The sequence below is a fragment of the Pseudoxanthomonas sp. J31 genome (assembly GCF_000510725.1).
GTDB lineage: Bacteria > Pseudomonadota > Gammaproteobacteria > Xanthomonadales > Xanthomonadaceae > Pseudoxanthomonas.
In genome coordinates this window covers 183,589-238,960 of the sequence record NZ_KI783312.1, presented here as the reverse complement: position 1 = coordinate 238,960, position 55,372 = coordinate 183,589, and the positions used below count along the sequence as shown (strand labels likewise).

General features: G+C 70.6%; 49 protein-coding genes, 1 tRNA gene, 1 other RNA gene and 1 pseudogene (2 of these 52 running past the window's edge). 38 read left to right on the top strand and 14 right to left on the bottom strand.

Annotation, left to right across the window (positions count from 1 at the left end; genetic code table 11):
* The 3 genes in view from PSEJ31_RS0115240 to PSEJ31_RS0115230 are tightly spaced (at most 30 nt apart) and all read right to left on the bottom strand, a layout consistent with a single transcriptional unit that may run on beyond the window.
* Positions 1-309, bottom strand: partial view of an FAD-linked oxidase C-terminal domain-containing protein gene (locus PSEJ31_RS0115240; protein WP_028915950.1) — the beginning only. It extends 1,083 nt beyond the left edge of the window; 309 of the gene's 1,392 nt are visible here — the first part of the coding sequence; it begins with the start codon at positions 307-309; the stop codon falls past the left edge of the window.
* 30 nt (positions 310-339) lie between these two features.
* Positions 340-738, bottom strand: a complete 399-nt coding sequence (locus PSEJ31_RS0115235) for a YraN family protein (RefSeq protein WP_019397180.1) — start codon at positions 736-738, stop codon at positions 340-342.
* A 10-nt stretch (positions 739-748) separates the two neighbouring features.
* On the bottom strand, positions 749-2,491 hold the full coding sequence (locus PSEJ31_RS0115230) for a penicillin-binding protein activator (RefSeq protein WP_084220894.1): 1,743 nt from the start codon (positions 2,489-2,491) through the stop codon (positions 749-751).
* A gap of 73 nt (positions 2,492-2,564) precedes the next feature.
* On the opposite strand from PSEJ31_RS0115230, the gene rsmI reads away from it, so the two are divergent.
* The 17 genes from rsmI (at position 2,565) to lpxC (ending at position 21,618) form a co-directional block, all read left to right on the top strand.
* Complete coding sequence (rsmI, locus tag PSEJ31_RS0115225; protein WP_028915948.1) at positions 2,565-3,395, top strand: 16S rRNA (cytidine(1402)-2'-O)-methyltransferase; 831 nt, start codon at positions 2,565-2,567, stop codon at positions 3,393-3,395.
* 282 nt (positions 3,396-3,677) lie between these two features.
* An RNA gene (gene rnpB / locus PSEJ31_RS16390) (RNase P RNA component class A) lies at positions 3,678-4,041 on the top strand.
* Between the two features lie 406 nt (positions 4,042-4,447).
* On the top strand, positions 4,448-4,894 hold the full coding sequence (gene mraZ / locus PSEJ31_RS0115220) for a division/cell wall cluster transcriptional repressor MraZ (RefSeq protein WP_019398571.1): 447 nt from the start codon (positions 4,448-4,450) through the stop codon (positions 4,892-4,894).
* Positions 4,895-4,908: 14 nt separating this feature from the next.
* Positions 4,909-5,883, top strand: a complete 975-nt coding sequence (gene rsmH, locus PSEJ31_RS16235) for a 16S rRNA (cytosine(1402)-N(4))-methyltransferase RsmH (RefSeq protein ID WP_019398570.1) — start codon at positions 4,909-4,911, stop codon at positions 5,881-5,883.
* A complete protein-coding gene (gene ftsL, locus PSEJ31_RS0115210; protein ID WP_019398569.1) occupies positions 5,880-6,143 on the top strand; it encodes a cell division protein FtsL in 264 nt (87 codons plus the stop codon). Before rsmH ends, ftsL begins: the two co-directional genes overlap by 4 nt.
* Positions 6,140-7,960 carry a penicillin-binding protein 2 gene (locus PSEJ31_RS0115205; protein ID WP_019398568.1) on the top strand — a complete coding sequence of 607 codons (1,821 nt, stop codon included), beginning with the start codon at positions 6,140-6,142 and terminating at the stop codon, positions 7,958-7,960. Before ftsL ends, PSEJ31_RS0115205 begins: the two co-directional genes overlap by 4 nt.
* Positions 7,957-9,444 (top strand): UDP-N-acetylmuramoyl-L-alanyl-D-glutamate--2,6-diaminopimelate ligase, encoded by a 1,488-nt coding sequence (locus PSEJ31_RS0115200; RefSeq protein WP_026010510.1) that lies wholly within the window; start codon positions 7,957-7,959, stop codon positions 9,442-9,444. Before PSEJ31_RS0115205 ends, PSEJ31_RS0115200 begins: the two co-directional genes overlap by 4 nt.
* Positions 9,441-10,856: a UDP-N-acetylmuramoyl-tripeptide--D-alanyl-D-alanine ligase gene (gene murF / locus PSEJ31_RS0115195; RefSeq protein WP_028915947.1), complete on the top strand. Its 1,416-nt coding sequence runs from the start codon at positions 9,441-9,443 to the stop codon at positions 10,854-10,856. The genes PSEJ31_RS0115200 and murF overlap by 4 nt, the downstream gene beginning before the upstream one ends.
* On the top strand, positions 10,846-11,931 hold the full coding sequence (mraY, locus tag PSEJ31_RS0115190; protein ID WP_028915946.1) for a phospho-N-acetylmuramoyl-pentapeptide-transferase: 1,086 nt from the start codon (positions 10,846-10,848) through the stop codon (positions 11,929-11,931). The genes murF and mraY overlap by 11 nt, the downstream gene beginning before the upstream one ends.
* Positions 11,931-13,253 (top strand): putative lipid II flippase FtsW, encoded by a 1,323-nt coding sequence (ftsW, locus tag PSEJ31_RS0115185; protein WP_028915945.1) that lies wholly within the window; start codon positions 11,931-11,933, stop codon positions 13,251-13,253. Before mraY ends, ftsW begins: the two co-directional genes overlap by 1 nt.
* Positions 13,250-14,371, top strand: a complete 1,122-nt coding sequence (gene murG / locus PSEJ31_RS0115180; protein WP_028915944.1) for an undecaprenyldiphospho-muramoylpentapeptide beta-N-acetylglucosaminyltransferase — start codon at positions 13,250-13,252, stop codon at positions 14,369-14,371. Before ftsW ends, murG begins: the two co-directional genes overlap by 4 nt.
* Complete coding sequence (gene murC, locus PSEJ31_RS0115175) at positions 14,368-15,807, top strand: UDP-N-acetylmuramate--L-alanine ligase (RefSeq protein ID WP_028915943.1); 1,440 nt, start codon at positions 14,368-14,370, stop codon at positions 15,805-15,807. Before murG ends, murC begins: the two co-directional genes overlap by 4 nt.
* Complete coding sequence (locus tag PSEJ31_RS0115170) at positions 15,804-16,745, top strand: D-alanine--D-alanine ligase (RefSeq protein WP_019398561.1); 942 nt, start codon at positions 15,804-15,806, stop codon at positions 16,743-16,745. Before murC ends, PSEJ31_RS0115170 begins: the two co-directional genes overlap by 4 nt.
* 151 nt (positions 16,746-16,896) lie before the next feature.
* Positions 16,897-17,673 (top strand): cell division protein FtsQ/DivIB, encoded by a 777-nt coding sequence (locus PSEJ31_RS0115165; RefSeq protein WP_019398560.1) that lies wholly within the window; start codon positions 16,897-16,899, stop codon positions 17,671-17,673.
* Entirely contained in the window at positions 17,670-18,905 is a 1,236-nt protein-coding gene (gene ftsA / locus PSEJ31_RS0115160; RefSeq protein ID WP_019398559.1) for a cell division protein FtsA, read from the top strand. Before PSEJ31_RS0115165 ends, ftsA begins: the two co-directional genes overlap by 4 nt.
* Positions 18,906-19,189: 284 nt before the next feature.
* A complete protein-coding gene (ftsZ, locus tag PSEJ31_RS0115155; RefSeq protein ID WP_019398558.1) occupies positions 19,190-20,434 on the top strand; it encodes a cell division protein FtsZ in 1,245 nt (414 codons plus the stop codon).
* A 272-nt stretch (positions 20,435-20,706) separates the two neighbouring features.
* Positions 20,707-21,618: a UDP-3-O-acyl-N-acetylglucosamine deacetylase gene (lpxC, locus tag PSEJ31_RS0115150; protein ID WP_019398557.1), complete on the top strand. Its 912-nt coding sequence runs from the start codon at positions 20,707-20,709 to the stop codon at positions 21,616-21,618.
* A gap of 309 nt (positions 21,619-21,927) precedes the next feature.
* Here lpxC and PSEJ31_RS16795 read toward each other — a convergent pair whose 3' ends face one another.
* Complete coding sequence (locus tag PSEJ31_RS16795; RefSeq protein WP_084220892.1) at positions 21,928-22,374, bottom strand: DUF721 domain-containing protein; 447 nt, start codon at positions 22,372-22,374, stop codon at positions 21,928-21,930.
* Between the two features lie 9 nt (positions 22,375-22,383).
* On the opposite strand from PSEJ31_RS16795, the gene PSEJ31_RS0115145 reads away from it, so the two are divergent.
* The 3 genes from PSEJ31_RS0115145 (at position 22,384) to PSEJ31_RS0115135 (ending at position 27,417) form a co-directional block, all read left to right on the top strand.
* Positions 22,384-23,328, top strand: a complete 945-nt coding sequence (locus tag PSEJ31_RS0115145; protein WP_028915942.1) for a M23 family metallopeptidase — start codon at positions 22,384-22,386, stop codon at positions 23,326-23,328.
* 202 nt (positions 23,329-23,530) lie between these two features.
* Entirely contained in the window at positions 23,531-26,257 is a 2,727-nt protein-coding gene (gene secA, locus PSEJ31_RS0115140) for a preprotein translocase subunit SecA (protein ID WP_028915941.1), read from the top strand.
* Between the two features lie 200 nt (positions 26,258-26,457).
* Positions 26,458-27,417: a Nudix family hydrolase gene (locus tag PSEJ31_RS0115135; RefSeq protein WP_028915940.1), complete on the top strand. Its 960-nt coding sequence runs from the start codon at positions 26,458-26,460 to the stop codon at positions 27,415-27,417.
* Here PSEJ31_RS0115135 and coaE read toward each other — a convergent pair.
* From coaE to PSEJ31_RS0115120, 3 genes are read right to left on the bottom strand one after another with little or no spacing between them, the layout of a single operon-like run.
* Positions 27,407-28,054: a dephospho-CoA kinase gene (gene coaE, locus PSEJ31_RS0115130; RefSeq protein WP_028915939.1), complete on the bottom strand. Its 648-nt coding sequence runs from the start codon at positions 28,052-28,054 to the stop codon at positions 27,407-27,409. The genes PSEJ31_RS0115135 and coaE overlap by 11 nt on opposite strands.
* 58 nt (positions 28,055-28,112) lie before the next feature.
* The gene (locus PSEJ31_RS0115125) at positions 28,113-28,976 is read right to left on the bottom strand and encodes an A24 family peptidase (RefSeq protein WP_028915938.1); all 864 of its coding nucleotides are present in this window, start codon (positions 28,974-28,976) and stop codon (positions 28,113-28,115) included.
* Between the two features lie 12 nt (positions 28,977-28,988).
* On the bottom strand, positions 28,989-30,245 hold the full coding sequence (locus tag PSEJ31_RS0115120) for a type II secretion system F family protein (protein WP_028915937.1): 1,257 nt from the start codon (positions 30,243-30,245) through the stop codon (positions 28,989-28,991).
* 436 nt (positions 30,246-30,681) lie between these two features.
* On the opposite strand from PSEJ31_RS0115120, the gene PSEJ31_RS0115115 reads away from it, so the two are divergent.
* The 4 genes from PSEJ31_RS0115115 (at position 30,682) to PSEJ31_RS0115100 (ending at position 33,872) form a co-directional block, all read left to right on the top strand.
* On the top strand, positions 30,682-31,122 hold the full coding sequence (locus PSEJ31_RS0115115) for a pilin (RefSeq protein WP_028915936.1): 441 nt from the start codon (positions 30,682-30,684) through the stop codon (positions 31,120-31,122).
* 86 nt (positions 31,123-31,208) lie between these two features.
* Complete coding sequence (locus PSEJ31_RS0115110) at positions 31,209-31,619, top strand: pilin (RefSeq protein WP_037035357.1); 411 nt, start codon at positions 31,209-31,211, stop codon at positions 31,617-31,619.
* Positions 31,620-31,644: 25 nt separating this feature from the next.
* Entirely contained in the window at positions 31,645-33,540 is a 1,896-nt protein-coding gene (locus PSEJ31_RS16230; protein WP_232211039.1) for a hypothetical protein, read from the top strand.
* Between the two features lie 53 nt (positions 33,541-33,593).
* The gene (locus PSEJ31_RS0115100) at positions 33,594-33,872 is read left to right on the top strand and encodes a DegT/DnrJ/EryC1/StrS family aminotransferase (RefSeq protein ID WP_028915934.1); all 279 of its coding nucleotides are present in this window, start codon (positions 33,594-33,596) and stop codon (positions 33,870-33,872) included.
* On the opposite strand, the gene PSEJ31_RS16790 is transcribed toward PSEJ31_RS0115100, so the two are convergent.
* From PSEJ31_RS16790 to PSEJ31_RS0115085, 4 genes are read right to left on the bottom strand one after another with little or no spacing between them, the layout of a single operon-like run.
* Positions 33,770-34,945, bottom strand: coding sequence for a glycosyltransferase (locus tag PSEJ31_RS16790; protein ID WP_084220891.1), 1,176 nt, complete (start codon positions 34,943-34,945; stop codon positions 33,770-33,772). The two genes, PSEJ31_RS0115100 and PSEJ31_RS16790, sit on opposite strands and share 103 nt — an antisense overlap.
* Positions 34,942-35,754 (bottom strand): hypothetical protein, encoded by an 813-nt coding sequence (locus PSEJ31_RS0115095; RefSeq protein ID WP_028915933.1) that lies wholly within the window; start codon positions 35,752-35,754, stop codon positions 34,942-34,944. Before PSEJ31_RS0115095 ends, PSEJ31_RS16790 begins: the two co-directional genes overlap by 4 nt.
* 31 nt (positions 35,755-35,785) lie before the next feature.
* On the bottom strand, positions 35,786-36,469 hold the full coding sequence (locus PSEJ31_RS0115090) for a methyltransferase domain-containing protein (RefSeq protein WP_028915932.1): 684 nt from the start codon (positions 36,467-36,469) through the stop codon (positions 35,786-35,788).
* 1 nt (position 36,470) lies between these two features.
* Positions 36,471-37,328: a glycosyltransferase family 2 protein gene (locus tag PSEJ31_RS0115085; RefSeq protein WP_028915931.1), complete on the bottom strand. Its 858-nt coding sequence runs from the start codon at positions 37,326-37,328 to the stop codon at positions 36,471-36,473.
* Between the two features lie 150 nt (positions 37,329-37,478).
* Between PSEJ31_RS0115085 and pilB the strand changes: the two genes are divergently transcribed.
* From pilB to PSEJ31_RS0115020, 13 genes and pseudogenes are all read left to right on the top strand, one after another.
* Positions 37,479-39,206 (top strand): type IV-A pilus assembly ATPase PilB, encoded by a 1,728-nt coding sequence (pilB, locus tag PSEJ31_RS0115080; protein ID WP_028915930.1) that lies wholly within the window; start codon positions 37,479-37,481, stop codon positions 39,204-39,206.
* A gap of 341 nt (positions 39,207-39,547) precedes the next feature.
* Complete coding sequence (locus tag PSEJ31_RS0115075) at positions 39,548-40,024, top strand: transposase (protein ID WP_028915929.1); 477 nt, start codon at positions 39,548-39,550, stop codon at positions 40,022-40,024.
* Positions 40,025-40,338: 314 nt separating this feature from the next.
* Positions 40,339-40,749 carry a tol-pal system-associated acyl-CoA thioesterase gene (gene ybgC / locus PSEJ31_RS0115070; protein WP_019399257.1) on the top strand — a complete coding sequence of 137 codons (411 nt, stop codon included), beginning with the start codon at positions 40,339-40,341 and terminating at the stop codon, positions 40,747-40,749.
* 70 nt (positions 40,750-40,819) lie between these two features.
* A complete protein-coding gene (gene tolQ, locus PSEJ31_RS0115065; RefSeq protein ID WP_028915928.1) occupies positions 40,820-41,596 on the top strand; it encodes a protein TolQ in 777 nt (258 codons plus the stop codon).
* Positions 41,597-41,621: 25 nt separating this feature from the next.
* Positions 41,622-42,050 (top strand): protein TolR, encoded by a 429-nt coding sequence (gene tolR / locus PSEJ31_RS0115060; protein ID WP_019399255.1) that lies wholly within the window; start codon positions 41,622-41,624, stop codon positions 42,048-42,050.
* An 18-nt stretch (positions 42,051-42,068) separates the two neighbouring features.
* Positions 42,069-43,055 (top strand): cell envelope integrity protein TolA, encoded by a 987-nt coding sequence (gene tolA / locus PSEJ31_RS0115055; protein ID WP_019399254.1) that lies wholly within the window; start codon positions 42,069-42,071, stop codon positions 43,053-43,055.
* 219 nt (positions 43,056-43,274) lie between these two features.
* Entirely contained in the window at positions 43,275-44,594 is a 1,320-nt protein-coding gene (gene tolB / locus PSEJ31_RS0115050) for a Tol-Pal system beta propeller repeat protein TolB (RefSeq protein ID WP_019399253.1), read from the top strand.
* A 73-nt stretch (positions 44,595-44,667) separates the two neighbouring features.
* Positions 44,668-45,180 carry a peptidoglycan-associated lipoprotein Pal gene (pal, locus tag PSEJ31_RS0115045; RefSeq protein ID WP_026010651.1) on the top strand — a complete coding sequence of 171 codons (513 nt, stop codon included), beginning with the start codon at positions 44,668-44,670 and terminating at the stop codon, positions 45,178-45,180.
* Between the two features lie 3 nt (positions 45,181-45,183).
* Positions 45,184-45,999, top strand: coding sequence for a tol-pal system protein YbgF (gene ybgF / locus PSEJ31_RS0115040; RefSeq protein WP_198015084.1), 816 nt, complete (start codon positions 45,184-45,186; stop codon positions 45,997-45,999).
* A gap of 139 nt (positions 46,000-46,138) precedes the next feature.
* On the top strand, positions 46,139-46,798 hold the full coding sequence (gene queE / locus PSEJ31_RS0115035) for a 7-carboxy-7-deazaguanine synthase QueE (protein WP_028915926.1): 660 nt from the start codon (positions 46,139-46,141) through the stop codon (positions 46,796-46,798).
* A gap of 25 nt (positions 46,799-46,823) precedes the next feature.
* Positions 46,824-47,522: pseudogene (gene queC, locus PSEJ31_RS0115030) on the top strand (7-cyano-7-deazaguanine synthase QueC); the annotation flags it as partial.
* 96 nt (positions 47,523-47,618) lie between these two features.
* A tRNA-Lys gene (locus PSEJ31_RS0115025) sits at positions 47,619-47,694 on the top strand.
* 91 nt (positions 47,695-47,785) lie between these two features.
* Positions 47,786-48,292 (top strand): hypothetical protein, encoded by a 507-nt coding sequence (locus tag PSEJ31_RS0115020; protein ID WP_019399248.1) that lies wholly within the window; start codon positions 47,786-47,788, stop codon positions 48,290-48,292.
* Between the two features lie 144 nt (positions 48,293-48,436).
* Here PSEJ31_RS0115020 and PSEJ31_RS17065 read toward each other — a convergent pair whose 3' ends face one another.
* Positions 48,437-48,655, bottom strand: a complete 219-nt coding sequence (locus PSEJ31_RS17065) for a hypothetical protein (protein ID WP_125076004.1) — start codon at positions 48,653-48,655, stop codon at positions 48,437-48,439.
* Positions 48,656-48,867: 212 nt separating this feature from the next.
* On the opposite strand from PSEJ31_RS17065, the gene PSEJ31_RS0115015 reads away from it, so the two are divergent.
* Positions 48,868-53,355 (top strand): DEAD/DEAH box helicase, encoded by a 4,488-nt coding sequence (locus PSEJ31_RS0115015; protein ID WP_028915925.1) that lies wholly within the window; start codon positions 48,868-48,870, stop codon positions 53,353-53,355.
* An 18-nt stretch (positions 53,356-53,373) separates the two neighbouring features.
* Here the strand turns inward: PSEJ31_RS0115015 and recQ are convergent, their stop codons facing one another.
* Complete coding sequence (recQ, locus tag PSEJ31_RS0115010) at positions 53,374-55,242, bottom strand: DNA helicase RecQ (RefSeq protein ID WP_019399246.1); 1,869 nt, start codon at positions 55,240-55,242, stop codon at positions 53,374-53,376.
* 59 nt (positions 55,243-55,301) lie between these two features.
* Positions 55,302-55,372: the 3' end of an ATP-dependent RNA helicase HrpA gene (gene hrpA / locus PSEJ31_RS0115005; RefSeq protein ID WP_028915924.1), read on the bottom strand. Its footprint extends 4,123 nt past the window's final position; 71 of the gene's 4,194 nt are visible here — the last part of the coding sequence; the start codon falls outside the window, past its right edge; the stop codon is at positions 55,302-55,304.

Sequence of the window (55,372 nt, the reverse complement as noted above, 5' to 3'; positions counted from 1 at the left end):
GCGGATGTCGAGGATCCGGTCCATGCGCGCGAACGAGACCACCACGCCGCCGGCGAACGGCACCGCGCCGGCGGCGGTGCCGGTGCCGGCGCCGCGCGCGACCACCGGCACGCGATGTGCGCGGCAGGCGCGCACGATCGCGGCCACCTGTGCCGTGTCGGCGGGCACCGCAACCGCATCGGGCAGGGCCTGGCGCCGCGAATCATCCTCGCCGTGGGCGCGGCGCGCGGCCTCGTCGGTGCGCCAGCCCTGCGGGCCGAGCAGGGCGGAAAGTTCGGCGTCCAGCGCCGCGGGCAGGGCGGTTGTCATCCCGGGATTGTAGGCCGCAGGCATGGCGGCTCAGGCATCGTCCGCGCGGAACGCATCCTTGAGCCAGCGGATCGAGGGCGCCGCCGGATCGCCGCTGGCCTCGGCCACGTCGAAGCGGCAGGGGCAGTCCGCCAGCCGTGGATGGCCGGCCAGGTACAGCTGCGCGGCGCGGACCAGGCGCCGGCGCTTGCCGGCATCGACCGAGGCCAAGCCGCCACCGAAGGCGGAGCCGGCGCGGTAGCGCACCTCGACGAACACCACGGTGGCGCCGTCGCGCATCACCAGGTCGAGCTCGCCGCCGCGGTAGCCGACATTGCGGTCCAGCGTACGCAGGCCGGCGGCTTCCAGCCGCGTCCGCACCGCGGCCTCCACCTGGGCACCGCGGGCGCGGCGGTCGACCTGTCCGGAGCCCGTCCCTGGGCGCCGCATGGGGCCGGCCTCAGTTCCCCAGCGGGACCGGCTGGCCGCCGCTGAAGGTGGCCCAGGCCGGCTGCCGCACCACGTTGCCGAAGCCATCCAGGCGCAGGTCGCCGGTGGCGCCGCGCAGCTGGCCGTTGGTGCCGGACAGCAGGCTTTCCAGGTAGGCGCTGATGCGCCAGGCGTCGTAGCCGAAGGCGAACAGGCGCGCGGCCGGGCCGCGTGCGGTCGGCAGCATCTCCGCCGCGCGGCTGGCGCCGGGCAGGCCGGTGGTGCCGCGGGTCGCCCAGGCCTCGGTGGGATAGACGATGCCGTCGAGCACCGCGTCCTCCTCGGCGCGACCGGTGCCGGAGGCCAGCTGCGAGGTGCCGACCCGGGTGCGCGCAGCGAACCCGGCCAGCGCCAGCTGCGGCGCCAGCGCCCGCGCCTGCGGGCCGCGCACCGCCAGGAACACGCTGTCCGCGCCGGCGGCCGCGGCCTCGACCAGGGCGGCACCAAGGTCGCCCGGCTGCTCGCCCACCGACAGGGTGGCGGCGATGTGGCCGCCGCGGTCGGCCAGCCGGCTGCGGAAGGCTTCCACCGCGCGCAGCGCGTTCTCGTCGGTGCCCGCCAGCACCAGCACGTTGCGGCGCTCGCGCGCCAGCAGGTAGTCCGCGGCCGCCAGGCCATCGTCCTCCGGCGCCAGCGAGAACATCGCATGGCCCGGCGGCGGCGGCGCGTCGCCGCGGTTCAGCGCCAGGCTCGGGACTTCCAGTGCCTGCCCGCGGAACACCGCGCCGACCTCGTCGCGGCCCAGCGGCCCGACCACGAAGTCGCTGCCCTCGGCCACCGCGCGTGCATAGGCCGCCTGGGCGCCGGCGGGCGTGCCGGCGGTGTCGTAGAACACGACCTCCGGGCGCTGCCGGGTTTCGCCGTAGTAGCCGGCCAGCAGGCCATCGCGCACCGGCGCGGCGGCGGTGGCCAGCGGTCCGCTCAGCGGCAGCAGCACCGCCAGGCGGCGCGGCGGGCGGTAGCCGTCGGCGGCGGCCGGCGGGCGCGAGTCGAAATTCCAGCCCTCGCCCGGATCCAGCGGGCGCGGCAGCGGCAGGCCGCGCTGCACCATGGCCCGGGCGGCAAACTTGTACAGCGGATCGCCGGCCGGCAGCGCGGCGGCGAATGCGCCCAGGCCGGCGTCGTCCAGCGTGCCCAGCAGGCGGTCGATCTGGCGGCGGTTCTCCAGCCGCGCCTCGCCGGCCAGGCCGGCGTCGGCGCGGGCGCGCGCCGCGGCGGCGCCGCGCGCGTCGTTGCCTGCCTCCAGCGCGGCCGCGCGGGCCAGCTGCCAGCGCGGCTGCAGCGCCGCCGGCAGCGTGGCCGGATCGCCGCCGGCCAGCGCGGCGGCGGCCTCGGCCGGGCGTCCGTCCTGGATGGCCAGTTCGGCGCCAAGCAGGGCCAGGCGGCCGCGGCTGGCGCCGGCCACCCTGCGCGCGTCGACCTGGGCCAGCAGGCTGCGCGCGCGCGCCGCGTCGCCGGCCTCGTGCCAGGCGAAGGCGGCATCGGCGAGCAGGGCCTCGCGGCGGGCGCCGCTGGCGGCCTGCGCCTGCGCCTCCAGCCGGGTCGCGGCTTCGCGGGCCTGTCCCTGCTCCAGCAGGGCGAGGGCCGCGGCATGCTCCGGCGCGGAGGTGGTGGCCGGGACGCTGGCGCAACCGGCGGCCAGCAGCGCGGCCAGGCCGGTGGCGAGCAGGCGCGGGCGGAAGGACGGGGACTTCGACGTCGCGGGAATCGGCATATCCATCCGTTGGGCCGGAGGCGGTTCGGAAAGGGCTTAGGATTCTACCTTTCCCCCGCTGCCCGGACCCGTGATGCCCGCCGCCACCCTGCATGTCGTCGCCACGCCCATCGGCAACCTCGGCGATCTTTCGCCGCGGGCGCAGCAGGTGCTGCGCGAGGTGGCGGCGATCTGCGCCGAGGACACCCGCCGCAGCGGCCAGCTGCTGGCGCACTTCGGCATTTCCACGCCGCTGGTCGCGCTGCACGAGCACAACGAGCCGCAGATGGCCGAGCGCCTGGTGGCGCGGCTGCTGGCCGGCGAGTCGCTGGCCCTGGTCAGCGATGCCGGCACGCCGCTGGTCAGCGATCCGGGCTTCCGCCTGGTGCGTGCCGCGCGCGCGGCCGGGGTGAAGGTCAGCCCGGTGCCAGGGCCCTCGGCGCTGATTGCCGCGCTGAGCGTGGCCGGGCTGCCCAGCGACCGCTTCGCCTTCGAGGGCTTCCTGCCGGCCAAGGCCAGCGCCCGCCGCGAGCGCCTGGCGGCGCTGGCCGGGGAGCCGCGCACCCTGGTGTTCTACGAGTCCTCGCACCGGATCGAGGAGTCGCTGGCCGACCTGCGCCAGGCTTTCGGCGAGGAGCGTCCGGCGGTGCTGGCGCGGGAACTGACCAAGCTGTTCGAGACCGTGCTCGACGGCACCCTGGCCGAGCTGCACCGGCGGGTGCAGGACGATCCGGACCAGCGCAAGGGCGAGTTCGTGCTGGTGGTGCAGGGCGTGGGCGAGGATGCCGACGCCAGGCTGGCCGAAGGTCGCCGCGTCCACGCCATCCTGGCCAGGCAGCTGCCGCCATCGACCGCGGCCAAGCTGGCCGCGGAGATCACCGGCGCACCGCGCAAGGCGCTCTACGGCGCCGGCCCCGGGGAGTAAGCCGCGGCTGCGTGCAGGGCTGGAGGAGCGGCCGCAAGTCGCCGGCTCCGGGCGGAGCCGCGGCGCTCCGGAAACGGGTTACCCCGCTGCACGCCCCCCGGCCGGGTACACATATGCATGTACGCCCCTCCTTGCCACCGCTCCGTTCGCCCCAGGCCCCCTTGGTAAGGGGGGCCGCCGCGGCAGCGGCGGGGGATTGGAGGTGAAGATTCGCGGGGCCCGCGCTTTGCTTCAGCAAAGCGTGGGGTATTCGTACGGCGAAGCCGTAGAATACGTCCCCGCGGAGTCGGCCAGACAGTCGCGTCATGCGCAAGCATGCCGAGGAAAGTCCGGGCTCCACAGGGCACGGTGCCAGGTAACGCCTGGGCGGCGCGAGCCGACGGAAAGTGCAACAGAGAGCAGACCGCCGATGGCCCGGAGCCCGCAAGGGCGAAGGGATCAGGCAAGGGTGAAACGGTGCGGTAAGAGCGCACCGCGAGCCTGGCAACAGGCCGGCACGGCAAACCCCACCGGGAGCAAGACCAAATAGGGAGACGATGCCGTGGCCCGCGGTGTCTCCGGGTAGGTTGCTTGAGCGTCGCGGTGACGCGGCGCCTAGAGGAATGACTGTCCACGACAGAACCCGGCTTATCGGCCGGCTCCGCCCCCATCCCGCCCCGCCTCCTGTCCGGGGGCGGGGCCATGTCTGATGCCCCCTACCTTTCCGTCCCCCGGAGCAGGCATCCCATCGCCTGGGATGCCTGCCTTGCGCAATTCGCGCAAATTGCCCGGTTTCCGCACCGGGGCGTATGCCGGCCGGCCATCAGGGCTCCACGCGGCCTTAACAGGTCCCGCAAACCGCCCAATCTCAAAATTTGAGACTAAACAGCGACTTGTGGAAAACCTTTGAACTTGTCTGTGAACATCTTCGCAAGCCATTGACGCGACAGGCGATTTCGCGCTCCACAGCCTGTTGACAACCCTGTTGGCGGTGCTAAGGTGGGCGCCAGTGGGAAAACCGGGAGTTTCGTGGTTTTCCGTGGATAGCCCCAGCAGCCGATGCGGGTAGCGAAGTGTTCCAAGGCGAGACCGCCATCACAGTGGACGACAAGGGACGGGTGGCCATTCCCACGGCCTACCGTGACCTGGTCGCGCGCGAGTGCGGCAACCGCCTGGTGATCACCTACAACCCGTTCGAGGCCGGCTCGCTCTACCTGTACCCGTACAAGGAGTGGGAGCGGGTGCGCGACGAGGTCAACAAGCTGCCCAGCACCCGTGCCGCGCACCGCCAGCTGCAGCTGAAGCTGGTCGGCGCCGCCACCCCGGTGGAGCTGGACGGCAATGGCCGCATTTCCATTCCCGCCAGCCACCGCGCGGCGGTCGGCATCGAGAAGAAGGCGGTACTGCTGGGCATGGGCGACAAGTTCGAACTGTGGAGCGAGCAGGCACACCACGCCCAGATCCAGCGGACCCTGTCCGACGAGGACCTGAGCGAGCACATGCTCGACCTGAGGTTGTGATGGCGGGGGACCGGATGCGGACTGCGCAGCCCGGCCACCCTGCGGACCCGTCGGCGCCGGCGGCACATCTGCCGGTGCTGTTCGCCGAGGTACTGGAGGGCCTGCGCGTGTTGCCCGATGGCCGCTACCTGGACGGCACCTTCGGTCGCGGCGGCCATGCGCGCGGCGTGCTGGAGCGACTCGGTCCGGGAGGCCGCCTGCTGCTGATGGACAAGGATCCCGAAGCGATCGCGGTGGCCGAGGCCGGCTTCGGTGGCGATCCGCGCGTGTCGATCCGCCGCGGCAGCTTCGCCGGCATGGCGCAGTGGGACGAGGCGCGCGAGCTGGACGGCATCCTGCTGGACCTGGGCGTGTCCTCGCCGCAGCTGGACGTGGCCGAGCGCGGCTTTTCCTTCGGCAAGGACGGCCCGCTGGACATGCGCATGGACCCCGACTCGGGCGAGAGTGCTGCCGAGTGGCTGGCGCGCGCCGACGAGCGCGAGATCGCCGAGGTCCTGTGGACCTATGGCGAGGAGAAGCAGAGCCGCCGCATCGCCCGTGCGATCGTGGCCGCGCGCGCGCAGGAGCCGATCACCCGCACCGCGCAGCTGGCGAACCTGATCGCCGGCGTGGTGCCGCGCGGCAAGGACAGGAGCCACCCGGCGACCCGCAGCTTCCAGGCCATCCGCATCCACATCAACCGCGAGCTGGCCGACCTGGAGGCCGGGCTGGATGCGGCCCTGGCCGCGCTGCGCCCGGGCGGGCGGCTGGCGGTGATCAGCTTCCACTCGCTGGAAGACCGCATGGTCAAGCAGTTCATCGCCCGCCATGCCAAGGCCCCGCCGGCCAACCGCCGGCTGCCGGAGGCGCAGGCGTTCGTGCCGGCGCTGGCCGCCCTGGGCGGCGCGATCCGCGCCGGCGAGGAAGAGCTGCAGGTGAACGTGCGCGCGCGCAGCGCGGTGCTGCGCGTGGCCGAGAAGCTGGACGGGCAGGGGAGGCGCGCGGCATGACCCGCTTCCTGGTCGCCATCCTGCTGCTGGCCACGGTCGCCACCGGCATCGCCGTGGTCTACGAGCGCTACCGCCACCGCCAGCTGTTCGTCGAGCTGACCCGGCTGGAGCGGCAGCGCGACGAGCTCAACATCGAATTCGGCCGCCTGCAGCTGGAGCAGGCGACCTGGGCCCAGGCCAACCGCATCGACCAGGTCGCGCGCGAGCGCCTGGGCATGAAGTTCCCCGAGGCCGAGGACATCGTGGTGGTGCGCCCATGAGCGAGCGCCGCCCGGTCCGCAACCGCAACCGCGCCCCGTTCAACCTGCGGGGCCGGATGCTGCTGGTCGGCGTCGCCCTGGGCCTGTGCTCGGTGGCGCTGGTCGGCCGTGCGGCCTGGGTGCAGCTGGTGGACGCGGAGTTCTACCAGCGCCAGGGCGAGGCGCGCTTCGTGCGCGAGATCCCGATCCCGACCTCGCGCGGCATGATCACCGACCGCAACGGCGAGCCGCTGGCGGTGTCCACCCCGGTGGAGTCGATCTGGGCCAACCCGCAGGAGCTGCTGCGCTACCCCGAGCGCCTGCCGGAGCTGGCCAAGGCCCTGGACGTGCCGCTGGACCAGCTGACCACGCGCCTGTCGCAGCGCGCGGACAAGGAGTTCGTCTACCTCAAGCGCCGGATCAACCCGGACCAGGCCAAGGCGATCCTCGCCCACAACATCCCGGGCGTGGCCTCGCAGCGCGAGTTCCGCCGCTTCTACCCGCAGGGCGAGGCGATGGCCCACGTGCTGGGCTTCACCAACATCGACGACCGCGGCCAGGAAGGCCTGGAGCTGGCGTTCGACGAATGGCTGCGCGGCAAGCCCGGCGCCAAGCGCGTGATCCGCGACCGCCACGGCCGCATCGTCGAGAACATCGACCTGGTGCGCCCGGCCGAGCCGGGCAAGGACCTGGTGCTGAGCATCGACCGCCGCATCCAGTTCCTCGCCTACCGCGAGCTGCGCCACGCGCTGGACCAGCACAAGGCCGCCAGCGGCTCGGCGGTGGTGCTGGACGTGGCCACCGGCGAAGTGCTGGCGATGGTCAACCTGCCCAGCTACAACCCCAACGCGGTCACCGGCAACCCGGACAGCCGCCGCAACCGCGTGGTCACCGACCTGATCGAGCCGGGCTCGACCATGAAGCCGATCACCGCGGCCGCGGCGCTGGCCGCCGGCAAGGTGCATCCGGGCACCAAGTTCGACACCAGCCCCGGCTACATGGGCCTGGGCCGCTTCACCATCCGCGACCACCGCAACTACGGCGTGCTGGACGTCACCGGCATCATCACCAAGAGCTCGAACCTGGGCGCGGTGATGCTGTCGCAGCAGCTGAGCGACCAGTACTTCTACGACTTCGTGCGCGGCTTCGGCTTCGGCAGCCCGCCGCGCAGCGGCTTCCCGGGCGAGGCCGCCGGCGTGCTGCGCCCGCCGGCGCGCTGGGACGGCCTGACCAAGGCCACCATGTCCTACGGCTATGGCCTGTCGGTCACGCCGCTGCAGATTGCGCAGGCCTATGCCGCGCTGGGCAACCACGGCCGCCTGATCACCCCGACCTTCGTCAAGGGCCAGATCAACGAGCCGCGCCAGGTGGTGCCGCCGGAAATCGCCGACCAGGTCGTGCGCATGATGCAGACCGTGACCGAGCCGGGCGGCACCGCCACCCAGGCCGCGATCCTCGGCTACCACGTCGCCGGCAAGACCGGCACCGCGCGCCAGGCCGCCGCCGGCGGCTATTCGCGCCGCTACACCACCACCTTCGCCGGACTGGTTCCGGCGTCCAACCCGCGCTTCGCCACCGTGGTCGTGATCAACGACCCGCAGGCCGGCTCCTACTACGCCGGCCTGGTCTCCGGCCCCGTGTTCCGCGCGGTGATGGAAGACGCGCTGCGGGTGATGGACGTGCCGCCGGACGACATCGAGACCTGGCTGGCGGCGCAGGCCAAGGGCGAGGCCAAGCGCCAGGCGGCGCTGCCGCCGCTGCCGGAGGCGATCGACGACCCGGGCGCCGAGGACCCGACCCTGCCACCGGCGATGTCCGGCACCGGGGGGCTGCCATGAGCCGCTCCATGCTCCTGTCGCGCCTGCTGCCCGACGTCGCGCTGCCGCGCGACATCGCCGTTTCCGGGCTGGTGATGGACAGCCGCAAGGTACGCCCGGGCGATGCCTTCGTGGCGATCGCCGGCTTCGGCACCCACGGCCTGGCCTTCGCCGCGCAGGCGCGCGAGGCGGGCGCCGCGGCGATCCTGTTCGAACCGCCGGCCCCGGCCGAATCCCCCGCGCCGGAGGACGCGATCCCGGTGCCGGGCCTGCGCTCGCGCCTGGGCGCGATGGCCGACCTGTTCCACGGCCATCCCTCGCACGCGATGGCCATGGTCGGGGTCACCGGCACCAACGGCAAGACGTCCACCGTGCAGCTGCTGGCCCAGGCTTGGCACCAGCGCGGCCTGCGCGCCGGCAGCATCGGCACCCTGGGCGCCGGCCTGCACGGGCAGGTGCGACCGACCGGCTTCACCACGCCGCTGGTGCTGGACATGCACGCCCTGCTGGGCGAGCTGCGCGACGCCGGCGCTGAGGCGGTGGCGATGGAGGTCAGCTCGCATGCCCTGGACCAGGGCCGGGTGGACGGCGTGCACTACGACGTGGCGGTGTTCACCAACCTCACCCGCGACCACCTCGACTACCACGGCGACATGGCCAGCTACGGCGCGGCCAAGTCGAAGCTGTTCTTCCGCGAGGGGCTCAAGGCCGCGGTGCTGAACCTGGACGACGACTACGCGCGGGCGCTGGCCGCGCGGCTTCCGGCCGGGGTGCGCGTGGTCGGGGTCAGTTCGCGCGGCCGCGAGGATGCGAGCCTGCAGGCGCGCGCGCTGCAGTTCGACGCGCGCGGCATCGGCTTCGAACTGTACGACGGCCACGAGGCGTACCCGGTGCGGTCGCCGCTGCTGGGCAGGTTCAACGTCGACAACCTGCTGGCGGTGGGCGGCGTGCTGCACGCGCTGGGCGACGGCGCGGCGGGCGTGGCCGCGGTCCTGTCGCGGCTGCAGCCGGTGGCCGGGCGCATGAACCGCCTCGGCGGCGACGGCGTGCGCCCGCTGGTGGTGATCGACTACGCCCACACCCCCGACGCGCTGGAGCAGGCGCTGTCCAGCCTGCGCGCGCATGCCGGCGCGCGGCTGGCCTGCGTGTTCGGCTGCGGCGGCGAGCGCGACCGCGGCAAGCGCCCGATGATGGCGCGCATCGCCGAACGGTACGCCGACCAGGTCATCGTCACCGACGACAACCCACGCGGCGAGGATGGCGACGCGATCGTCGCCGGGATCATGGCCGGCTTCGCCGCGCCCGAAGCGGTGCAGGTGGAGCGCGACCGCGCGCAGGCCATCGCCCGCGCCATCGCCCGGGCCGGCGCACAGGACGTGGTCCTGGTCGCCGGCAAGGGGCACGAGCCTTACCAGGAGATCGCCGGCGTGCGGCATCCCTTTGACGATACCGAGGTGGCGCGCGCCGCCCTGGACGCGTGGAGCGCGGCGGAGGTGCAGGCATGAAGCGCACCCCGCTTTCCCTGCTCGCGCACTGGGCCGGCGGCGAGCTGCACGGCCCGGACGCGGCCGTCGACGCCATCGTCCACGACACCCGCGCGCTGCAGCCCGGCAGCCTGTACCTGGCCCTGCGCGGCGAGCGCTTCGACGGCCACGACTTCGCCGCCGACGCCCTGGCGCGCGGCGCGGTCGCGCTGCTGGTCGAACGCCTGCTGGACGTTGATGCACCGCAGGTGCTGGTCGAGAACAGCGAGCTTGCGCTGGCGCGGATCGCAGCCGGCATGCAGCGCGGCCGCGATGCGAAGGTGGTGGCCATCACCGGCAGCAACGGCAAGACCAGCGTGAAGACCCTGGTGCTGTCGGTGCTCCGGCAGGCCGGCCACGCCTACGCCAACCCGGGCAACCGCAACAACGAGATCGGCCTGCCGCTGGCGGTGATCGACGCCCCGGAGGACGCCGACTTCGCCATCTACGAGATGGGCGCCGGCAAGCCGGGCGACATCGCCTACCTGACCGACATCGCCCGCCCGGACGTGTCCGTGGTCAACAACATCGCCCCGGCCCACCTGGAGCGGATGGGCGACCTGCTGGGCGTGGCCACCACCAAGGGCGCGATCTACGCCGCGCTGCCGGCCGGCGGCACCGCGGTGGTCAACGCCGACGATGCCTTCGGTGCCTGGTTCGAGCAGCAGGTGGTGCGCGCCGCCGAAACCGGCCGCCGCCTGCTGCGCTTCGGCCTGGACGCCAGCGCCGAGGTGACCGCGCGCGAGGTCCAGGTGGGCGCGGAGGGCAGCCGCTTCGTGCTGGCCACGCCACAGGGCGAGGCCGCGATCGAGCTGGCGCTGCCGGGCCGCCACAACGTGCGCAACGCGCTGGCCGCCGCCGCGATCGGCCTGGCCTGCGGCGTGCCGCTGGCGGCGATCGCCGAGGGCCTGGCGCAGGCGCGGCCGGTGGCCGGCCGCCAGGTCGCGCATGGCCTGGCGGGCGGGGTGGTGCTGGTGGACGACAGCTACAACGCCAACCCCGGCTCGGTGGCCGCGGCGATCGACGCCCTGGCCGCCAGCGGCGACGAGGCCTGGCTGGTGCTGGGGGACATGCGCGAGCTGGGCCCGGAGGCCGCGGCGCTGCATGCCGACGCCGGCCTGCGCGCGCGCCAGGCCGGCATCGCCCGGCTGTATGCGCTGGGCGAACTGAGCGCCCATGCCGCGCGTGCCTTCGGCGCGGAAGGCCGCCATTTCGACAGCCACCAGGCGCTTGCGGCGGCCATCGCCGCGGACCTGGCGGCACGCGCGCCGGCGGATGCGGCCGGCGCCGAAGGACGGCGCCTGCGGGTGCTGGTGAAAGGGTCGCGCGGCAGCGCGATGGACCGGATCGTGAACGCGCTGCTGGCGCAGGGAGACGCTACGCATGCTGCTTGAACTGGCGCGCTGGCTGCAGGGCCTGGAGAACTTCTTCGGGCTGTTCGCCTATCTGACCTTCCGCGGCATCCTCGCTGCGCTGACGGCGCTGTTCCTGTCGCTGTGGCTGGGCCCGGCGGTGATCCGCAAGCTCGGCCAGCTCAAGGGCGGCCAGCCGATCCGCAAGGACGGCCCGCAGTCGCACTTCTCCAAGGCCGGCACCCCGACCATGGGCGGCTCCATGATCCTGATCACCGTCATGCTGGCGGTGCTGATGTGGGGCGACCTGCGCAACAAGTACGTGTGGACCGTGCTGCTGGTGATGCTGGCCTTCGGCGCGATCGGCTGGTACGACGACTGGATCAAGATCGTCAAGCGCGATCCCAACGGCCTGAAGTCGCGCTGGAAGTACCTGCTGCAGTCGGTCTTCGGCCTGGCCGCCGGCCTTTACCTGTACCTGTATGCCGACGTGCCGGCGGCCACCACCTTCTACGTGCCGCTGTTCAAGTCGATCGCGCTGCCGCTGGTGGGCATCTCGTTCGTGGCCATCGCCTACTTCTGGATCGTGGGCTTCTCCAACGCGGTCAACCTGACCGACGGCCTGGACGGCCTGGCGATCATGCCCACCGTGCTGGTGGCCGTGGGCCTGGGCGTGTTCGCCTACGCCTCCGGCCACGCCGTGTTCGCCAACTACCTGCAGATCCCGCAGGTGCCGGGCGCGGGCGAGCTGGTGATCATCTGCGCGGCGATCGCCGGCGCGGGCCTGGGCTTCCTCTGGTTCAACACCTACCCGGCGATGGTGTTCATGGGCGACATCGGCGCGCTGGCGCTGGGCGCCGTGCTCGGCACCATCGCGGTGATCGTGCGCCAGGAACTGGTGCTGGTGGTGATGGGCGGCATCTTCGTCATCGAGACCCTGTCGGTGATGATCCAGGTCGCCAGCTTCAAGCTCACCGGCAAGCGCGTGTTCCGCATGGCGCCCATCCACCACCACTTCGAGCTCAAGGGCTGGCCGGAGCCGCGCGTGATCGTGCGCTTCTGGATCATCTCGGTGGTGCTGGTCCTGGTCGGCCTGGCGACGTTGAAGGTGCGCTGATGAACGACCTGTCCCGCCAGGCGACCAGGCTGGAGGCCATCGGCGGCCGCTACGACCCGTGGCTGTGCTTCGCCGTGCTGGCGCTCGGCAGCCTGGGCGTGGTGATGGTCGCCTCGGCCTCGATCGCCATCGCCGAGAACCTGGGCGCGGGGCCGTTCCACTACCTGGTCAGGCACGTGCTGTTCGTGATGATCGGCGCGGTGCTGGCGGTGGTGGCCATGCGCACCGAGCTGAAGCTGGTGGAGAAGTACAACCAGCAGCTGCTGCTGTGCTGCTTCCTGCTGCTGCTGCTGCCGTGGCTGCCGGGGCTGGGCGTGAGCGTCAACGGCGCGCGCCGCTGGATCAACCTGGGCATCTCGCGCTTCCAGGTGGTCGAGGCGGTGAAGGTCATCTACATCGTGTGGCTGGCCAGCTACCTGGTGCGCTTCCGCGACGAGGTCAACGCCACCTGGCCGGCGATGCTCAAGCCGCTGGGCGTGGCGGTGCTGCTGGTCGGCATGCTGTTGGCGCAGCCGGACTTCGGCTCGGCCACCCTGCTGCTGGGCATCACCGCCGGCATGCTGGTGCTGGGCGGGGTCAACCTGCCGCGCATGTCCGCGCCCATCCTGGTGCTGCTGCCGGCGCTGGTGGCGATCGCGATCATCGAGCCGTACCGCCTGCGCCGCATCACCTCGTTCATGGATCCGTGGCAGGACCAGCTCGGCGCCGGCTACCAGCTGTCCAACGCGCTGATGGCCGTGGGCCGCGGCGAGTGGTTCGGCGTGGGCCTGGGCGCCTCGGTGCAGAAGCTCAACTACCTGCCGGAGGCGCATACCGACTTCATCTTCTCGGTCATCGCCGAGGAGCTGGGCTTCGTCGGCGTGTGCGGCGTCATCGGCCTGTACGTGCTGCTGGTCGGCCGCGCCCTGTACATCGGCATGAAGTGCGTGGAGATGCGCCGCCACTTCGCCGGCTACATCGCCTTCGGCGTCGGCCTGTGGCTGGGCATGCAGAGCTTCGTCTCGATCGGCGTGAACCTGGGCCTGCTGCCGACCAAGGGCCTGACCCTGCCGCTGATCTCCTCCGGCGGCTCCAGCGTGATGATGACCTGCGCGGCGATCGGCCTGCTGCTGCGCGTCTCCTACGAGCTGGAGCGCGCCGAGCGCCAGGTGGCGCGCCTGCGTCCGGAATCGATCGTGCCGGTGGCCGCCGCGGACGCCCCGGCGGCGCCTTCCGCACCGCTGGCCGCGCGCCCGGCGCCGCCGCGCACCACCCCGCGCGCCACCCCGGCCGGCGGCCGCGGCACCTCGCGCGTGAAACCGACCTTCGGAGGCTTCGCATGAGCGGCGCCGTGCATGTTCCCGCGCAGGAGCGCCCGGTCATGCTGATGGCCGGCGGCACCGGCGGCCACATCTTCCCGGCGCTGGCCGTGGCCCATGAGCTGCGCGCCATGGGCGTGCCGGTGACCTGGCTGGGTGCAGCCGGCGCGATGGAGACGCGCCTGGTGCCGCAACACGACATCCAGATCGACACCCTGCCGGTGGCCGGCGTGCGCGGCAAGGGCGGGGCCACCCTGCTGGCCGCGCCGCTGCGCCTGCTGCGTGCGGTGCGCGCCGCGTCCGCGGTGCTGCGCCAGCGCCGGCCGCGCGCGGTGATCGGCTTCGGCGGCTTCGCCTCCGGCCCCGGCGGCCTGGCCGCGCGCCTGGCCGGCATCCCGCTGCTGGTGCACGAACAGAACCGCGCGCCCGGCATGACCAACCGCGTGCTGGCGCGCCTGGCGCGCCGCACCCTGTCCGGCTTCCCCGGCGCGTTCGCGCGCGAGGAAGTGGTCGGCAACCCGGTGCGCGATGCGATCGCCGCGCTGCCGGAACCGCAGCAGCGCCTGGCCGGCCGCAGCGGCCCGCTGCGCCTGCTGGTGCTGGGCGGCAGCCAGGGTGCGCGCGCGCTCAACGAGGCGGTGCCGGTGGCGCTGGCGGCGCTGGCCGACGTGGCCATCGAGGTGCGCCACCAGTGCGGCGAGCGCCTGCGCGAGGAGGCCCATGCGGCCTACGCCGCCGCAGGCGTGCAGGCCAGCGTGGAGGCGTTCATTGCCGACATGGCCGCGGCCTACGCCTGGGCCGACCTGGTGGTGTGCCGCGCCGGCGCCTCGACCCTGGCCGAACTGTGCGCCGCCGGCGTGGGCAGCGTGCTGGTGCCGTTCGCCGCCGCGGTGGACGACCACCAGACCCGCAACGCCGAATACCTGGTCGAGCACGGCGCCGCGCTGCTGTTCAAGCAGGGCGAGGGCCTGGCCGCGAACCTGGAGTCGGCGCTGCGCGTGCTGGCCGCCGATCCGCAGCGCCGCCTGGCCATGGCCGTGGCCGCGCGCGGCCTGGCCCGTCCCGATGCCGCCCGGCACATCGCCGGGATCGTGCTCGAAGAGGCTCTTCCTTCCCCCCGATCCCCTGGAGTTTCCGCATGATCCGCCGCCTCCACGACACCGACAACCTGGTGCGCGCGTTCCCGCGCGTGCACTTCGTCGGCATCGGCGGCACCGGCATGAGCGGCATCGCCGAAGTGATGCTGACGCTGGGCTACGAGGTGTCCGGTTCGGACGCCGCCGAGAACGCCGCCACCCGGCGCCTGGCCGGCCTGGGCGCGCGCATCGTGCGCGGCCACTCGGCCGCCAACGTACTGGGCACCGACTGCGTGGTGGTGTCCTCCGCCATCCGCGAGGACAACCCCGAACTGATGGAAGCGCGCAGCCAGCGCATCCCGGTGGTGCCGCGCGCGGCGATGCTGGCCGAACTGATGCGCTTCCGCCGTGGCATCGCCGTCGCCGGCACCCACGGCAAGACCACCACCACCTCGCTGACCGCGGCGGTGCTGAGCGAAGGCGGGCTGGATCCGACCTTCGTGATCGGCGGCCAGCTGCTGGCGGCCGGCGCCAACGCCAAGCTGGGCGGCGGCCAGTGGCTGGTGGCCGAGGCCGACGAGAGCGACGGCAGCTTCCTGCGCCTGAACCCGCTGATCGCGGTGATCACCAACATCGACGCCGACCACCTGGAGAACTACGGCGGCGACTTCGCGCGCCTGCGCTCGGCCTTCGCCGAGCTGCTGCAGCGCCTGCCGTTCTACGGCCTGGCGGTGCTGTGCATCGACGATCCGGAAGTGGCCAGCCTGGCCGCGGAAACCCCGCGCCACGTGATGACCTACGGCACCGCCGAGAATGCCGACGTGCGCGCCGAGGACATCGTCCAGGAAGGCGCGCGCATGCGCTTCACCCTGCGCCTGCCGGAGGGCGTGAGCGTGCCGGTGAGCCTGGCCCTGCCGGGCCGGCACAACGTGCTCAACGCGCTGGCCGCGGCCGCGGTCGGCTGGCAGCTGGGCGTGGCGCCGCAGGCGATCGCGGCGGCGCTGGAGAAGTTCGCCGGCATCGGCCGCCGCTTCAACGACCTGGGCGAGGTCACCACTGCCTCCGGGGCGAAGGTGCGGGTGGTCGATGACTACGGCCACCATCCGCGCGAACTGGCCGCGGTGTTCGCCGCCGCGCGCGGCGGCTGGCCGGACAAGCGCCTGGTGGTGGCGTTCCAGCCGCACCGCTACACCCGCACCCGCGACCAGTTCGATGCCTTCGCCGCGGTGCTGTCGGAAGCCGACGCGCTGGTGCTCAGCGAGGTCTACCCGGCAGGCGAGCAGCCGATCCCCGGCGCCGATTCGCGCGCCCTGGCCCGCGCCATCCGTGCCCGCGGCCGCAGCGAGCCGGTGGTGGTGGGGCGCGCGGCCGAGCTGCGCGAGGTCCTGCCGGACGTGCTCCAGGACGGCGACCTGCTACTGATGATGGGCGCCGGCGACATCGGCTACATCGCCCAGCAGGTGGCGGCCGAGGGCTTCCTCGGCAAGGGAGGCAAGGCATGAGCGCGACCGCCCTGCCGCCGCCGCGCTTCGCCGACCCGGCCGTGTTCGGCCGCGTCGCCGTGCTGATGGGCGGTACCAGCTCCGAGCGTGAGGTCTCGCTGAATTCCGGCAGCAACGTGCTGGAGGCGCTGCGCGCCCGCGGGATCGACGCGCAGCCGGTGGACGGCATCCCCGCGCTGGTGGAGGCCCTGGCGCAGGAGCGCTTCGACCGCGTGTTCAACATCCTGCACGGCGGCGACGGCGAGAACGGCGTGGTCCAGGGCCTGCTGCAGGGGCTGGGCGTGCCGTACACCGGCCCCGGCGTGCTGGGCAGCGCGCTGACCATGGACAAGATCCGCACCAAGCTGCTGTGGATCGCCGCCGGCCTGCCGACCGCGCGCTTCGTGCGCATCCCCGCCGGCGGCGACCTGGCCGCCGCGGTGCGCGAGCTGGGCCTGCCGGTGTTCGTGAAGCCTTCCTGCGAAGGTTCCAGCGTCGGCGTGTTCCCGATCCGCTCGGAGGATGAGCTGGCGCCGGCGCTGGAATTCGCCGCCGGCTACGAGGGCGAGCTGCTGGCCGAGCAGATGCTGACCGGTGGCGAGTACACCGTGGGCATCCTCGGCGAGGTGGCCCTGCCCAGCATCCGCATCGTCCCGGCCTCCGGCTGGTACGACTACCACGCCAAGTACATCGCCGAGGACACCCAGTACCTGTGCCCCGGCCTGCAGGGCGGGGAGGAAGCGCAGATCCGCGCCCTGGCGCTGGAAGGCTTCCGCGCCGCCGGCTGCAGCGGCTGGGGCCGGGTGGACGTCATGCGCCACGCCGACGGCCGCTTCATGCTGATGGAGGTCAACACCGCACCGGGCATGACCAGCCACTCGCTGGTGCCCAAGGCCGCGGCCCAGCTGGGCATCGGCTTCGAGGAACTGTGCTGGCGGATCCTGGAGCAGACGGTATGAAAAAGCCGGGATTCGTGATCCGGGATTGGGGATTCGTGGAAGCGGCGTCGCGCCGTGCTGGCCGTCTGTCGGCCCGGCTTCGCGTGGCTGTTGCTTTTTCGAATCCCCAATCCCAAATCCCGAATCCCACGGAAGACCGGAGGTCTTCCGCATGAACGCCCTGCTGCGCATCTGCGCCTGGCTGCTGGCGCTAGCGCTGGTCGCGCTGCCGGTGGTGGCCGTGCTCAACGGCTGGGTCGGCGCCGAGCGCTGGCCGCTGTCGCGGCTGCGCGTGACCGGGCAGTTCGATCGGGTGCAGGCCGAGCAGCTGCGCGCGGCGGTGGCGCCGTACGCGCGCGCCGGCTACTTCGCGGTGCGGCTGGAGGACGCGCAGCGGGCGGTGGAACGCCTGCCGTGGGTGGAGAGCGCCCACGTGAGCAAGCAGTGGCCGGACGTGCTGGAGGTGAGCGTGGTCGAGCACCGGCCGTTCGCGCACTGGGGCGAGGACCGCATGCTTTCCGAGCGCGGCCACCTGTTCCCGCGCCCGGCCGACCTGGCCGATGCGCGCCTGCCGCACCTGGACGGCCCGGACGCGCGCACCGCGGACGTGGTCGAGGTCTATACGCAGAGCCAGTCGCTGTTCGCGCCGCTGGGCTACCACGTCACCCACGTCGCGGTGGACGCGCGCGGCAGCTGGTCGCTGGCGCTGGACAACGGCACCGAGGTGCTGGTCGGCCGCGACGACGCGCAGGCGCGCCTGCAGCGCTTCGCCCGCGTGCTGCCGCAGCTGCTCGCCGGCCAGGCGCGCCCGCTGGAGCGCGCCGACCTCCGCTACACCAACGGCTTCACCCTCGCGTGGGGACAGCCGCGTACCTCTTCCCATCCTCCTTCTGCGCTCCCGCGGGCCCTGGCCGCGCGGACGCAGGCAGCACAGGCGAGCAGTACATGAACCGCAAAGGCGACAAGTCCCTCATCGTCGGCCTCGACATCGGCACCTCCAAGGTGGTGGCGCTGGTGGGCGAGTATTCGCCGGGCAACCCGATCGAGGTGATCGGCATCGGCTCGCACGAGTCGCGCGGGCTCAAGCGCGGCGTGGTGGTCGACATCGAGTCCACCGTGCAGTCGATCCAGCGCGCGGTCGAGGAGGCCGAGCTGATGGCCGGCTGCGAGATCCGCTCGGTGTACGCCTCGATCTCCGGCAACCACGTGCAGTGCAAGAACTCGCCGGGCATCGTCCCGATCCGCGAGGGCGAGGTGACCTGGCAGGACCTGGACCGGGTGCTCGACGCGGCCAAGGCGGTGGCGATTCCGGCCGACCAGCGCATCCTGCACGCGATCCCGCGCGAGTACGTGCTGGACGACTCCCAGGAGGGCATCCGCAACCCGGTCGGCATGACCGGCGTGCGCCTGGAGGTGCACGCGCACCTGGTGACCTGCGCGCAGTCGGCGGCGCAGAACATCACCAAGTGCGTGCAGCGCTGCGGCCTGCAGGTGGACGACCTGATCCTATCCTCGCTGGGCTCCTCGGTGGCGGTGCTGACCGCCGACGAGCGCGAGCTGGGCGTGGTCCTGGTCGACATGGGCGCCGGCACCACCGACATCGCGGTGTTCGTGCAGGGCGCGATCTGCCATACCGCCTCGCTGCCGATCGCCGGCGACCACGTCACCAACGACATCGCGCACATGCTGCGCACCCCGACCCCGGAGGCCGAGCAGATCAAGGTGCGCTACGGCTGCGCCCTGGCCCAGCTGGCCACCGCCGAGGAAAGCATCCAGGTGCCGTCGGTTGGCGACCGTCCGCCGCGGCGCATGCCGCGCGCCTCGCTGGCGCAGGCGGTGCAGGGTCGCTACGAGGAAATCTTCGAGATGGTCCAGGCCGAGCTGCGCCGCTCCGGCTTCGAGGAACTGGTGCGCGCCGGCATGGTCCTGACCGGCGGCGCTTCGAAGATGGAAGGCGTGATCGAACTGGCCGAGGAAATGCTGCAGATGCCGGTGCGCATCGGCATCCCGCAGCACGTCTCCGGGCTGGGCGAGGTGGTGGGCAACCCGGTGCACGCCACCGGCGTGGGCCTGCTGCTGATGGGCAGCCAGATCGAGCACCCCCGGCGTCCCTCGCTGCCCAGCGGCCGCGCCGGCAGCTTCCTGAAGAAGCTGCGCAACTGGTACCGGGGGGAATTCTGAGGGCCGGGGTCCGGGATTGGTGATCCGTGATTGGTAACAGCGCGGGTTGCCGGTCGTGGCACCGAATCACGGCCTGTTGGTTTGGAAGCAGAGCGGAAGAAGTACGGCAGGAAAGCGGAAGGGAAGGCAGAAGGTAACTGGCAGTAACGGGCGTGGCGGCTCGGTGGATGCGGATCGACCACGCGGACAAGAAAACCAAGAAGAACGCCGGAGAAGGCGAGGGTGGATTCATCGAACCACGAATCCCGAATCACCAATCACGGCTCCACTAGAGGACAACGGACATGGCATGCTTTGAACTGATCGAGAAGATGGCTCCAAACGCGGTGATCAAGGTCATCGGCGTCGGCGGCGGCGGCGGCAACGCGGTCGCGCACATGGTCAACAGCAGCGTCGACGGCGTTGAATTCATCATCGCCAACACCGACTCGCAGGCGATCAAGAACTGCGGCGCCAAGCTGCAGCTGCAGCTCGGCAGCAACGTCACCAAGGGCCTGGGCGCGGGCGCCAACCCGGAGGTCGGCCGCCAGGCCGCGCTGGAGGACCGCGAGCAGATCATCGCCGCGCTGGAAGGCGCGGACATGGTGTTCATCACCGCCGGCATGGGCGGCGGCACCGGCACCGGCGCCGCGCCGGTGGTGGCCCAGCTGGCCAAGGAGATGGGCATCCTGACCGTGGCCGTGGTCACCAAGCCGTTCCCGTTCGAAGGCCGCCGCCGCATGCAGGTGGCGCTCAAGGGCATCGAGGAACTGAGCCAGCACTGCGACTCGCTGATCACCATCCCCAACGAGAAGCTGATCACCGTGCTCGGCCGCAACGCCACCATGGTGCAGGCCTTCCGCGCCGCCAACGACGTGCTGCAGGGCGCGGTGCAGGGCATCGCCGACCTGATCGTGCGCCCGGGCCTGATCAACGTCGACTTCGCCGACGTGCGCACCGTGATGTCCGAGATGGGCCTGGCGATGATGGGCACCGGCTCGGCCCGCGGCGACGACCGCGCCCAGGCCGCCGCCGAGGCCGCCATCCAGAACCCGCTGCTGGACGACGTCAACCTGGCTGGCGCCAACGGCATCCTGGTCAACATCACCGCCGGCCCGGACTTCACCATGGCCGAGTTCGACGAGATCGGCCGCTCCATCGAGGCCTTCGCCTCCGAGGACGCGACCGTCGTGGTCGGCACCGTGCTGGATCCGGACATGCAGGACGAGGTCCGCGTGACCGTGGTCGCCACCGGCCTGAACCGCGCCGCCGCCCGCCAGCCGGTGCGCGAGCGCGAATTCGGCGGCCGCGACCTGGGCATGCGCCAGGAAGCGCCGCGCCCGATGCGCGTGGTCCGCGACGGCACCACCGGCCTGCCGATCGACGACGGCTTCAACGCCGACCCGGTCGCCAACGCGGTCAACGTGCTGGGCCTGCGCCGTTCCGGCAGCGCCGCCGGTGCCGCCGCCCCGGCCAGCACCCCGGCCGCCGCCGAGCTGCCCAGCGACTACCTGGACATCCCGGCGTTCCTGCGCCGCCAGGCCGACTGAGCAATACCCCCGAAGGCGGAACGCCATGTCCGCCGCCGGGGCTTGCCCCGGTGCCACCTGCGTGGTGGCATCGCCGGGGCGCCGTGTGTCCTCACTGCTGCCGGGCCGCAAGGCCCGGCAGGTTTTGCGGCCGCGGCGCCGGGGATACCGGAAACCGCTGAAAAACCGCGCCGATGCGGGTTCCCCGCGGCCCCGCTGGCCGGGGTTCATGCGGTCGCATGCTATTCTCGTCGCGCCAAGCGACCACCACCCGAAGTCGCAGTTCCCATTCCATGACCCGGCAGCGCACCCTCAAGAACACGATCCGCGCCACAGGCGTCGGCCTGCACAGCGGCAACAAGGTCTACATGACCCTGCGCCCGGCGCCGGTCGACCATGGCATCGTGTTCCGCCGCACCGACCTGGACCCGGTGGTCGAGGTGCCCGCGGCCGCCAGCCTGGTCACCGAGACCACGCTGTGCACCGGCCTGACCTGCGGCGAGGCCAAGATCCAGACCGTCGAGCACCTGATGTCGGCGGCCGCCGGCCTGGGCGTGGACAACATGATCGTGGAGCTGTCCTCGGCCGAGCTGCCGATCATGGACGGCTCCTCCGGCCCGTTCGTGTTCCTGCTGCAGTCCGCCGGGATCGAGGAACAGGACGCACCCAAGCGCTTCATCCGCATCCTCAAGGAAGTGGAAGTGCGCGACGGCGACAAGGTGGCCCGGTTCTCGCCCTACGACGGGTTCCGGCTGGACTTCACCATCCAGTTCGACCACCCGATGATCCCGGCCAAGCAGTCGCACCATGTGCTTGAGTTCTCCACCGCGGCCTACATCCGCGAGATCTCCCGCGCGCGCACCTTCGGCTTCATGCGCGACCTTGAATACATGCGCGACCTCAACCTGGGCCTGGGCGGCTCGATGGACAACGCCATCGTGCTGGACGAGTTCCGGGTGCTGAACGAGGACGGGCTGCGCTACGCCGACGAGTTCGTCCGCCACAAGATCCTCGACGCGATTGGCGACCTGTACCTGGTCGGCGGCCCGGTGCTGGGCGCCTACGAGGGATACAAGTCCGGCCACGCGCTCAACAACAAGCTGGCCCGCGCCCTGCTCGCCGACGCCAGCGCCTGGGAAAAGGTCAGCTTCGAGGAAGCCGGGGCACAGGCCCCGCTGGCCTACGGCACCGCCGCCCTGGCCTGAGCCGCCGCCCGCCGCGTCGCGGGCTGCCGCCATTCCCGCCGGAACCCTTGCCGCGCAAGCCATTGTGCGGTTGGCGCGTGCCCGTGGGCGTCGCAGGCCGCCCGGCGCGACGCCTTGCACCATCCTGGTGCAATCTTCATGCAAGTGGCCGAAGCGTGAACCCGGACGGGGCTGGCCCCGGCTGATAACGACTTCTTAACGAAGTGCTAACGACGTGAGCGGAATGTGAGGCTAGGATGCCCCGACCCTCTGGTTGGTTGCGTTACCAACGCGGCCATCCGGCGGGGACGGTTCCGGGGAGGATGGGGATCAACCCTTGGAGCCGTCGGGATCTCCCGGAAGGGGATCCCGCAAGGATGCCAATGCGTCGCTCACGGCTTTCAGGGCGGTCGCTGAAACCAAGGGGGACGTTGCGGGCGCCGCTGGCGCATGCAATGGCACGGTGGTCGTTTTGAGGATGACTGCAGTGGGGTTCAGCCCGATGGACCGGGCCGCATCGAGGAGCTGGGCTTCTGCCAGGCGCAGCCGCGCCCGCCAGACCGGCGAATCGGTGACAAAAACGAGCTGTTCGCCGGAGACGTTGGCCAGCCTGCAGTGGGCTGCCGCACCGGGGGGCAGCAGGGGACGCAACTGCTGGTCCAGCGCGTCGAGCCACAGGGCACGACGCAGGGAGGCGCCAGTTTCGCCCGCCAGCGCGGCTTCGGCCGCGGGAAGCGGAATGGTGGCCCTGCGGGCGTTGGGCTTCAAATCAGGCATACCTAAAGAATGAGCTACAAACTGATCGTAAGGAACCCGCTTTCGGGCCATAAGGCCGGGTTGTGGGGCCGTATCCAGGCTTGGGGCGTGCAGCGCCCGGCCCTGATGTCCGGCATCCTTCTGGCGGTGGGCGGCCTGGCCGGGTTTGGAGCCGGTGCCGGGGTCGGTCTCGCCAATGCCTCCCATACCGATTCGGAACTGGCGCGCCAGCAGCAGGAGCTGGAACAGATCCGCCGCCAGTCCCAGCAGGAAATCAATGCCCTGGCCGCGCGCCTGGGCGAGCTGCAGGCCCAGGCCAACCGCCTCAACGCCCTCGGCGAGCGCCTGACCGAGGCCGGCCAGCTGGACGACGGCGAGTTCGACTTCCAGGGCACGCCTGGCCAGGGTGGCGCGGAAGTGGCGCGCGACATGCCGAAGGAAGAACTGCTGCAGGGGCTGGACGAGGTCGAGCGCCAGTTTGCCGCCTCAGGGCGTCAGCTCTCGGTGATGGAATCGCTGCTGTTCGACCTGCAGCTGGAATCCAACGCCGTGCCCTCGCGCTCGCCGGTGCGGCGCAGCTACATCACCTCCAGCTTCGGCCGGCGCGCCGACCCGTTCGGCCGCGGCGGCCAGTTCCACAAGGGCATCGACTTCAACGCCAACATCGGCGACCCGGTCATGGCCGTGGCCGACGGCGTGGTCAGCTTCGCCGCCACCCGCAACGGCTACGGCAAGACCGTGGAGATCGACCACGGCAACGGCTACGTCACCCGCTACGCGCACAACTCGCGGCTGGTGGTGAAGGCCGGCGACCTGGTGCGCGCCGGGCAGGAAGTGGCCAAGGCCGGTTCCACCGGCCGCTCGACCGGCGCCCACGTGCACTTCGAGGTGTGGGAAAACGGCCGGGTGGTCAACCCGCGCAAGTTCCTGGGCGACAACAACCGCGCCCCGGTGGCGCGCCGCAGCCGCGGCTGAGCCGGGCCCGCGCCCGCAAGGCCCGCCCCCAGGGGGCGGGCCTTTTCGTTTGCGCCGCCGGCGCCACCGGCCGACGAACGGGCGCTTGAGTTCGGCCAACTGCGTCCCAAGCTACAATGAACAATTGCCGCCGGCCGGGGCACCGCTCCGGCGCCACGGCGCCCCCGGCGCCCGCGGCGTTCATTCCCAATTGGCCTTTTCGATGATCAACAAACTGCTCACCCGTGTCTTCGGCAGCCGTAACGAGCGGCTCCTGCGCCAGCTGGACCGTATCGTCGCCAGGATCAACGCCCTGGAGCCGGAGATGCAGAAGCTCTCCGACGATCAGCTGAAGGCCAAGACCCCGGAGTTCCAGCAGCGCATCGCCAACGGCGAGCCGCTGGACAAGATCCTGCCGGAGGCGTTCGCCGTCTGCCGCGAGGCCAGCTCCCGCGTGCTGGGCATGCGCCACTACGACGTGCAGATGATCGGCGGCATGGTCCTGCACATGGGCAAGATCGCCGAGATGCGCACCGGCGAGGGCAAGACCCTGGTGGCGACCCTGCCGGTCTACCTCAACGCCCTGGAAGGCAAGGGCGTGCACGTGGTCACCGTCAACGACTACCTGGCCCGCCGCGACGCGGCCTGGATGGGCCGCCTGTACAACTGGCTGGGCCTGTCGGTCGGCGTGGTCTACCCGGGCATGCCGCATTCTGACAAGAAGGCCGCCTACGCCGCCGACATCACCTACGGCACCAACAACGAGTTCGGCTTCGACTACCTGCGCGACAACATGGCGCTGTCGAAGCAAGACCGCTTCCAGCGCGGCCTGCACTACGCCATCGTCGACGAGGTCGACTCGATCCTGATCGACGAGGCGCGCACCCCGCTGATCATCTCCGGCCCGGCCGACGAGTCGCCGGAGCTGTACATCCGGGTCAACCGCATCGTGCCCCAGCTCAAGCGCCAGGAGACCGAGGACGCCGAGGGCGACTACTGGGTCGACGAGAAGGGCAAGCAGGTGCACCTGTCCGAGGCGGGCATGGAGCACGCCGAGGAGCTGCTGCGCCGCGCCGGGATCATCGCCGAGGGCGACAGCCTGTACGGCGCCAACAACCTCTCCGTGGTCCACCACCTCAACGCCGCCCTGCGCGCGCACGCGCTGTTCCAGCGCGACGTGGACTACATCGTGCGCGACGGCGAGGTGGTGATCGTCGACGAGTTCACCGGCCGCACCCTGCCGGGGCGCCGCTGGTCCGACGGCCTGCACCAGGCGGTCGAGGCCAAGGAAGGGGTGCCGGTCCAGCGCGAGAACCAGACGCTGGCCAGCATCACCTTCCAGAACCTGTTCCGCATGTACAACAAGCTGTCCGGCATGACCGGCACGGCGGACACCGAGGCCTACGAGTTCCAGAGCATCTACGGCCTGGAGGTGGTGGTGATCCCGACCCACCGCCCGGTGCAGCGCGTCGACCACCCGGACCAGGTGTTCCTCAACCGCCAGGGCAAGTTCCGCGCGGTGCTGGCCGACATCCAGGACTGCCACAAGCGCGGCCAGCCGGTGCTGGTTGGCACCACCTCGATCGAGACCTCCGAGATGCTCTCGGAGTACCTGCGCAAGGCCGGCGTCCCGCACGAGGTGCTCAACGCCAAGCAGCACGAGCGCGAGGCGCAGATCGTGGCCCACGCCGGCCGCCCCGGCGCGGTGACCATCGCCACCAACATGGCCGGCCGCGGCACCGACATCGTGCTCGGCGGCTCGCTGGAAGCCGAACTGGCGGCGCTGGGCGAGGACGCGTCCGAGGAAGAGAAGGAGAAGGTCCGCACCGACTGGCGCAAGCGCCACGAGCAGGTCAAGGCCGCCGGCGGCCTGCACATCATCGGCACCGAGCGGCACGAGAGCCGCCGCATCGACAACCAGCTGCGCGGCCGCTCCGGCCGCCAGGGCGACCCGGGTTCGTCCCGCTTCTACCTGTCGCTGGAAGACAACCTCATGCGCATCTTCGCCTCCGACTGGGTGCAGAAGGCGATGCGCATGATGGGCATGAAGGAAGACGACGTCATCGAGGACCGCCTGGTCACCCGCCAGATCGAGAAGGCGCAGCGCAAGGTCGAGGCCCACAACTTCGACATCCGCAAGAACCTGCTGGACTTCGACGACGTCAACAACGACCAGCGCAAGGTCATCTACGCCCAGCGCGACGAGCTGCTGGAGGCCGACTCGGTCAAGGAGAACATCGACGGCATCCTCGGCGACGTGGTCAACGAGCTGGTGACCCGCTTCGTGCCGCCGGAGTCGGTGGACGAGCAGTGGGACCTGCCCGGCCTGGAGGCCGCGCTGGAGGGCGAACTGGGCCTGCGCATGGACCTGCAGGGCCTGGCCAGGTCCAGCGAGGAGCTGGACGCCGAGGCGATCGAGCGCCACGTGCAACAGGCGGTGGCCGCCCTGTTCGAGGAGAAGGAACGCCAGCTGGGCAGCGAGACCATGCGCGCGCTGGAGAAGCACATCATGCTGACCGTGCTCGACCAGGGCTGGAAGGAGCACCTGGCGCGCATGGACTACCTGCGCCAGGGCATCCACCTGCGCGGCTACGCGCAGAAGCAGCCCAAGCAGGAGTACAAGCGCGAGGCCTTCGAGCTGTTCTCGGAGATGCTGGACAACGTCAAGCGCCAGGTGATCAGCCTGCTGGCGCGGGTGCGGATCCGCAGCGAGGAGGAGGTCGCCGCGCTGGAGGCCCAGGAACGCGCCCAGGCCGAGGCCGCGCTGCGCCAGGCCCAGTTCCAGCACGCCCGGGAGGAGGGCTACGGCACCGAGGACGAGGTCGCGGCGCTCGCCGGCGCCCAGGCCGGCGGCACCGTCGTGCGCGAGGAGCCGAAGGTCGGCCGCAACGATCCCTGCCCCTGCGGCAGCGGCAAGAAGTACAAGCACTGCCACGGCCAGCTGGGCTGAGCCCGGGCAGGCATCCCGGCCTCCGCGCCGGAACCCGGACGCCCCCGCAAGGGGGCGTTCGCGTTTCCGGGCCGGGTGGCGCCAGGCGGCCACGGCCCCGGGCACGGAGTGCCGGAACTGTTACCGGCGCCACGCGTTTGCCCTCCGCCGGGGGCGGCGTGCGATATCGGAGCCCGCCCCGTCCCGGTTAAGCTTCGGCCATGGAAGCACCGTTGCGATCGATCCACGTCGTGGCCGGCGTCATCACCGACGTCCGCGGCCGCATCCTGCTCACCCAGCGCGGCAAGGACAGCGACCTGGCCGGCCTGTGGGAATTCCCCGGCGGCAAGCGCGAGCCCGGCGAGACTTCGCAGGAAGCCCTGGCGCGCGAACTGGTCGAGGAACTTGGGATCGAGGTCGAGGTGGGCGAGCGCCTGATCGAGGTGCCGCAGCAGTACCCGAGCAAGCACCTGCGCCTGGAGGTGTTCCGGATCGCGCGCTGGAAAGGTTCCCCGCGCGGCAGGGAAGGGCAGGCGATGACCTGGGTCGAGCCGGAACGGCTGCCGCGCTACTCCATGCCCTCGGCCGACGTGCCGGTGGTCGGCGTGCTGCGCCAGCCGGAGCTTTACCTGGTCACGCCCGCCCCGGGCGGCGACCTGCCGGCGTGGCTGGCGGCGCTGGACGCGGCGCTGGAATCGGGGATCACCCGGGTCCAGCTGCGCGCCCCCGGCCTGGAACCGGCGACCTGGCGCGAGCTGGCCAGCGCGGCCCTGGAGCGTTGCCGGCGCAGCGGCGCCGAGCTGCTGCTCAACCGCGACGTGGCCCTGGCCCGGGAGCTGGGCACCGGCGTGCACCTGGGCAGCGAGCAGCTGGGGCTGCTGGGCGAGCGGCCGCTGCCGGCGGGGCAGGCGGTGGGCGCGTCCTGCCATACGCAGGAAGAACTGAGGGCGGCCCAGGCGCTGGGCTGCGATTTCGCCGTGCTTGGCCCGGTGCGCGCCACCGCCACCCATCCGGATGCCTCGCCGATCGGCTGGGAGGGATTCGCCGGACTGCGCCAGCACGTGGGCCTGCCGATCTACGCGATCGGCGGCCTGGGGCCGGACGACGTCGAGGCGGCGCGGCGCCAGGGCGCGCAGGGAATCGCGGCGATCCGCGCGCTGTGGGAGCCGGTTACGGCCTGAGCGGGTCGGCGTTGCCGTCGGGGGAGGCTGCCCCGGCCAGGGCGCTGTAGCGGGCGTGCAGCTCGGCCACCATCGCGTCCAGGTGCGAGGGCTCGCCGTCGTTGACCACCAGGTCGTCGGCCAGCGCCAGCCGTTCCTGGCGTGAGGCCTGGGCGGCGATCATCCGCCCGGCCAGGGCTTCGTCCACGCCGTCGCGGCGCATGAGGCGGGCGTGCTGGACGGCTTCCGGGGCGTCCACCACCAGGATCCGGTCCAGCCAGGGATAGCCAACGCGGCCGCCGGCTTCGGCCAGCAGCGGGATCGCGGCAATGGCATAGGGGCTCGGGGCCCGGCGGCACTGGGTTTCCAAAGCCGCGCGGATGGCGGGGTGGGTGATGGCTTCCAGCGTCCGCCGCGCGGCCGGGTCGGCGAAGATCCGCTCGCGCAGCTGGCGCCGGTCCAGGCGCCCATCGGGCTGCAGCACGCCGGGCCCGAACTCGCGCACGATTGCCGCCAGGGCCGGCTGCCCCGGTTCCACCACCTCGCGCGCGACCACGTCGGCATCGGCCACGTGCACGCCCAGCGCCTCGAAGCGCCGGGTCAGCTCGCTCTTGCCGGAAGCCACGCCCCCGGTCAGGCCGATGATCAGGTTGCTCATGTGGAAGTGCGTGGCGGGTGGTGCGAGGGCGGCCGCCGCGGGAGGCGGCCGGCGCCGGTCAGCCGAGCCCGGCCAGGCGCATGTAGGCGCCCATCATCGCATCGCCCCAGAAGAAATAGATCCAGCCGGCGATGGCCAGGTAGGGGCCGAACGGGATCGGGGTGGCGCGGTCGCGGCCCTTCCAGGCCAGCCAGATGCTGCCGACGATGGCGCCCACCACCGAGGAGAGCAGGATGATCGGCAGGATGCCCTTGAGGCCGCACCAGGCGCCCAGCGCCGCCAGCAGCTTGAAGTCGCCGTGGCCCATGCCTTCCTTGCCGGTGAGCTGCTTGAACAGCCACCACACGCTCCACAGCGACACGTAGCCGGCGATCGCGCCCAGCAGGGCGGGCTTGGCCGGCATGTAGAGGTTGTCCAGGCTGGCGATCAGGCCCAGCCACATCAGCGGCAGGGTCAGCTGGTCCGGCAGCAGGCGGGTGCGCAGGTCGATGCCCGACAGCGCGACCAGGAACCAGGTCAGCAGCATCGCGCCGAAGCCCTGCCAGCCGAAGCCGAAGCGCCAGGCGCACAGCACGGTCAGCACGCCGGTGAGCAGTTCCACCAGCGGGTACTGCAGCGAGATGCGCTGGCCGCTGTAGCGGGAGCGGCCGCGCAGCAGCAGGTAGCTCAGGACCGGGATGTTCTCCCACCACTTGAGGCGGTCGCCGGTGACCGGGTCGTGCGAGGGTTCCACCACCACCCCGGGTGGTGGCGGGTCGTAGATCTCCGGCTGGCCGAGGATCTCGCGGGCGTCGCGCTTCCACTCCCACTCCAGCCGGCGTGGCAGGCGCAGGATGACCACGTTGAGGAAGCTGCCGACCGCCAGCCCCACGCCGGCAACGAGCGGATAACCCAGCAGGGGCTGTTGGTCGAGGAACGCCATGGAGTGTCTTGGTCAGATGGTGGAAGCGAGCTTGAAGATGGGCAGGTACATGCCGACGACCATGCCGCCCACCAGGACGCCCAGCACCACCATGATCATCGGTTCGATCAGGCTGGCCAACGCGTCGACGGCGTTGTTGACCTCCTGCTCATAATACTCCGCCACCTTGAAGAGCATGGTGTCCAGGGCGCCGGCCTCCTCGCCGATGGCCGCCATCTGCACCACCATGTGCGGGAACAGGTTGGTCTGCTTCATGGCCAGGTTGACCGGGTAGCCCACCGCCACGTCGTCGCGGATGCGCAGGATGGCTTTCTCGTAGACCGAGCTGCCGGTAGCGCCGGCGACCGAGTCCAGGGCCTCCACCAGCGGCACGCCGGCCTTGAAGGTCACCGCGGTGGTGCGGGCGAAGCGGGCGATGGCGCTGTTGTTCATGATCTCGCCAATGACCGGGATCTTCAGCACCACCCGGTCCAGGAAGTGCTGGAAGCTGGTCGAGCGCTTGTAGGCGTAGATGAAAGCGCCAATAGCGCCTACGGCCGCGATCAGCACGGCCCACCAGTAGGCGACCATGAAGCGCGAGGCATTGACGATCAGCTGGGTGAAGGCAGGCAGGTCGGCGCCAAAGCCCTTGAAGGTCTCCTCGAACTGCGGGACCACGAATACCAGCAGGATGGCGCTGACGATGAGGGCCACGGCGATGGTCATCGCCGGGTAGAACATCGCCTTCTTGATCTTGCCCTTCAGGGCCTCGATGTTCTCCTTGTAGTTGGCGATGGTGTCGAGCACCGTCTCCAGCACACCGGCGCCTTCGCCGGCCCGGACCAGGTTGCGGTACAGCTCGTCGAACTGCACCGGGTGCTTGCTGATCGCCTCGTACAGTGAGGAGCCGCCCTCGATGTCGGCGCGGATGCCACCGACCATGTTCTTCATCCGCGGGTTCTTCTGGCCGCCGCCGATGATCTCCAGCGCGGTGACGATGGGCACGCCGGATTTCATCATGGTCGCCATCTGGCGGCTGAAGAAGGCGATGTCCTTGGGGGTGATGGCCTTGCCGGCCGAGCCGAACAGCGGCTTGGACTTGGGCTTGACCACGGTGGGCGTGATGCCCTGCCGGCGCAGCTCGGCGCGGAGCATGTTGGCGTTCCGGGCCGACTGCTCGCCCTTCATCTTGACGCCGCGCTTGTCGGTCCCCTCCCAGACGAACTGCGCGAGCTCACTGGTGGAGCGAGCCGCCGGCGCGGACTTGACGGCAGAACGGGTTGCGGACATGTGCTTGTTCTCCCCAGCCGGCATCCCCATGCCGGCACGAACCGGCATGGTAGCGGGTATTGGGGCGGCAGGCACCCCGCCGCCGGCTGGCCTGGGCGGCCTCCTGGAGGACCTGTGCCACCCCCTCGCCGATGGTCTCCGGGCCGGATAGTCGCTGATCGAGGGGGTGGGGCGTCTGCACCGTACCTTCAGGTGACGCGAAACGTCACTTTTTGCCAAATGCGCCATGGAGCAGGTTTGTGGTGCGGATCACGCATTGGGGATGGCCAGGGCTCGGTGTTTGCCGCGCAAGATTGGTAAGATGCCGCCGCGGGCGTCGCGTGGGGGAGTTGGCACGTAACCTGCGTGGGGACAGATACGTGGTCGTCGATCACGGGCTCGCTTGAAGGGCACGGGAGGTTCCGCGCCCGCCAACAACCGTTCTAGGGGAATCAACATGAAGAAGCAGCAGGGCTTTACCCTGATCGAACTGATGATCGTCGTGGCGATCATCGCCATCCTGGCCGCCATCGCGCTGCCGGCCTACCAGGACTACGTCGCCAAGTCGCAGATGACCGCCGGCCTCGCCGACATCCGCGGCGGCGTGACCGCCTACGAGGAAGGCATCCAGTCGGGCGTGAATGGTGCCACGACCCCGGCCGCCACCGATCTGGGTCTGGCTAGTAGCACCGCGCGCTGCAGCGCGATTACTCCGAGCGGCGCCTGGAATGACGCCAGTGGGCAGGCCATCGCGTGCACGGTTCGCGGCAACCCGAAGGTCACCGGCAAGACGATTACCCTGACCCGCAATAGCTCCGGTCAGTGGGCTTGCAGTGTCGGCGGCAACGCTGCTGGCTACAAGGCCAGCTACAACCCGACCGGCTGCACCGGCTCCTAAGCGGGCGAATTGTTGGTTGGATTGCACGACAGGAAAGGGGCGGCAACGCCCCTTTCTTTTAAGATGCTCAGCTGGGGGGCAAGAGCATGCAAAGGAATGGGCATACGGGTTTTACCCTGATCGAACTGATGATCGTCGTGGCGATCATCGCGATCTTGGCGGCCATCGCGCTGCCGGCATACCAGAACTACGTTGCCAAGAGTCAACTGGCTGCGGGCCTGGCTGAGGTCCGGGGTGGCGTGAGCAGTTTCGAGGCCCACGTGCTGGTGGATAACATTAATACGTTTAACCTTGCGGACATCGGGCTACCGACCAGTTCCCCGCGGTGCAACCTGAGCATGAGCCCCGGAGATACCGGCTTCATCCGTTGCACGCTCAAGGGAAGTCCCAAGGTGGTCGGCAAGACGATCGAGCTGTCACGGATCGCTTCGGGCCAGTGGGCGTGCAAGGTGGATCCCGCCATTTCTCCCAGTCTGCATCCTGCTGGCTGCAGCTGATTGCCATAACCCAAGGGGAATCCTGGTGGGGAAAACATTGGATGGGCGCGTACGTCCGTTCCGCCCGCAGGTTGCCATCGTCCTGGCGGTGCTGGGATGTGCCGCCCTGGTGTACTGGCCTGGCCTCTCTGGACCCTTCATATTCGACGATTTCCCAGCGCTGGTGACCAACCAGCGCCTTCATGTCTCGGCCCTGGATTGGGGCCAGCTCTGGCGCGCAGCCACCAGCTTCGATCCGGGCGGCACGGGCAGGCAGCTGGCCATGGCCAGCTTTGCCCTCAATCATGCCCTGGGGGGATTGGACCCATGGGGGTGGAAGTTGGGAGGGCTGCTGGTCCACCTGGCCAATGCCCTACTGGTTTACCTGCTGTGCCTGAAGTTGCTGGCCCTGGCCGGGGTACGTCAGGGCCTACAGCTGTCGGCTGGCGGTCTGGCACTAGCCTGGGCGGTGCATCCTTTGCAGGTGTCCACCGTGCTGTACGTGGTGCAACGGATGGAGACCCTGTGCCTGACGTTTACCGCGCTGGCCCTGCTTGCTTACCTCCGTGGGCGCAGGTTGCAGGTCGAGGAACGACGGGGTTGGCCCTGGCTGGTGGCCTGCGTGCCCCTGCTACTGCTGGCTCTGGGCGCGAAGGAGAGCGCACTGCTGTTGCCGCTGTTTACCCTAGCGCTCGAGCTCACCTTGCTCCGCTTTGATGGTGCCACGCCTGCGCAGCGGCGCTTCTGGCGATGGGGCTACGGGGTGGGGGCGCTGCTTGGCGCCATACTGTTCGTGGCGGTGGTGCTTCCCAGGTATGCGAACCCGGATGCGTACTTCATCCGGGATTTCGACGTGGTCCAGCGCCTGCTGAGCCAGCTGCGGATCCTGCCGATGTACATCGGCCAGATCCTGTTCCCCTTGCCCGGGCGTATGCCCTTCTACTACGACGATTTCGCTCCATCCGTTTCGCTGCTCCAGCCCTGGACTACGCTGGCGGGTGGGCTGCTGCTGTCAGGATTGCTTGGCTTGGCTTGGTACTGGCGTCGCCGCGCGCCCTTGGCGTCATTGGGCGTGCTGTGGTTCTTCGCAGGCCATGCGATGACCTCGAATGTCGTGGCACTGGAACTCGCGTTCGAGCACCGGAACTACTTCGCTCTGCTTGGGCTGCTCCTGGTAGTGGCCGAAGGCGTGCGCAGGGTGCCGGTCCAGGATGGGTCAGGCCTCAAGATTGCTGGCTTGGGCGCAGTAATGATGGCGCTTGTGTTCCTGTGCTGGATACGGTCCGCTACCTGGGGGGACCATCTCCTGCTCGCGACCACCCATGCTGCAATGAACCCCCAATCGCCACGGGCTGCGCATGATATTGGCGTGCTGTACTACGAGATGGCCGATGGCTCGCATGACTCCCCGTTCTTCAGTCTGGCTTTGCAGACTTTCGAGCACGAGGCCAACCTTCCCTCGAGCAACATCCTTCCGGACCAGTCCCTACTACTGCTCCATGCTCAGTACGGCCTGCCGGGGAGCGAGGAGGTATGGGATCGGCTGGTCGGCAAACTTCGGACACGTCCGCTTTCGCCAGAGACCCTCACTGCTCTTTACGACCTCCTGGGGCATCGGTACAAGGGTATTCCCTTGGATGACAGGCGGCTGACGGATGCCTTCCTCGTTCTGTTCGACAGGGGGGTAATGGCTCCGCACAACTACGCACAATTCGGAGACTACCTGTTCAGGTATACCGACGAATCGGACTTGGCCCGGAAGGCCTTTGCCAATGCGTTACTGATGAGCCTGCAGGCGGGTGACATCGACTACGCGCAAAGGATCATGAGGGTGCTTGCCAGGGAGGGGCGGGCAGATCTGGCGCTTGCAGCTCTGGATGAGGCCCGCGCTACGGGAGGGTTGCCTGATGCCTTGGTTGCTCCCCTGCTCCCGAGCCCGTGAGTTTCTGTATCCAATCATGCACTAGTGCCTATCGATCCTTGTCTGCTATCCCCATGACACAGCAACTCCCGCCACTGATCTTCGGTGCGCCGCATATCGGGGAAGAGGAAATCCATGAGGTCGAGGCGGTCCTGCGCTCCGGCTGGCTGGGGACTGGGCCGCGGGTGGCACGCTTCGAGCAGGCGTTCGAGGCCTACAAGTCCCTGCCCGCCGCCCATGCGGCCGCGTCTCAGGTCAAACCCGCTGCTCCGGCTTCCATTCCAAGCAACGATTTCCAGTTGCTGACGAGGCGTCTGGATGACAACTGGTCAGTAAAGTACGTGCGAGCCTGATTCATCAGCTGGATGCGCAGGCGCGGTTCCCCGGCAAGCCGGCGAATGGTCTCGGACAGTGCCGACGGATCAGCTGGGCAGGTCAGTACAGGCGGCGGACCACAGTCATCTGGCAGGCTGTAGTCGCTCTGGGTGACGACGGCCTTGCCTGCGGCCAAAGCCATGTACAGCTTGAACGGCAGTACGCGGGCAGCCTTGCCGGTTCCGCCAAATACGCCCAGGCAGATATCCGCTTCGGTCAGGGCCCTGGCAAGCACCTCGGGTGATTGCCAGCCACGCAGCCAAGTCACGCGCGGATGGTCGGACAGCAAGGGTGCTACTGAGTCGGCCTGCTGGCCATCTCCGATCAGGGTGAATTCGATATCCTTGTCGTCCCGCAGCAGGTTGATGGCGCGGGCAATGACCTCGGTTCCCTGCATCGGGACAAAAGTGCCAATGAACAGTACGCGCAGTGGTTTGCCAGCCTGCGGTGCTGTGGCGGATTTCAAGGCGCCGGGGTCCGGCAGCGTGGCCTGATCCAATGCCAGCGGAAAAGCGGCGATCCGTTGGCGATCTACGCCGAACAGTTTGCTGATGTGTTCGGCATTGGCTCGTGTATCAACGACGATGCGATGTGCCGTACGTAATGCACGGGATTCTGCACGCAGCAGCAAGCGCGAGATCAGGCCACCCTGCCGGCCGATCTGCCGATCTTGGTAAAGCGTGTCCCAAAAGGTGATGTAGGCATCGGCGATGCAGCGCGGGCGCCAGGCTGCGGGCAGCCAAGAAAGGCACCACAGCACCGGCAAGCTGGGGTAGGGGAGGTAGACCCATTCGCCGCGGCGGCAATGGCGGGCCAGTCGGCAAAGGCCGAGCAGACTGTAGCTGCCCAGCAAGCAGGCACCACGCAATTTCTCTATCAGCGTTCCCCGCGCCAGTTTCCATAGATGGAAATCCGGGGGGAGCCAGCAGGCTTGGTCATGGACTTCCATGTCATGCAGGCTGGACAGCAGGCGCACGGTGTTGCGGGCGTTCGGGTAGCCACTTCCTGCCAGTGCGGCGCCGATGACGGTGATCCGAGGGCGGTGGCTCATGCCGCAGCCCTGCGCCGGTTGTGCCGCAGCCAGCTGGCCGTACTGAACAGGATTTCGATGCCGAGCGTCAGCAGACGGGCAAGCAGCATCGCGGTCAGCAGATCGGCGCCATGCGAGCTGCTCAACATGCTCGCTACGGCTTCACGTACTCCCAGTCCGCTGGGGACGACTATGGCCAGCATGCCGGCACTGGTGCCTGCAAACAGGCAGGTTGCCAGTTCCAGTAGCGGTATCTGCACAAGACAGGCGTAGGCGGCCAAGTACAACGGCATGGCCGCGGCGTAGGCCATGCCGGCAACGAAGGCGCGGCGCCGGTCGGCCAGGGCGGGCAACAGATATGGGATTGCAAACGCGGCCACGCCGGCGGCGGTGGCAAGCAGGGCGGCCGCCAACTGCTTGTCTTCCAACAGGCACAAGCCGATCAGGGCAATGGCTACACAAAGTGCCAATGACGCTCCCTGCTCGATCACGCTGCAATACCAGGCCTTGCGGGCAGGACAGCCAAGCTGCTGCATATGCCAGGCTCTCCCCAGCAGTTGCCAGACGCCGCCAGGCACGTATTTGCCCAGCAGGCTGCGTGCCCACAGACGCCGCATCGGGCTGTCTGCTATCCCCGTGCCGCAGGCCCGGGCCAACAGCACGAAGGCCTCGCGGTTGACCAGGGTATGCGCGAGCAGCAGGAAACAGGCCAGTGCCACGCTGGCGACCGATGCGCTTGTCGGTGTGGCGGCCAGTTGCCGGATCCCCAGCCCCAGTGTGTGCAGAGCGAAGCCCAGGGCAGCAAGCGCAAGCACATAACCCAGCAGCACTCTGGGCCAGCGCGAAGTGCGTGAAGGCGACTCAGCCACGGCGCTCCCAGACATGCAGGTACTGGAAGGTGTACAGGCCGCGCAGCGGCCAGAAGTCCAGCAGGCGTGCTGGCACCATCGACCAGGGGTGCGCTTCGAACAGGCGCAGATTGCGTGCCTCGCGGACGGGCCTCAGTCCGGCAGACCGGCCAAGCGCCAGGATGTTTGGCTTGGCGTAGTAATGCAGGTGGGTGCGGTCGTGGATGCCACGATCGCGTTGCGGCCAGCGACCGAGCAAGTACAGATCCACCAGCGTGGACAGGTGGCGGACATTGGGCACGCTGGTAATCAGCCTGCCTCCGGCGGTGAGCATGCCGGCTAGCGCTGCCAGTACTTTTTCCGGAGCCACCATATGCTCCAGCACGTCGGCACAAATGATCAGGTCAAACGGCGCCAGCACGGCCAGCCGGGACATGATCGACGGATCCTCCACGTCGCCGCAGATGACCTGGTTGTGGTGCGTGCCAGCGATGGCCGCCCGTTCGAGATTCGGCTCTACGCCCACGGTAGTGCAGAATGGGAACCGCTCGTGCAACTGGCGGCCCAGCAGGCCGGCGCCACAACCTATGTCCAGTACCCGCTGCGGAGGGCTGGTGACTAGGCGCAGGATGTCTGGGCGCCCCCCCGAGTAACCCTGGAGGCGGCGGCGCAGGCGATTGGCCAGTTCGTCGTGCATCTCAGCTGTCGCGCAGGTAGGTCAGGTTGGTGATCTGCTCGGAGATCAGGCCGATCAGGAACACGATTACCGCCGCGCTGAAGAGCAGGGTGCTCATGTTGGTGAAGCGGTGCTGGGTCGCGAAGGTGTAGGCGTAGTAGCCCAGGCCGGTGGCGAAGAAGGACAGGGATACCGGGATGAACAGCTTCAGCGGCGAGTACAGGGTGGCGATCTTGAAGATGATCAGCAGGAAGCGGATGCCGTCCTTGACCGGGCGGATGTGGCTGCCGTTGCCGACGCGCTTGGCCACCGGGATCGGCACGTAGGCCACCGGGTAGGCGCTGCGGAAGAAGGCCATGGTGCTGGTGGTCGGGTAGCTGAAGCCGTTGGGCAGCAGGTGCAGGAACTGGCGGAACTTGTCCGCCCGTACCGCGCGGAAGCCCGAGGTCAGGTCCATGACCTGGTGGCCGGTCATGCGGGTGGCCAGCCAGTTGTAGAAGCGGTTGGCCAGGCCGCGGTGCAGGTTGGCCTGGCCGCTGCCGTCGCGGGCGCCAACCACCATGTCGTAGCCCTCGGCCAGCTTGTCCAGCAGGCGGGGGATGCAGGCGGGGTCGTGCTGGCCGTCGGCGTCCATGAACACCAGGATCTCGCCGCTCGCGGCGCGTGCGCCGCGCTTGACCGCGGCTCCATTGCCCATGGAATAGGGGGCGCCGAGCACGCGGGCGCCATGGCTGGCGGCGATGGCCGCGGTGTCGTCGGTGGAGCCGTCGTCGACCACGATCAGCTCGGCCTGCGGGAACAGCTCCCGGATGGCCGGAAGCGTGCGGCGCAGGCCCTCGGCCTCGTTCTTGGCCGGAAGGATGATGCTCAGGCTGTTCAAGCTGGTTTCCCCGGGATCCCCGGCGCTATCGTAATGCCTGTCGGGGAGGGACGGAACGCGCCGGGTCCGGTCGTCCGGCGGTGATCGCCGGCGGATCGGCCGGGGTTTTGCAGTACTCTTTCCATGGCCAAGGGGAAAGCCACCTTCATAATGAATGCGATGTCCGCCAATCTTGTCGGTATCACGGGTATTGCCCGTCGCCTGGTCCAGGACGGAGCCATGGACGAGGCGGCCGCCCGTGCCGCCATGGCCCAGGCCGCCGAGGCCAAGGTGCCGCTGGCCCAGTTCATTGCCGAGAAGAGGCTGGTCACCCCGGCCCAGCTGGCGGCCGCCAACTCCATCGAGTTCGGCATCCCGCTGCTCGATACCTCTGCCTTCGACCCGTCGCAGAACGCGATGAAGCTGGTCAGCGATGAGCTGGTGCAGAAGCACCACGTGCTGCCGCTGTTCAAGCGCGGCAGCAAGCTGTTCGTGGGCGTCAGCAACCCCACCCAGACCGGCGCGCTGGCCGAGATCCAGTTCCATACCAACCTGGCGGTCGAACCGATCCTGGTCGACGAGGACCAGATCCGCCGCACCCTGGAGCAGTGGCAGAACGCCAGCGCCCAGCTGGACAGCGGCCTGGGCGAGGACGACGAGGGCCTGGAGAACCTCGAGGTCGGCGCGGGCGACGAGGACGGGATCAGCGAATCGGGTGTCGACGCCAAGGGCGACGATACGCCGGTGGTCAAGTTCGTCAACAAGGTCCTGGTTGACGCCATCCGCCGCGGCGCCTCGGACATCCACTTCGAGCCCTACGAAACCGACTACCGCGTGCGCCTGCGCATCGACGGCCTGCTCAAGACCGTGGCGCGGGCCCCGGTCAAGCTCAACCAGCGCATCGCCGCGCGCCTGAAGGTCATGGCGCAGCTGGACATCGCCGAGAAGCGCGTGCCGCAGGACGGCCGCATCAAGCTCAACCTGTCGAAGACCAAGCAGGTGGACTTCCGTGTCAGCACCCTGCCGACCCTGTTCGGCGAGAAGGTGGTGCTGCGTATCCTCGACGGCAGCGCGGCCAAGCTGGGCATCGACAAGCTCGGCTACGAGCCGGAGCAGCAGAAGCTGTTCCTGGACGCGATCCACAAGCCCTACGGCATGGTCCTGGTCACCGGCCCGACCGGCTCGGGCAAGACGGTGTCGCTGTACACCGCGCTGGGCATCCTCAACGACGAGACCCGCAACATCTCCACCGCCGAGGACCCGGTCGAAATCCGCCTGCCCGGCGTCAACCAGGTCCAGCAGAACAACAAGCGCGGCATGACCTTCGCCGCGGCCCTGCGCAGCTTCCTGCGCCAGGACCCGGACGTGATCATGGTCGGCGAGATCCGCGACCTGGAGACCGCCGAGATCGCGATCAAGGCCGCGCAGACCGGCCACATGGTGCTGTCGACCCTGCACACCAACGACGCGCCGCAGACCATCGCGCGCCTGATGAACATGGGCATCGCGCCCTACAACATCACCTCGTCGGTGACCCTGGTGATCGCCCAGCGCCTGGCGCGCCGGCTGTGCTCCAAGTGCAAGCGCCCGGTGGACCTGCCCGAGCACGCCCTGCTGGCCGAGGGCTTCACCCCGGAGGAGATCCGCGAGGGCTTCACCGTGTACGAGCCGGTGGGCTGCGAGGAGTGCACCGAGGGCTACAAGGGTCGCGTCGGCATCTACCAGGTGATGCCGATGAGCGAGGAGATCCAGGCCATCGTCCTGGCCGGCGGCAACGCCATGCAGATCGCCGAGGTGGCGCAGAAGGCCGGCGTGCGCGACCTGCGCCAGTCGGCCCTGCTCAAGGTCCGCCAGGGCATCACCAGCCTGGCCGAGATCAACCGCGTCACCAAGGACTGAGTACCCGACGCCCCGCCATCCGTGCGGGCCGGCCCGGGTTGTCGCCGTGGTGCGGCGGCGACCGTAGGCCGGTGGCCGGCGGCTGGCCGCGCCGGCTGCCTTGGTCGCGGCAGATCGCGCCCGGCCACCGGAGGCACCGCCCGGCTGCCGCGGTCACTGCGCGCGCAGCCGTACCGGTCCGGCCAGGCACCCTCGGATCGGATGGCGCGGACATGCGTCGCCGGTCCGCGGCGCCGGCCGCCGCCGTGCCCTCATCCGAAAGTCGATGATCGGCGGATTCCTACTTGATGGCGCGGATTCTCCCGCTTTTTTCGGGCCTGTCGGCGCGCCAATCTCGGCGCATGGACATGCCAGTCGCCAATCCCGGCCCCGGCATCCTGGTGGAGGAGGGGCCCGACGTTCCGCTGCAAGGCGGTGTCTTCCACGTGTCCGTGGTGACCCGTGGCCGATACGCCTGCTTTGCCGACTTCCACGTGGCCTGGACGGCCGTGCGCGCCTTCCGCGACCCGGCGGCGCTGGGCGATGCCCGGCTGCTGGCCTGGGTGCTGCTGCCGGACCGGGTGGCCTGGCTGGTCCAGGGCGGCGAGCAGATGCCGATGGAGAAGGCGGTCAGCCGGATGAAGTCCTGCAGCACAGCGCAGGTCAACAAGACCCTGTTCCGTGCCGGGCCGCTGTGGGAACCGGGCTTCAAGGCGCGCGAGCTGGCGCCCGACGAGGACCCGCGGGCGGTGGCGCGGCGCCTGCTGGTGGCGCCGCTGCAGGCCGGGCTGGCCTCGGAACTGATGGATTACCCCTTCTGGGACTGTGTCTGGCTGTGAGGTCCCCGGCGGGACGGGCGGCGGATGGCTTTCCAGGGGAGGGAGGCGGCAGGCAGGCTGCCGGTGGGGGCGCCGGCAGCCTGCCCCCCTCCGTCCGTCCCGCCGCGGCTCCTGCCATGCCGGCGAGAGGGGCGCTGGGGCATGGCTCCGGCCGGGTTTGCCGGGCTGGGATTTGTGCTGGCGGCTGGCCGGGCAGGGCGGCGGGCTGATGGGCCCGTGGTGCGGATCGATGGCGATGCGCCAGTGACGCAGGGGCTGGCCGAAGGGGCGCGGAAGCGTCATGCTTTCGCGCTTGGACGCTGCCTCCCCTGCCGATGTTCAGCATTCCGATACGGGTTTACTGGGAAGATACCGACGCCGGTGGCGTGGTCTACCACGCCCGCTACGTGGCCTTCCTGGAGCGCGCGCGCAGCGACGCGTTGCGCGCCATGGGCCGTGGCCAGCACGCCCTGCAGGCGGCCGGACTGGTATTCGCGGTCCACTCGATGCGGCTGGACTTCCTGCGCCCGGCGCGGCTGGACGACCTGCTCGAGGTAACCGCGGAAGTGTCCCGGCTCGGCCGCGCCAGCGTGGTGTTCTCCCAGCGCATCCTGCGCGGGGAGGAGACCCTGCTGGAGGCCGAGGTCAAGGTGGCGTCCCTGCGCGCGGCCGATTTCCGGCCCTGCCCGATGGACCCGGCGCTGTACGAGGAACTCCGGACGCTGCAGGCCGGTCCGATGCGCTGACCGTATCGCTCGCGGCGGGGCCATCGCCCCGCTGGCATTGCACCAAGACGAAGCCATTGAGGAACAAAGGATGATCGGATCGAGCCTGGCCCTGCTGGCCACCGTGGTGGAGGCACTGCCGCCGGACGCGGCCGCGGCGGCCACCGAGGCGGCGGCTACCGCCGCCCATGGCGGCATCAACTACCTGGACCTGATGCTGCGGGCGAGCCTGCCGGTCAAGCTGATCGTGCTGCTGCTGCTGGCCGGTTCGCTGATCAGCTGGGTGATCATTTTCCGCAAGCTGGGCGCGTTCAAGCGCGCCGACCAGGAAGCGGACGAGTTCGAGAACCGGTTCTGGTCCGGCGCCGACCTCGGCAAGCTGTACGCCGCGGCGACCGACCGCAACCGCGTGGTCGTGGGCCTGGAGGCGATCTTCGAGGCGGGTTTCCGCGAGTTCGCGCGCCTGCGCGACAAGCGCCGCCACGACGGCCGCGCCCAGCTCGAGGGCGCGCAGCGCGCCATGCGCGTGGCCTTCACCCGCGAGGTCGGCCAGCTGGAGCGCAACCTGGAGCTGCTGGCCAACATCGGCTCCACCGCCCCGTACGTGGGCCTGGTCGGCACCGTGTTCGGCATCATGGTGACCATGCACGACATGGTCAGCCAGGGCCAGCAGGTCGGCATCGCCTCGGTGGCGCCGGGCATTTCCGAGGCGCTGTTCGCCACCGCCATCGGCCTGTTCGTGGCCATCCCCGCGGTGTGGGCCTACAACCGCTACACCACCCGGGTCGAGCGCCTGTCGCAGCGCTACGAGAGCTTCGCCGACGAGTTCAGTTCGATCCTGCAGCGCCAGGCCGGCGGCGACGAATGAGCCGCCGCCCCGACGGGAGCACGCCATGAGCACATTCGCCCGGCACAAGCGCCGCAAGCTCAAGTCCGAGATCAACGTCGTTCCCTACATCGACGTGATGCTGGTGCTGCTGATCATCTTCATGGTCACCGCCCCGCTGCTGAGCCTGAGCGTGGACGTGGACCTGCCCAAGTCCAACGCCCGCTCGGTGGACAGCAAGAAGGACCCGGTGATCGTCACCGTGGACGCCGAGGGCCGCTACTTCCTGACCCTGGAAGGCGGCAAGGCGCAGCCGATCGACGCCACCGAGCTGAGCGCGCGGCTGGCGGCGTTCGTGGCCCAGAACAAGGACTTGCCGGTGTTCGTCGCCGCCCCGGGCGGGGTGGAGTACCAGAAGGTGATGGACACCATGGTCCTGGTGCAGGCCGCCGGCGTGCCGCGGGTGAGCCTGATGAGCCAGCCGGGCGGTCGCTGAGGCCGCCCGCAGGTGAGCATGCACGCCGACGCCTTCTACCATCGCCCCGAAGACCGCGAGAGCGGCCTTGCCGGCCCGCTGCTGCTGGCGCTTGCCCTGCACATCGGCGTGGCCCTGCTGTTCTGGCTGGCCTGGTGGTGGTCGCCACAGCGCAAGGTGGAGCCGGCGGCCGGTTCCCCGGCGATCGAGGCCTCGCTGGTGATGAGCCCGGCCGACCTGGCCGCGGCCCAGCGCCGCGCCGAGGAAGCGCCCAAGCCGGAGCCGCTGCCGGAGCCGGTGGCCGAGACCGCGCCCGAGGAAACCGTGCCACCGCCGCAGCCGCTGCCCGAGCCGCGTCCGCAGGACGCCACGGTGCAGCCGCAGCAGAAGGCCCAGGACTTCATCCCGCAGCCGGACACCGTCGACCAGGACGAGGCCCGCCGCGACGCGATCGCCAAGGAAAAGGCCGAGAAGGAACAGGAAGAGCGCCGCCGCCAGCAGCAGATCGACCTGACCGAACAGCAGCGGCAGAAGGAAGCCGAGAACCAGCGCCGCCTGGCCGCCCAGGCCGAGGAGGCCGAGCGCCAGAAGAAGCTGGCCGAGATCCGCCGCCAGCGCGAGCAGGCCGCGCGCGAGGCCGAGCGCGCCGAGCAGCGCCTGCGCCAGCTGCAGCAGGTCCAGCAGCGCCAGTCCGCGCCTGCCCAGGCCAGCCAGGGCTCGCCGGGGCAGGGCGGCACCAGCGAGGACCTGACCGCCAAGTACGCCGCCGCGATCCAGCAGGCGGTGACCAACCAGTGGATCCGCCCGGACACCGTGCCCCTGGGCCAGCGCTGCCGGGTGCAGATCCGCCAGCTGCCCGGTGGCGAGGTGATCGACGTGAAGGTGCAGCCCGGCTGCCCCTACGACGAGGCCGGCCAGCGCTCGCTGGAGGCGGCCGTCCTGCGCGCCCAGCCGCTGCCCTACCGCGGCTTCGAATCGGTGTTCCAGCGCACCCTGATCCTGAACTTCGAGGCCCGGGACCGCTGAGGCGGACGTGGGAACTTCTTCCTTCCATGGCGGTCTTTGCCGGCCGCCGCGCTCCGTAGCCAGGGAAGCCCCCGGTCGCGGGGCCGTGCCCGCCGGCGGCGGCCGCGGGCGGTTCAGGCCGTTGGCTGGGTGTTCACGCGGTTTTCGTTCATGATTGCGAATATGTTCACGCCACCGCTGGTATCCCTAGCGTCCCCCAAGAGTGTCCAAGCCCTGCCCATGAAAGCATCCCTGCGCTGGTTCTTCCTGCTTGTCTGCCTGGTCGTGCCGGGCCTGGCGACCGCCCAGCAGCAGGGCCTGGAGATCGACATCATCGGCGGCAACGCCTCGGCGCTGCCGATCGCAGTGGTGCCGATGCCGTACGAGGGCGGCGGCACCCCGCCGCAGACCGACGTGGCCAAGGTGGTGCGCGACGACCTGGCGCGCTCGGGCCAGTTCCGCACCCTGCCGGTGGAGCAGATGGTCGAGCGCCCGACCCGCGGCGGCGAGATCCAGTACCCCACCTGGCGCCAGCTCAAGCAGGACTACCTGGTGGTCGGCCGCGTGCTGGACGCCGGCGAGGGTGGCTACCGCGTCGAGTACGAGCTGTTCGACGTGGCCCGTTCCGAGCGCCTGCTGGGCCTGGCGATGACCGCGCGCGCCAGCGCCATGCGCGACGTCGCCCACCAGATGGCCGACGCGATCTACGAGAAGATCCTCGGCGTGCGCGGCGCGTTCTGGACCCGCATCGCCTACGTCACCGCCAGCGGCACCGGCGGCGCGATGCGCTACGCGCTGGTGGTGGCCGACTCCGACGGCTGGAACCCGCAGGTGGTGGTGCGCTCGGCCGAGCCGCTGCTGTCGCCGGCGTGGAGCCCGGACGGGCGCAAGCTGGCCTACGTCAGCTTCGAGCGCGGCAACTCCTCCATCTACATCCAGGACATCGCCACCGGTGCGCGCGAGCTGGTCTCCAGCTTCCGCGGCATCAACAGCGCGCCGTCGTTCTCGCCGGACGGGCGCAAGCTGGCCCTGTCGCTGTCGCGCAGCGGCAATCCCGAGATCTACGTGATGGACCTGGCCAGCAAGCAGCTGACCCAGCTGACCAACCACTTCGGCATCGATACCGAGCCGACCTGGAGCGCCGACGGTTCCACCATCTACTTCACCTCCGACCGCGGCGGCCGCCCGCAGATCTACCAGGTGCCGTCCAGCGGCGGCGCCGCCACCCGGGTGACCTTCCAGGGCAACTACAACGCCACCGCCACCATCTCGCCGGACGGCAAGAAGATCGCGGTCGCCCAGGGCTCGGGCAACACCTACCGCATCGCACTGATGGACTCCAGCCTGGGCGCGCCCCGCTGGAGCACCATCTCCACCGGCTCCCTGGACGAGTCTCCGAGTTTCGCCCCCAACGGCAGCATGCTGATCTACGCCGCGCGCGAGGGTGGCCGGGGAGTGCTGTACGCAGTTTCGGCCGACGCCCGGGTGCGCCAGCGCCTGGTCCTGGCCGACGGCGACGTGCGCGAACCTGCGTGGTCGCCCTACCGCAGCGCGCGTTAAAAATCGGTTGTAAGATTCGCCCGTTGCACGCTTATCTCAACCACCACCCACTGTGCATCACAAGGAAATGATCATGAACAGTTCCACCCGCGTTCTGCTGGTTTCCCTCCTGTCCGTTGCAGCCCTCGCGGGCTGCTCCAAGAAGGTCAAGGAGCAGCCGGCTCCGGAACCGGCGCCGACTCCCGCCCCGACCGCCCCGGTCGCCGACGACGGCCGTTATGGTCCGGAAGACCTGGATACCGATGCCTGCCTGCGCCAGCGCGTCGTGTACTTCGACTTCGACCAGGACGCCCTGAAGCCGGAGTTCCAGGCCATCGTCGCCTGCCACGCCAAGTACCTGCGTGACCGTCCGTCCTCGCGCATCACCCTGCAGGGCCATGCCGACGAGCGCGGCAGCCGCGCCTACAACCAGGGCCTGGGCGAGCGCCGCGGCAACGCCGTCAACTCCGCCCTGCAGGCGGCCGGCGGTTCGGCCAGCCAGCTGGAGGTCGTGAGCTATGGCGAGGAGCGTCCGGTCTGCACCGAGTCGACCGAGAGCTGCTGGGCGCAGAACCGTCGCGTCGAGATCGTCTACACCGCTCGCTAAGCGATGCTTCGCCCTCGTGCCATCGGCATGATGCTGGTCGTGGCGGCCCTCGCGGCCGCCACGCCCGCGTCTGCGCAGAAGCTGAGCCTGGCCGACCGGGTCGCACGGCTCGAGGCACAGGCCAACAACACCCAGGCCACCCAGGACCTGCTCAACCAGCTGGCGCAGCTGCGCAGCGAGGTGCAGGAACTGCGCTCGGCGCTGGAACAGCTGCAGTACGAACAGCAGCAGATGCAGCAGCGCAGCCGCGACCAGTACCTGGACCTGGACGGCCGCCTCAACCGCCTGGAAGGCGGGGAACTGCCCGCACCGCCGGCCGCCACCACCGGCGCCGCCGCGCCCACCGCACCGGCTGCCCCGGCCGCGACGGCCACCGCCGGCAGTGATGCCCCGCGGGTCCATGGCGATCCGGGCTCGCTGGCCCTGGGTGCCGACGAGCGCGCCGCTTACGAGGCCGCGTTCAATACCCTCAAGGCCGGTGACTACGCCCGTTCGGCCGAGGCCTTCCAGGCCTTCCTGGACACGCATCCGGCCGGTGTCTACGCGCCCAACGCCCTGTACTGGCTGGGCGAGAGCTACTACGCCACCGGCAACTACGCCCTGGCCGGGCAGCAGTTCCGCGCCCTGATGGAGCGCTACCCGACCCACGACAAGGCGCCCGGCGCGCTGCTGAAGCTGGGCCTGTCCCAGTTCGGCGAAGGCGAGGTGCGCCAGGCCCAGGCCACCCTGCAGCAGGTCGAATCGCAGTTTCCGGGCAGCGATGCCGCGCGGATCGCCGCCGACCGCCTGCGCTCGATCCAGATCAGCCAGCTGCGCTGATCCGCGTCGCCCCGCGGGCGACCGCCACATTCCGCTTCCAGCCCCGGCATGCGCCGCATGCCGCGCTTGCGCCCGCTTGCCGCGCTTCGTTCCGGCGCCGGCGGCCATGGCCACGGGCCCGTGGGCTTACAATTGCCCCATGAATACCCCCACTCCGCAGAACCGCCTGCGGATCACCGAGATCTTCCTGTCCCTGCAGGGCGAGGCCAACGCCGCCGGCTGGCCGACCGTGTTCGTGCGCCTGACCGGCTGCCCGCTGCGCTGCCAGTACTGCGATACCGCCTACGCCTTCCATGGCGGGCAGTGGTGGGAGATCGACGACATCCTCGCCGAGGTCGCCCGCCATGGCGTGCGCCACGTCTGCGTGACCGGTGGCGAGCCGCTGGCGCAGAAGCGCTGCCTGGACCTGCTGCGGCGCCTGTGCGACGCCGGCTACGACGTCTCGCTGGAGACCTCCGGCGCGCTGGACATCGCCGGGGTCGACCCGCGGGTGTCGCGGGTAGTCGACCTCAAGACCCCCGGTTCGGCCGAGATGGCGCGCAACCGCCTGGAGAACCTCCCGCTGCTGACCGCGCGCGACCAGGTCAAGTTCGTGCTGTGCGGCCGCGCCGACTACGAGTGGGCGCGCGACATGGTCGCCGAGCACGGCCTGGCCGCACGCTGCGACGTGCTGTTCTCGCCCTCCAAGGGCCAGCTGGAGGCGCGCGACCTGGCCGACTGGATCGTCGCCGACCGCCTGCCGGTGCGCTTCCAGATGCAGCTGCACAAGATCCTCTGGAACGACGAGCCGGGGCGCTGACCCGGATGCGGCCCTACAATGGGCCACCCCACACAAAGCAGTTCCCATGAAGAAAGCCGTCGCCCTCGTCTCCGGTGGCATGGATTCGGCCGTCGTCCTGGCCATCGCCCGCGAACAGGGATTCGCCGTGCACGCGTTGAGCGTGCGCTATGGCCAGCGCCATACCTCCGAACTGGATGCCGCCGCGCGCGTGGCCAGCGCCCTGGGCGCGGTCGAGCACAAGACCGTGGCCATCGACCTGCGCAGCATCGGCGGCTCGGCGCTGACCGACGACATCGAGGTGCCGGAGGCCGGCGGCGAGGGCATCCCGGTCACCTACGTGCCGGCGCGCAACACCATCATGCTGTCGGTGGCGCTGGGCTGGGCCGAGGTGCTGGGCGCGGCCGACATCTTCTGCGGCGTCAACGCGGTGGACTATTCCGGCTACCCGGACTGCCGCCCGGAGTTCGTCGCGGCCTTCGAGCGGCTGGCCAACCTGGCCACCAAGGCCGGCGTGGAAGGCGCGGGCATCCGCGTGCACGCACCGCTGATCCGCATGGGCAAGGACGAAATCGTGCGCGAGGGCCTGCGCCTGGGCGTGGACTTCGCCCAGACCGTGTCCTGCTACCGCGCCGATGAGCAGGGCCGCGCCTGCGGCCACTGCGACGCCTGCCAGCTGCGCGCGGCCGGCTTTGCCGCCGCCGGCGTGGCCGATCCGACCCGCTACGTCGCGGCCGCCGGCTGAGGCGCGCGTCGCCGGCGGACGCCGCCGTTGCCGCCGGCAGGCGCAGCAGCCGCCTGATCGGGTAAAATGCGCGGCCCCGGCCTGGCCGGGCTCCGTGGGCCGTTAGCTCAGTCGGTAGAGCATCGGACTTTTAATCCGCTGGTCGTTGGTTCGATTCCAACACGGCCCACCATTGCTTCCGCGCCGGCCTGCCAGGCCGGTCGCTCTGGACCCCGTCGCCGCACGGGGTTTTTTGTTGCCCACGCCCCTACCCGGAGCTGAGGATGAGCGCAGACGAGGCGGCGCTGAGCGCCGAACAGGTGGCCCACAGGAACCGGATCCACGCCTACGGCCTGGTCGCCGGGACGATGGCGGTGATCGCGGTCGCCGCCATCCTGTGGTTCTGGCTGGCGCGCGATTACCCGGTGCTGCGCTACGTGTTCATCGCCGGTGCGGCGCCGTTCGCCTGGTACGCCGGACGGCTGCCGATGGAGGCCTGGCTGGCCGCGGACGCGCGCTGCGCGGCCTGCGGCGCGCCGTACGCGGTATCCGAGACCGGCCGCGAGGAAACCCTGGTCGCGGCCACGCCGCGCCGGCGCGAGTCGGTGGTGGGGCGCTCGATCTCCGGCCCCAACGAAGGCAAGACCCTGGTGCGCAAGGAGAGCTGGACCGAGGAGCGTTACCAGGTCGTGGTCACCCGTGCCTGCAGCGAATGCGGCGACGTGCGCAGCACGCAGTCGGTGCGCACGATCCAGGCCAACAGGACCAGCGACGACGTCTACCGCCGCTGAGCACGGAAAAAGGGAGGCTGCCGCACCACGCCGGTGCGCGGAAGCCGGCACGCGCGGCGCAGGGACGAGAACGCCCGTCCCGGCCGCGTGCAGCGTCGGACGACGTGGTGAGCCGGCGTGGCTGCCGGTCGGGGACGGAGCGCTTCAGTCCTCGCCGCGATAAATCCGCGACAGCCGCGCCCCGTCGTGCGACACGAAACGGCCACTGTCACCCGTCAGCGCGAATCGCCATGCCGCCAGCAGCGCGGTGACGGGGGGGGAACGCCATTGCCTTGCCTTGCGGTACGCCTTCCCGAAATCGTGAAGGCGTTGCTGCAGTCCTGCCCGTTGGGGTGCGGGCTGCCGAGGGTTTTCCTTCACCATTGCATTCTCTCCGGCCGCGGGGGGCGGCCATCGGGTCACGCTGAGTCCTCCCCTGTCGGCGACCATACCGCGTCCCTGGCGTTCCCGGCCACCGCGCCGCTGAACGGCAGCGCGACGGGCGCGGAGGCCGCGTTGAAGCCATCGCCTGGCGGGCCCATAGTCCTCCTGCACACCCCCCCGCGCCCGCGCGTCGCAGGCCGTTCCCGGGCCCCATGAGCACCGCCGCCTTCCATCCCGCCGTCGCCCGCTGGTTCGACGCCGCCTTCCCGGGCCCGACCGAGGCCCAGGCCGCGGCGTGGCCGGCGATCATGGCCGGGCGCAGCACCCTGGTGGCCGCGCCGACCGGCTCGGGCAAGACCCTGACCGCCTTCCTTGCCGCGATCGACGCCCTGGTGCGCGAAGCCCTGGAGCAGGGCGGGCTGGCGGACGAGACCCGGGTGGTCTATGTCTCCCCGCTCAAGGCGTTGTCCAACGACATCGCCCTGAACCTGGAAGCACCGCTGGCCGGCATCGGCGTGGCGCTGCGCGAACTGGGCCTGCCCGAGGTGGGGATCCGCACTGCCGTGCGCACCGGCGACACCCCGCAGTCGGAGCGTGCGCGGCTGCGGCGCAGGCCGCCGCATATCCTGGTGACCACGCCCGAGTCGTTGTACGTGCTGCTGGGCTCCGAATCCGGTCGGGCGATGCTGCGCACGGTGCGCAGCGTGATCGTGGACGAGATCCATGCCCTGGCCGGCAACAAGCGCGGCAGCCACCTTGCGCTGTCGCTGGAACGGCTGGAGGCGCTGTGCGCGCGGCCGCTGGTGCGGATCGGCCTTTCGGCCACGCAGAAGCCGGTGGAGGAGGTGGCGCGCTTCCTGGTGGGCGCCGGCAACGTGCATCCCGGCCGCGACCGCCTGCCCGCCGCTGGCGGCGGCTGGCAGCGCGGCGGCGCGGTGCATGGCGGTAGCGCGAAGCGCGACGTCCCCGACTGCGCCATCGTCGATATCGGCTACACCCGCCAGCGCGACCTGGCCCTGGAACTGCCGCCCACGCCGCTGTCGGCGGTGATGTCCAACGACCAGTGGGAGCAGGTCTACCTGCGCGTTGCCGAGCTGGTGCGCGAGCACCGCACGACGCTGGTGTTCGTGAATACCAGGCGCATGGCCGAGCGCGCCGCGTTCCACCTGGGGCGCCTGCTTGGCCATGACGCGGTCGCCACCCACCACGGCAGCCTGTCGAAGGAACTGCGCCTGGCCGCCGAGCAGAAGCTCAAGGCCGGGCAGCTGCAGGTGCTGGTCGCCACCGCCTCGCTGGAGCTGGGCCTGGACATCGGCGACGTGGACCTGGTGTGCCAGTTCGGCTCGCCGCGCTCGATCGCCGCCTTCCTGCAGCGCGCCGGGCGCGCCGGCCACCATGTCGGCGGCGTGCCGCGCGCGCGCCTGTTCCCCACCACCCGCGACGACCTGGTCGAATGCGCCGCGCTGCTGGACTGCGTGCGCCGCGGCGAGCTGGATGCACTGCGGATCCCGGAAGCGCCGCTGGACGTGCTGGCGCAGCAGATCGTGGCCGAGGTCGCCGCCGCCGAGTGGGACGAGGACGCGCTGTTCGAACGCCTGCGCCGGGCCTGGCCATACGCGCGGCTGCAGCGTGGTCGCTACGACGAGGTGGTGGCGATGCTGGCCAACGGCTTCAGCGACCGCCGCGGCGCGCGCGCCGGGTGGGTCCACCGCGATGCCGTGCACCGCCGCCTGCGCGGCCGCGAGGGTGCGCGCCGGGTGGCGGGCATGTCCGGCGGCACCATCCCCGAAGCCGGCGACTACGCCGTGGTGCTGGAACCGCAGTCGACCTTCGTCGGCACGGTCAACGAGGACTTCGCGGTCGAGAGCATGGCCGGCGACGTGTTCCAGCTGGGCAATGCCAGCTACCGCATCCTGCGGGTCGAGTCCGGCAAGGTGCGGGTCGAGGACGCGCAGGGCCAGCCGCCCAGCATCCCGTTCTGGCTGGGCGAGGCGCCCGGGCGCAGCGACGAGCTGTCACTGGGCGTGTCGCGCCTGCGCGCGGAAGTGGCCGCGCGGCTGCGTGGCGCGGATGCCGCGCAGGGGGAGGCGCCGCTGGCGCCGGAGGGCATCGCCGCGGCGCGCCGGTGGCTGCAGGAGGACGTCGGGCTCGGCGCGGAAGCCGCGCGCCAGCTGGTCGACTACCTCGGCGCCAGCCTGGTGGCGCTGGGTGCCATGCCCACCCAGGACGCGATCGTGCTGGAGCGCTTCTTCGACGAGACCGGCTCCACCCACCTGGTGGTGCACAGCCCCTGGGGCAGCCGGATCAACCGCGCCTGGGGCCTGGCGCTGCGCAAGCGCTTCTGCCGCCAGTTCAACTTCGAGTTGCAGGCCGCGGCCACCGAGGACGCGATCGTGCTGTCGCTGTCCACCAGCCACAGCTTCCCGCTGGCCGAGGTGGCCAGGTACCTGCATTCGTCCTCGGCCACCGACGTGCTGGTGCAGGCGCTGCTGGACGCGCCGATGTTCGCCGTGCGCTGGCGCTGGAACGCGGGCACCGCGCTGGCCCTGCCGCGCTATTCCGGCGGCGGCAAGCGGGTGCCCCCGCAACTGCAGCGGATGAAGTCCGAGGACTTGCTGGCCACGGTGTTCCCCGACCAGGTCGCCTGCCTGGAGAACATCGTCGGCGAGCGCCAGGTGCCGGACCATCCACTGGTGGCGCAGACCCTGCACGACTGCCTGCACGAGGCCATGGACCTGGGCGGCTGGCTGGAGCTGCTGCGCGGGCTGGAGTCCGGGCGCATCGCGGTGGTGGCGCGTGACCTGGCCGCGCCTTCGCCGCTGGCGGCCGAGGCGATCAATGCGCGGCCCTATGCCTTCCTCGACGATGCGCCGCTGGAGGAACGCCGTACCCAGGCGGTGCAGGCGCGGCGCTACGCCGATCCGGAATCGGCTTCGGACCTGGGGCGCCTGGACACCGAAGCGATCGGGCAGGTGCGACGCGAGGCCTGGCCGCAGGCGCGCGACGCCGACGGCATGCACGAGGTGCTGACCGGGCTGGGCTTCGTCACTGGCGAAGAGGTGGCGCGCGAACCGCAGTGGCCGGCGCTGTTGCAGGCGCTGGCCGGCGACGGCCGCGCCGCCTGCGTGGAAGCCGGCGGCCAGCGCTGGTGGGTGGCGGCCGAGCGCCTGCCACAGCTGCTGGCGCTGCATCCGCAGGCGCGGCGGGAACCCGCGCTCGCGGTGCCGGATGAGTTCGCGCGCGTGGCCTGGACTGCCGAGGGGGCGGCGATCGCCCTGCTGCGCGCACGCCTGACCGGGCTGGGGCCGGTGACCGTGGCGGCACTGGCCACCAGCCTGGCCCTGCCGCCGGCCGCGGTCGAACAGGCATTGCTGGCCCTGCAGAGCGACGGCTATGCGATGCAGGGGCGCTTCAGCCCCGGCGCGCCGGCGCAGGAGTGGTGCGAACGCTACCTGCTCGCGCGCATCCATCGCCTCACCCTGAAGCGCCTGCGCCGCGAGATCGAGCCGGTGGCGCCGCGCGACTTCATGCGCTTCCTGTTCCAGTGGCAGCGGGTGGCGCCGGAGGCGCGGGTGAGCGGGCCGGATGCGCTGGCCGGCGTGCTGGCGCAGCTGGAAGGCTACGAGGCACCGGCCCCGGCCTGGGAAGCGGAGCTCCTGCCGGCGCGGCTGCGCGACTACGCGCCGGCCTGGCTGGACGGCCTGTGCAGCGGCGGGCGCACGCTATGGACCCGGTTGCGTGCCGCCGGCAACGAGGCCGAGGGCAACCGCGCCGGTACCTCGCTGCGCAATACCCCGGTGCTGCTGCTGCCGCGCCGGCATGTCGGCCACTGGGCGGCGCTGGCGCCGCCGCTGGATCCCGGGCTGCCGGGACTGTCCTCGCGCGCACGCAAGGTGGCCGACTGCCTGGCCACGCATGGCGCCTCGTTCTTCGACGAACTGCTGGACGCCACCGGCCTGCTGCGCACCGAGCTGGAAGACGCGCTGGCCGAGCTGGTGGCGCGCGGCATGGCCCATTGCGACAGCTTCGCAGGGCTGCGCGCGCTGCTGGTGCCGCCGTCGAAGCGGCCCTCGCCGGGGCGCGGCCGCCGTCGCGGTGCACTCAACGCGATCGAGGATGCCGGGCGCTGGGCCCTGGTGCGCCGGCCCGCGGCGGCGGAAGACGGTGGCCGCCGGCGCCCGGACCCGGAGGCGGTGGAACACGTGGCGCGGGTGCTCTTGCGCCGCTATGGCGTGGTCGGCTGGCGCATCCTCGAACGCGAGGCGGCCTGGCTGCCGCCGTGGCGCGAGCTGCTGCGCGTCTACCACCGCCTGGAGGCGCGCGGCGAGGTGCGCGGCGGACGCTTCATCGAGGGCCTGAGTGGCGAGCAGTTCGCGCTGCCGGAGGCGATCGCGCCGCTGCGCAAGGTGCGCAACCGGCCGCCGGACGGGCAGCTGGTGGAAGTCAGCGCACTGGATCCGCTGAACCTGTCGGGCACGGTGTTGGCCGGGGACAAGGTGCCGCGCATCGGCGGCGCACGCTTGCTGTTCCGCGACGGCGTGCCGGTGGCCGCGCGCGTGGCCGGCGAGGTGCGGTTGCTGGCGGCGCTGGAGCCGGCGGTCGAGCAGGAGGTGCGCAGGCGCCTGTCCGGCGAGCCGGAATCCGGGCTGGAAGCGCTGCTGGCCAGGATCCAGGCCAACCTGCCGCAGCCGACGCGCTGAGCCCGGCACCGCGAAGCGCTAGCCGTACTCGCGGATCACGTCCAGCACGTCCTGGCCGTAGCGCGCCAGCTTGCCGCCGCCGACGCCGCCGACCCGCGCCAGTTCGCCGATCGTGGCCGGGCGCAGCTGGGCGATGTCGCGCAGGGTGCGGTCGTGGAAGATCACGTAGGCCGGCACGTTCTGCTCGCGCGCCAGCGCGGCGCGCCAGGCGCGCAGGGCGTCGAACAGCGGGCGATCATACGAATCCACATGCAGCGTGCTCTGGCTCGGGCGGTCGCTGCCGCCGCGGCCGGAACGGCGCGCCGGTTCCTCGCGCATCAGCACCTGGCGCTCGCCCTTGAGCACCGGCCGCGCGGCCGCGCCCAGGCGCAGGCCGCCGTGGCCCTCGGCATCGACCTCCAGTAGCCCGGCGACCACCAGCTGGCGGAACACGCTGCGCCAGGTATTGGCGTCCAGGTCGCTGCCGATGCCGTAGGTGGACAGTTCGTGGTGGCGGAACTGGCGGATCTTCTCGGTGTCCGCGCCGCGCAGCACCTCGATCAGGTGCGCGGCGCCGAAACGCTGGCCGGTGCGGTACACGCAGCTGAGCGCCTTGCGCGCAGCCTCGGTCGCATCCCAGGTGCGCACCGGCTGCAGGCAGTTGTCGCAGTTGCCGCAGCCCTGGCGGCCATCCGGCGCCTGGTAGGCCTCGCCGAACGCGGCCAGCAGCGCCTGGCGGCGGCAGCCGGCGGTCTCGCAATAGCCCAGCAGCTGGTCCAGCTTGCGCCGTTCCAGGCGCTTGCGTTCCTCGCCGGCCTCGGATTGCTCGATCATCTGCCGCAGCAGGACCACGTCGCCCAGGCCGTAGCCCATCCAGGCCTCGGCCGGCTCGCCGTCGCGGCCGGCGCGGCCGGTCTCCTGGTAATAGCCCTCGATCGACTTGGGCAGGTCCAGGTGGGCGACGAAGCGCACGTCCGGCTTGTCGATGCCCATGCCGAAGGCGATGGTCGCGCACATCACGATGCCGTCCTCGCGCAGGAAGCGGCGCTGGTTCCCGGCGCGCACCTCGGCCGGCAGGCCGGCGTGGTAGGGCAGGGCGGCGATGCCCTGGCCGGCGAGGAACTGCGCGGTCTCCTCGACCTTGCGCCGGGACAGGCAGTAGACGATGCCCGATTCGCCGCGATGCCCGCCGAGGAAGTCCAGCAGCTGCCGCCGCGGGTTGTCCTTGTGCGCCACCGAATAGCGGATGTTCGGGCGGTCGAAGGAGCTGAGGAAGCAACGCGCTTCCTCCAGCGCCAGGCGCTCGGCGATCTCGCGCCGGGTGGGCGGGTCGGCGGTGGCGGTCAGGGCGATGCGCGGTACCTGCGGCCAGCGCTCGTGCAGCACCGTCAGCTCGCGGTACTCGGGGCGGAAGTCGTGGCCCCACTGCGAGACGCAGTGGGCTTCGTCGATCGCGAACAGGGCGATGCGGCTGCGCTCCAGCAGCGACAGGAAGCGCGGTGTCAGCAGCCGCTCCGGGGCGACGTAGAGCAGGTCGAGCGTGCCGTCGAGCAGTTCGCGCTCGACCTGCCGGGCCTGTTCGGCGTCCAGGGTCGAGTTGAGGCAGGCGGCGCGCACGCCCAGCTGCAGCAGCGCTTCGACCTGGTCCTGCATCAGCGCGATCAGCGGCGAGACCACGATGCCGGTGCCTTCGCGCAGCAGCGCCGGCACCTGGTAGCACAGCGACTTGCCGCCGCCGGTGGGCATCAGCACCAGGGCGTCGTTGCCGGCGGCGACGTGTTCGATGATGTCCCGTTGCTGGCCGCGGAAGGCATCGTAGCCGAACACCTGGCGCAGCACGGACAACGCATCGCGCGCCACGGTCGCGCTGCCGGCGCGCGACGGCGTGGCGTTCAAGGATTCCTGCATGGGCCAAGGATACCGGCGCGCGCCGGTGCCGGCATGAACAGAATCGCTTGCATCCGGGCTCAATCCGCCAGCGCGGCTAGCTTCTGCGCCAGCTTCTTTGGCGAGACGCCGCCGCGCGAACCCAGTTCCT

Bases quoted from the DNA above. Each gene is read 5' to 3' on its own strand.
- murC (WP_028915943.1), top strand. From the start codon at position 14,368: ATGATCCGCCGCCTCCACGACACCGACAACCTGGTGCGCGCGTTCCCG.
- tolQ (WP_028915928.1), top strand. From the start codon at position 40,820: ATGATCGGATCGAGCCTGGCCCTGCTGGCCACCGTGGTGGAGGCACTG.
- lpxC (WP_019398557.1), top strand. From the start codon at position 20,707: ATGACCCGGCAGCGCACCCTCAAGAACACGATCCGCGCCACAGGCGTC.
- pal (WP_026010651.1), top strand. From the start codon at position 44,668: ATGAACAGTTCCACCCGCGTTCTGCTGGTTTCCCTCCTGTCCGTTGCA.
- PSEJ31_RS0115205 (WP_019398568.1), top strand. From the start codon at position 6,140: ATGAGCGAGCGCCGCCCGGTCCGCAACCGCAACCGCGCCCCGTTCAAC.
- PSEJ31_RS0115135 (WP_028915940.1), top strand. From the start codon at position 26,458: ATGGAAGCACCGTTGCGATCGATCCACGTCGTGGCCGGCGTCATCACC.
- PSEJ31_RS0115145 (WP_028915942.1), top strand. From the start codon at position 22,384: ATGAGCTACAAACTGATCGTAAGGAACCCGCTTTCGGGCCATAAGGCC.
- PSEJ31_RS16795 (WP_084220892.1), bottom strand. From the start codon at position 22,374: ATGCCTGATTTGAAGCCCAACGCCCGCAGGGCCACCATTCCGCTTCCC.
- PSEJ31_RS0115075 (WP_028915929.1), top strand. From the start codon at position 39,548: ATGGACATGCCAGTCGCCAATCCCGGCCCCGGCATCCTGGTGGAGGAG.
- PSEJ31_RS0115120 (WP_028915937.1), bottom strand. From the start codon at position 30,245: ATGTCCGCAACCCGTTCTGCCGTCAAGTCCGCGCCGGCGGCTCGCTCC.
- murG (WP_028915944.1), top strand. From the start codon at position 13,250: ATGAGCGGCGCCGTGCATGTTCCCGCGCAGGAGCGCCCGGTCATGCTG.
- ftsW (WP_028915945.1), top strand. From the start codon at position 11,931: ATGAACGACCTGTCCCGCCAGGCGACCAGGCTGGAGGCCATCGGCGGC.
- queE (WP_028915926.1), top strand. From the start codon at position 46,139: ATGAATACCCCCACTCCGCAGAACCGCCTGCGGATCACCGAGATCTTC.
- ftsL (WP_019398569.1), top strand. From the start codon at position 5,880: ATGACCCGCTTCCTGGTCGCCATCCTGCTGCTGGCCACGGTCGCCACC.
- ybgF (WP_198015084.1), top strand. From the start codon at position 45,184: ATGCTTCGCCCTCGTGCCATCGGCATGATGCTGGTCGTGGCGGCCCTC.
- PSEJ31_RS0115230 (WP_084220894.1), bottom strand. From the start codon at position 2,491: ATGCCGATTCCCGCGACGTCGAAGTCCCCGTCCTTCCGCCCGCGCCTG.
- tolA (WP_019399254.1), top strand. From the start codon at position 42,069: ATGCACGCCGACGCCTTCTACCATCGCCCCGAAGACCGCGAGAGCGGC.
- ftsA (WP_019398559.1), top strand. From the start codon at position 17,670: ATGAACCGCAAAGGCGACAAGTCCCTCATCGTCGGCCTCGACATCGGC.
- PSEJ31_RS0115200 (WP_026010510.1), top strand. From the start codon at position 7,957: ATGAGCCGCTCCATGCTCCTGTCGCGCCTGCTGCCCGACGTCGCGCTG.
- PSEJ31_RS0115090 (WP_028915932.1), bottom strand. From the start codon at position 36,469: ATGCACGACGAACTGGCCAATCGCCTGCGCCGCCGCCTCCAGGGTTAC.
- PSEJ31_RS16790 (WP_084220891.1), bottom strand. From the start codon at position 34,945: ATGAGCCACCGCCCTCGGATCACCGTCATCGGCGCCGCACTGGCAGGA.
- ybgC (WP_019399257.1), top strand. From the start codon at position 40,339: ATGTTCAGCATTCCGATACGGGTTTACTGGGAAGATACCGACGCCGGT.
- rsmH (WP_019398570.1), top strand. From the start codon at position 4,909: ATGCGGACTGCGCAGCCCGGCCACCCTGCGGACCCGTCGGCGCCGGCG.
- PSEJ31_RS0115170 (WP_019398561.1), top strand. From the start codon at position 15,804: ATGAGCGCGACCGCCCTGCCGCCGCCGCGCTTCGCCGACCCGGCCGTG.
- mraY (WP_028915946.1), top strand. From the start codon at position 10,846: ATGCTGCTTGAACTGGCGCGCTGGCTGCAGGGCCTGGAGAACTTCTTC.
- secA (WP_028915941.1), top strand. From the start codon at position 23,531: ATGATCAACAAACTGCTCACCCGTGTCTTCGGCAGCCGTAACGAGCGG.
- PSEJ31_RS0115100 (WP_028915934.1), top strand. From the start codon at position 33,594: ATGACACAGCAACTCCCGCCACTGATCTTCGGTGCGCCGCATATCGGG.
- PSEJ31_RS0115235 (WP_019397180.1), bottom strand. From the start codon at position 738: ATGCGGCGCCCAGGGACGGGCTCCGGACAGGTCGACCGCCGCGCCCGC.
- PSEJ31_RS17065 (WP_125076004.1), bottom strand. From the start codon at position 48,655: ATGGTGAAGGAAAACCCTCGGCAGCCCGCACCCCAACGGGCAGGACTG.
- ftsZ (WP_019398558.1), top strand. From the start codon at position 19,190: ATGGCATGCTTTGAACTGATCGAGAAGATGGCTCCAAACGCGGTGATC.
- PSEJ31_RS0115110 (WP_037035357.1), top strand. From the start codon at position 31,209: ATGCAAAGGAATGGGCATACGGGTTTTACCCTGATCGAACTGATGATC.
- coaE (WP_028915939.1), bottom strand. From the start codon at position 28,054: ATGAGCAACCTGATCATCGGCCTGACCGGGGGCGTGGCTTCCGGCAAG.
- pilB (WP_028915930.1), top strand. From the start codon at position 37,479: ATGAATGCGATGTCCGCCAATCTTGTCGGTATCACGGGTATTGCCCGT.
- murF (WP_028915947.1), top strand. From the start codon at position 9,441: ATGAAGCGCACCCCGCTTTCCCTGCTCGCGCACTGGGCCGGCGGCGAG.
- PSEJ31_RS0115125 (WP_028915938.1), bottom strand. From the start codon at position 28,976: ATGGCGTTCCTCGACCAACAGCCCCTGCTGGGTTATCCGCTCGTTGCC.
- tolR (WP_019399255.1), top strand. From the start codon at position 41,622: ATGAGCACATTCGCCCGGCACAAGCGCCGCAAGCTCAAGTCCGAGATC.
- rsmI (WP_028915948.1), top strand. From the start codon at position 2,565: ATGCCCGCCGCCACCCTGCATGTCGTCGCCACGCCCATCGGCAACCTC.
- PSEJ31_RS0115020 (WP_019399248.1), top strand. From the start codon at position 47,786: ATGAGCGCAGACGAGGCGGCGCTGAGCGCCGAACAGGTGGCCCACAGG.
- tolB (WP_019399253.1), top strand. From the start codon at position 43,275: ATGAAAGCATCCCTGCGCTGGTTCTTCCTGCTTGTCTGCCTGGTCGTG.
- PSEJ31_RS0115165 (WP_019398560.1), top strand. From the start codon at position 16,897: ATGAACGCCCTGCTGCGCATCTGCGCCTGGCTGCTGGCGCTAGCGCTG.
- PSEJ31_RS0115115 (WP_028915936.1), top strand. From the start codon at position 30,682: ATGAAGAAGCAGCAGGGCTTTACCCTGATCGAACTGATGATCGTCGTG.
- PSEJ31_RS0115015 (WP_028915925.1), top strand. From the start codon at position 48,868: ATGAGCACCGCCGCCTTCCATCCCGCCGTCGCCCGCTGGTTCGACGCC.
- recQ (WP_019399246.1), bottom strand. From the start codon at position 55,242: ATGCAGGAATCCTTGAACGCCACGCCGTCGCGCGCCGGCAGCGCGACC.